This is a genomic window from Streptomyces chiangmaiensis (genome assembly GCF_036281785.1).
Lineage (GTDB): Bacteria > Actinomycetota > Actinomycetes > Streptomycetales > Streptomycetaceae > Streptomyces > Streptomyces chiangmaiensis.
In genome coordinates this window covers 1-44,524 of record NZ_JAYWVC010000049.1, presented here as the reverse complement: position 1 = coordinate 44,524, position 44,524 = coordinate 1, and the positions used below count along the sequence as shown (strand labels likewise).

The 44,524-nt window shown below is 70.9% G+C and carries 38 protein-coding genes and 6 pseudogenes; 24 read left to right on the top strand and 20 right to left on the bottom strand.

Annotation, left to right across the window (positions count from 1 at the left end; translation table 11 throughout):
* On the bottom strand, nucleotides 1-738 hold a 738-nt coding region (locus VXC91_RS17150; protein WP_329508127.1), incomplete at its 3' end, for an SDR family oxidoreductase.
* A gap of 230 nt (nucleotides 739-968) precedes the next feature.
* On the opposite strand from VXC91_RS17150, the pseudogene VXC91_RS47445 reads away from it, so the two are divergent.
* A pseudogene (locus VXC91_RS47445) lies at nucleotides 969-1,241 on the top strand (hypothetical protein); the annotation flags it as partial.
* Nucleotides 1,242-1,248: 7 nt separating this feature from the next.
* Here the strand turns inward: VXC91_RS47445 and VXC91_RS17140 are convergent.
* Nucleotides 1,249-2,610, bottom strand: a complete 1,362-nt coding sequence (locus VXC91_RS17140; RefSeq protein WP_329508126.1) for a glutamine synthetase family protein — start codon at nucleotides 2,608-2,610, stop codon at nucleotides 1,249-1,251.
* Between the two features lie 328 nt (nucleotides 2,611-2,938).
* On the opposite strand from VXC91_RS17140, the gene VXC91_RS17135 reads away from it, so the two are divergent.
* Nucleotides 2,939-4,129, top strand: coding sequence for a globin domain-containing protein (locus tag VXC91_RS17135; protein WP_329508125.1), 1,191 nt, complete (start codon nucleotides 2,939-2,941; stop codon nucleotides 4,127-4,129).
* Nucleotides 4,130-4,220: 91 nt separating this feature from the next.
* Here the strand turns inward: VXC91_RS17135 and VXC91_RS17130 are convergent, their stop codons facing one another.
* Nucleotides 4,221-4,664 carry an Rrf2 family transcriptional regulator gene (locus tag VXC91_RS17130; protein ID WP_329508124.1) on the bottom strand — a complete coding sequence of 148 codons (444 nt, stop codon included), beginning with the start codon at nucleotides 4,662-4,664 and terminating at the stop codon, nucleotides 4,221-4,223.
* Between the two features lie 148 nt (nucleotides 4,665-4,812).
* Between VXC91_RS17130 and VXC91_RS17125 the strand changes: the two genes are divergently transcribed.
* From VXC91_RS17125 to VXC91_RS17105, 4 genes are all read left to right on the top strand, one after another.
* Nucleotides 4,813-5,481: a DUF3105 domain-containing protein gene (locus VXC91_RS17125; protein ID WP_329508123.1), complete on the top strand. Its 669-nt coding sequence runs from the start codon at nucleotides 4,813-4,815 to the stop codon at nucleotides 5,479-5,481.
* Nucleotides 5,478-6,101, top strand: coding sequence for a DUF305 domain-containing protein (locus tag VXC91_RS17120; RefSeq protein ID WP_329508122.1), 624 nt, complete (start codon nucleotides 5,478-5,480; stop codon nucleotides 6,099-6,101). Before VXC91_RS17125 ends, VXC91_RS17120 begins: the two co-directional genes overlap by 4 nt.
* 293 nt (nucleotides 6,102-6,394) lie before the next feature.
* Entirely contained in the window at nucleotides 6,395-8,335 is a 1,941-nt protein-coding gene (locus VXC91_RS17115; RefSeq protein WP_329508121.1) for a S53 family peptidase, read from the top strand.
* A 302-nt stretch (nucleotides 8,336-8,637) separates the two neighbouring features.
* A complete protein-coding gene (locus tag VXC91_RS17105) occupies nucleotides 8,638-10,392 on the top strand; it encodes an NAD+ synthase (RefSeq protein WP_329508120.1) in 1,755 nt (584 codons plus the stop codon).
* A 154-nt stretch (nucleotides 10,393-10,546) separates the two neighbouring features.
* Here the strand turns inward: VXC91_RS17105 and VXC91_RS17100 are convergent.
* The 4 genes and pseudogenes from VXC91_RS17100 to VXC91_RS17085 form a co-directional block, all read right to left on the bottom strand.
* Nucleotides 10,547-11,766, bottom strand: a pseudogene (locus VXC91_RS17100) (MFS transporter).
* An 84-nt stretch (nucleotides 11,767-11,850) separates the two neighbouring features.
* A pseudogene (locus VXC91_RS17095) lies at nucleotides 11,851-12,808 on the bottom strand (endonuclease/exonuclease/phosphatase family protein); the annotation flags it as partial.
* 256 nt (nucleotides 12,809-13,064) lie between these two features.
* A complete protein-coding gene (locus VXC91_RS17090) occupies nucleotides 13,065-13,685 on the bottom strand; it encodes a TetR/AcrR family transcriptional regulator (protein WP_329508118.1) in 621 nt (206 codons plus the stop codon).
* A 93-nt stretch (nucleotides 13,686-13,778) separates the two neighbouring features.
* Nucleotides 13,779-15,371, bottom strand: coding sequence for an MFS transporter (locus tag VXC91_RS17085; protein ID WP_329508117.1), 1,593 nt, complete (start codon nucleotides 15,369-15,371; stop codon nucleotides 13,779-13,781).
* 304 nt (nucleotides 15,372-15,675) lie between these two features.
* Between VXC91_RS17085 and panB the strand changes: the two genes are divergently transcribed.
* The 3 genes from panB to VXC91_RS17070 all read left to right on the top strand — a co-directional run bounded on the left by panB (nucleotide 15,676) and on the right by VXC91_RS17070 (nucleotide 18,652).
* On the top strand, nucleotides 15,676-16,563 hold the full coding sequence (gene panB / locus VXC91_RS17080; RefSeq protein WP_329508116.1) for a 3-methyl-2-oxobutanoate hydroxymethyltransferase: 888 nt from the start codon (nucleotides 15,676-15,678) through the stop codon (nucleotides 16,561-16,563).
* 197 nt (nucleotides 16,564-16,760) lie between these two features.
* Nucleotides 16,761-17,786: an ATP-binding cassette domain-containing protein gene (locus tag VXC91_RS17075; RefSeq protein WP_329508115.1), complete on the top strand. Its 1,026-nt coding sequence runs from the start codon at nucleotides 16,761-16,763 to the stop codon at nucleotides 17,784-17,786.
* Nucleotides 17,783-18,652 carry an ABC transporter permease gene (locus tag VXC91_RS17070; protein WP_329508114.1) on the top strand — a complete coding sequence of 290 codons (870 nt, stop codon included), beginning with the start codon at nucleotides 17,783-17,785 and terminating at the stop codon, nucleotides 18,650-18,652. Before VXC91_RS17075 ends, VXC91_RS17070 begins: the two co-directional genes overlap by 4 nt.
* A gap of 28 nt (nucleotides 18,653-18,680) precedes the next feature.
* On the opposite strand, the gene VXC91_RS17065 is transcribed toward VXC91_RS17070, so the two are convergent.
* Together VXC91_RS17065 and VXC91_RS17060 are read right to left on the bottom strand one after the other, a co-directional pair.
* Entirely contained in the window at nucleotides 18,681-21,983 is a 3,303-nt protein-coding gene (locus VXC91_RS17065) for a BTAD domain-containing putative transcriptional regulator (protein WP_329508113.1), read from the bottom strand.
* Nucleotides 21,984-22,018: 35 nt separating this feature from the next.
* Entirely contained in the window at nucleotides 22,019-22,183 is a 165-nt protein-coding gene (locus VXC91_RS17060; protein WP_329508112.1) for a hypothetical protein, read from the bottom strand.
* Nucleotides 22,184-22,312: 129 nt separating this feature from the next.
* On the opposite strand from VXC91_RS17060, the gene VXC91_RS17055 reads away from it, so the two are divergent.
* Nucleotides 22,313-23,113, top strand: coding sequence for a site-2 protease family protein (locus tag VXC91_RS17055; protein WP_329508111.1), 801 nt, complete (start codon nucleotides 22,313-22,315; stop codon nucleotides 23,111-23,113).
* Here the strand turns inward: VXC91_RS17055 and VXC91_RS17050 are convergent.
* The 3 genes from VXC91_RS17050 to VXC91_RS17040 all read right to left on the bottom strand — a co-directional run bounded on the left by VXC91_RS17050 (nucleotide 23,103) and on the right by VXC91_RS17040 (nucleotide 25,173).
* On the bottom strand, nucleotides 23,103-23,288 hold the full coding sequence (locus VXC91_RS17050; protein ID WP_329508110.1) for a hypothetical protein: 186 nt from the start codon (nucleotides 23,286-23,288) through the stop codon (nucleotides 23,103-23,105). The two genes, VXC91_RS17055 and VXC91_RS17050, sit on opposite strands and share 11 nt — an antisense overlap.
* Nucleotides 23,289-23,357: 69 nt before the next feature.
* Nucleotides 23,358-24,062, bottom strand: coding sequence for an NADPH-dependent F420 reductase (gene npdG, locus VXC91_RS17045; RefSeq protein WP_329508109.1), 705 nt, complete (start codon nucleotides 24,060-24,062; stop codon nucleotides 23,358-23,360).
* 37 nt (nucleotides 24,063-24,099) lie between these two features.
* Nucleotides 24,100-25,173 carry a sialidase family protein gene (locus VXC91_RS17040; RefSeq protein ID WP_329508108.1) on the bottom strand — a complete coding sequence of 358 codons (1,074 nt, stop codon included), beginning with the start codon at nucleotides 25,171-25,173 and terminating at the stop codon, nucleotides 24,100-24,102.
* Between the two features lie 134 nt (nucleotides 25,174-25,307).
* Here VXC91_RS17040 and VXC91_RS17035 point away from each other — a divergent pair, with 134 nt between their 5' ends.
* Together VXC91_RS17035 and VXC91_RS17030 are read left to right on the top strand one after the other, a co-directional pair.
* The gene (locus VXC91_RS17035) at nucleotides 25,308-25,910 is read left to right on the top strand and encodes a MurR/RpiR family transcriptional regulator (protein WP_329508107.1); all 603 of its coding nucleotides are present in this window, start codon (nucleotides 25,308-25,310) and stop codon (nucleotides 25,908-25,910) included.
* A 53-nt stretch (nucleotides 25,911-25,963) separates the two neighbouring features.
* A complete protein-coding gene (locus VXC91_RS17030; RefSeq protein WP_408057399.1) occupies nucleotides 25,964-27,358 on the top strand; it encodes an MFS transporter in 1,395 nt (464 codons plus the stop codon).
* A gap of 43 nt (nucleotides 27,359-27,401) precedes the next feature.
* Here VXC91_RS17030 and VXC91_RS17025 read toward each other — a convergent pair whose 3' ends face one another.
* Entirely contained in the window at nucleotides 27,402-27,632 is a 231-nt protein-coding gene (locus VXC91_RS17025) for a hypothetical protein (protein WP_329508106.1), read from the bottom strand.
* 60 nt (nucleotides 27,633-27,692) lie between these two features.
* On the opposite strand from VXC91_RS17025, the gene map reads away from it, so the two are divergent.
* The 6 genes from map (at nucleotide 27,693) to VXC91_RS16995 (ending at nucleotide 33,873) form a co-directional block, all read left to right on the top strand.
* Nucleotides 27,693-28,550, top strand: a complete 858-nt coding sequence (map, locus tag VXC91_RS17020) for a type I methionyl aminopeptidase (RefSeq protein WP_329508105.1) — start codon at nucleotides 27,693-27,695, stop codon at nucleotides 28,548-28,550.
* Between the two features lie 122 nt (nucleotides 28,551-28,672).
* Complete coding sequence (locus VXC91_RS17015) at nucleotides 28,673-29,341, top strand: biliverdin-producing heme oxygenase (RefSeq protein ID WP_329508104.1); 669 nt, start codon at nucleotides 28,673-28,675, stop codon at nucleotides 29,339-29,341.
* A gap of 299 nt (nucleotides 29,342-29,640) precedes the next feature.
* Nucleotides 29,641-30,774 (top strand): iron uptake system protein EfeO, encoded by a 1,134-nt coding sequence (gene efeO / locus VXC91_RS17010; RefSeq protein WP_329508103.1) that lies wholly within the window; start codon nucleotides 29,641-29,643, stop codon nucleotides 30,772-30,774.
* An 8-nt stretch (nucleotides 30,775-30,782) separates the two neighbouring features.
* Complete coding sequence (efeB, locus tag VXC91_RS17005) at nucleotides 30,783-32,036, top strand: iron uptake transporter deferrochelatase/peroxidase subunit (protein ID WP_329508102.1); 1,254 nt, start codon at nucleotides 30,783-30,785, stop codon at nucleotides 32,034-32,036.
* 3 nt (nucleotides 32,037-32,039) lie between these two features.
* A complete protein-coding gene (gene efeU / locus VXC91_RS17000) occupies nucleotides 32,040-32,915 on the top strand; it encodes an iron uptake transporter permease EfeU (RefSeq protein ID WP_329508101.1) in 876 nt (291 codons plus the stop codon).
* Nucleotides 32,872-33,873, top strand: coding sequence for a hypothetical protein (locus VXC91_RS16995; RefSeq protein WP_329508100.1), 1,002 nt, complete (start codon nucleotides 32,872-32,874; stop codon nucleotides 33,871-33,873). The genes efeU and VXC91_RS16995 overlap by 44 nt, the downstream gene beginning before the upstream one ends.
* A gap of 25 nt (nucleotides 33,874-33,898) precedes the next feature.
* Here VXC91_RS16995 and VXC91_RS16990 read toward each other — a convergent pair whose 3' ends face one another.
* The 4 genes and pseudogenes from VXC91_RS16990 to VXC91_RS16975 all read right to left on the bottom strand — a co-directional run.
* Nucleotides 33,899-34,630 carry a bifunctional DNA primase/polymerase gene (locus tag VXC91_RS16990; RefSeq protein ID WP_329508099.1) on the bottom strand — a complete coding sequence of 244 codons (732 nt, stop codon included), beginning with the start codon at nucleotides 34,628-34,630 and terminating at the stop codon, nucleotides 33,899-33,901.
* 201 nt (nucleotides 34,631-34,831) lie between these two features.
* Nucleotides 34,832-35,827 carry a small ribosomal subunit Rsm22 family protein gene (locus VXC91_RS16985; protein ID WP_329508098.1) on the bottom strand — a complete coding sequence of 332 codons (996 nt, stop codon included), beginning with the start codon at nucleotides 35,825-35,827 and terminating at the stop codon, nucleotides 34,832-34,834.
* Between the two features lie 12 nt (nucleotides 35,828-35,839).
* Nucleotides 35,840-37,030 carry a serine hydrolase domain-containing protein gene (locus VXC91_RS16980; protein ID WP_329508097.1) on the bottom strand — a complete coding sequence of 397 codons (1,191 nt, stop codon included), beginning with the start codon at nucleotides 37,028-37,030 and terminating at the stop codon, nucleotides 35,840-35,842.
* A pseudogene (locus VXC91_RS16975) lies at nucleotides 36,967-37,197 on the bottom strand (Bcr/CflA family drug resistance efflux transporter); the annotation flags it as partial. The pseudogene VXC91_RS16975 and the gene VXC91_RS16980, both read right to left, overlap by 64 nt.
* Nucleotides 37,198-37,490: 293 nt before the next feature.
* Between VXC91_RS16975 and VXC91_RS16970 the strand changes: the two are divergent.
* Nucleotides 37,491-38,522: a Gfo/Idh/MocA family protein gene (locus tag VXC91_RS16970; RefSeq protein WP_329508096.1), complete on the top strand. Its 1,032-nt coding sequence runs from the start codon at nucleotides 37,491-37,493 to the stop codon at nucleotides 38,520-38,522.
* A gap of 100 nt (nucleotides 38,523-38,622) precedes the next feature.
* Nucleotides 38,623-39,385, top strand: a pseudogene (locus tag VXC91_RS16965) (SDR family oxidoreductase).
* Nucleotides 39,386-39,622: 237 nt separating this feature from the next.
* Here VXC91_RS16965 and VXC91_RS16960 read toward each other — a convergent pair.
* Complete coding sequence (locus tag VXC91_RS16960) at nucleotides 39,623-40,795, bottom strand: D-alanyl-D-alanine carboxypeptidase family protein (protein WP_329508095.1); 1,173 nt, start codon at nucleotides 40,793-40,795, stop codon at nucleotides 39,623-39,625.
* A 100-nt stretch (nucleotides 40,796-40,895) separates the two neighbouring features.
* On the opposite strand from VXC91_RS16960, the pseudogene VXC91_RS46990 reads away from it, so the two are divergent.
* Nucleotides 40,896-41,134: pseudogene (locus tag VXC91_RS46990) on the top strand (ABC transporter ATP-binding protein); the annotation flags it as partial.
* Between the two features lie 157 nt (nucleotides 41,135-41,291).
* Here the strand turns inward: VXC91_RS46990 and VXC91_RS16950 are convergent.
* Both VXC91_RS16950 and VXC91_RS16945 read right to left on the bottom strand, forming a co-directional pair.
* Nucleotides 41,292-42,287: an aldo/keto reductase gene (locus tag VXC91_RS16950; RefSeq protein WP_329508094.1), complete on the bottom strand. Its 996-nt coding sequence runs from the start codon at nucleotides 42,285-42,287 to the stop codon at nucleotides 41,292-41,294.
* Nucleotides 42,288-42,344: 57 nt separating this feature from the next.
* Nucleotides 42,345-42,671: a nuclear transport factor 2-like protein gene (locus tag VXC91_RS16945; RefSeq protein WP_329508093.1), complete on the bottom strand. Its 327-nt coding sequence runs from the start codon at nucleotides 42,669-42,671 to the stop codon at nucleotides 42,345-42,347.
* 173 nt (nucleotides 42,672-42,844) lie between these two features.
* Between VXC91_RS16945 and VXC91_RS16940 the strand changes: the two genes are divergently transcribed.
* The 3 genes from VXC91_RS16940 to VXC91_RS16930 all read left to right on the top strand — a co-directional run.
* The gene (locus VXC91_RS16940) at nucleotides 42,845-43,396 is read left to right on the top strand and encodes a DoxX family protein (protein WP_329508092.1); all 552 of its coding nucleotides are present in this window, start codon (nucleotides 42,845-42,847) and stop codon (nucleotides 43,394-43,396) included.
* A gap of 23 nt (nucleotides 43,397-43,419) precedes the next feature.
* Entirely contained in the window at nucleotides 43,420-43,761 is a 342-nt protein-coding gene (locus tag VXC91_RS16935) for a MazG-like family protein (RefSeq protein WP_329508091.1), read from the top strand.
* Nucleotides 43,762-44,128: 367 nt separating this feature from the next.
* On the top strand, nucleotides 44,129-44,524 hold a 396-nt coding region (locus tag VXC91_RS16930), incomplete at its 3' end, for a mycothiol transferase (protein ID WP_329508090.1).

Here is a 44,524-nt window from a genome sequence, read left to right as displayed (position 1 = left end):
CTGCTGCGCGACCCAGTCGACGAACCGGGTCTCGGCGAGTTGCGCGCCGGAAACCGGCACGAGCGAGGTCTCCTCCAGCTCGGATCCGTAGTACCGGGCGTGCGGGTCCGTGACGACCGTGCGGGGATCGTTCTTGGCGGCGAGCACCTTGCGGATGAGCTCGTCGAACTGGAACACGTCGGGACCGGCGACCTCCACCACGCCGTTGACCGGGGTACCGACCGCGGTACGGCCGACGGCAGCGGCCACGTCGTCGGAGTGCATGGGCTGGAACTTGACGGGAGCGATATGCACCCGGTCGCCCTCGGTGGCCGCGTCCGCGATTGCGGCCACGAACTCGAAGAACTGCGTGGCGTGGACGATGGAGTAGGGGATGCCGGACGCCTTGATCAGCTCTTCCTGGGCCAGCTTGGCGCGGAAGTAGCCGTTGTCCAGGCGGTCGGTACCGACGATAGACAGCGCGACATGGTGGGTCACACCGGCGTCCGCCTCCGCCTGCAGGAGGTTGGTGGTCGAGGTGCGGAAGAAGTTCATCACGGCGTCGTCCTCCCACGAGGGCGCGTTGGACACGTCGACCACGACCTCCGCGCCCTTCAGCACCTCGGCGAGCCCCTCGCCGGTCAGCGTGTTGACGCCTGTGTTGGGCGCGGCCGCGACCGCCTCGTGCCCACGCTCGTTGAGCTTGGCGACCAGCTTGGAGCCGATCAGCCCGGTTCCGCCGATGACTACGACCTTCATGATGGAGTCCTCTCCAAGGTTTTCATGTGCGGCGCGCATCCTGTGGTGAGCTGCTCACCGGCACTGATCAGTAATGCCTGCACTGGATGTGACAGGACGGCGGAACCATTTGTGACAGGCGCCTGCAGGCAGGACCGCGAAAAAAATCTCTCGACGAGGCGGACGCCACCGTGCAACGCGGCTGTTGGGCGGCGGCTGCCTGGGCTGTGATACGGCCAAAAACCAATGTGCACTTCTACGCCTCGGTTCTTCTGGACGCCGGCGAGAACATCAAGGCGTCGAGCCACTACCTCGGACACACCGATCCGGGGTTCACGCTCCGGGTGTACACGCACCTGATCCCGAGCAGCGACGCGCGCGCCCGGAAGGCCCTGGACAGCCTCTACGAGGGCACCGGTCCAGCGTCTGACGGCCCAGAGACGGCGCAGGGGGCGAGACGCGGTGGGGCCGACGGTGCACGACCGTCGGCCCCACCGCCTCGGATGCCGAGAAACCCGCCCTGACCTGCGGCTACAGCACCGGCAGATTCTTCCGCAGCTCGAACGCCGTGACCTCGCTGCGGTACTCGTGCCACTCGGCCTGCTTGTTGCGCAGGAAGAAGTCGAAGACGTGTTCGCCCAGCGTCTCGGCGACCAGGTCGCTGCGCTGCATCAGCGTGAGGGCCTCGCCGAGGTTCTGCGGCAGGGGTTCGATGCCCATCGCGCGGCGCTCGGCGTCCGTCAGGGCCCAGACGTCGTCCTCGGCGCCCGGCGGCAGCTCGTAGCCCTCCTCGATGCCCTTGAGGCCGGCGGCCAGCAGGACCGCGTAGGCGAGGTACGGGTTCGCGCCCGAGTCGAGGGAGCGGACCTCGACGCGTGCCGAGCCGGTCTTGCCCGGCTTGTACATCGGGACGCGGACGAGGGCCGAACGGTTGTTGTGGCCCCAGCAGATGTACGACGGCGCCTCGCCGCCCGCGCCCGCGGTGCGCTCGGAGCCGCCCCAGATGCGCTTGTAGGAGTTCACCCACTGGTTGGAGACCGCCGAGATCTCCGCCGCGTGCCGCAGCAGACCCGCGATGAAGGAGCGGCCGACCTTGGAGAGCTGGTACTCGGCTCCGGACTCGTAGAAAGCGTTGCGGTCACCCTCGAAGAGGGACAGGTGCGTGTGCATGCCGGAGCCCGGGTGCTCCGAGAACGGCTTCGGCATGAACGTCGCCTGCACGCCCTGCTCCAGCGCCACCTGCTTCATGACCAGGCGGAACGTCATGATGTTGTCGGCCGTGGACAGCGCGTCCGCGTAGCGCAGGTCGATCTCCTGCTGGCCCGGCGCGCCCTCGTGGTGGGAGAACTCGACCGAGATGCCCATCGACTCCAGCATCGTGATCGCCTGACGGCGGAAGTCCATGCCGATGTTCTGGGGCGTGTGGTCGAAGTAGCCCGAGTTGTCGGCCGGGGTCGGGCGGGTGCCGTCGAGGGGCCGGTCCTTCAGCAGGAAGAACTCGATCTCCGGGTGGGTGTAGAAGGTGAATCCCAGGTCGGAGGTGCGGGCGAGGGCCCGCTTGAGCACGTACCGCGGATCCGCGAAGGACGGTGAGCCGTCCGGCATGAGGATGTCGCAGAACATACGGGCCGTCCCGGGGGCCTCGGCACGCCAGGGCAGGACCTGGAACGTCGACGGATCCGGCTTGGCGATCATGTCGGACTCGTAGACCCGCGCGAACCCCTCGATCGCGGAGCCGTCGAAGCCGATGCCTTCGTCGAAGGCCTGCTCCAGTTCGGCGGGCGCCACGGCCACGGACTTGAGGAAGCCCAGCACGTCCGTGAACCACAGGCGTACGAAACGGATGTCGCGCTCCTCCAACGTCCGGAGCACGAACTCCTGCTGCTTGTCCATCTTCCGCTTCCCCATCCTTGCTGGTCAGGCCGCCTGCCGGTACCACGCGAGAGGCGGTCGGGCACCGGCACCTGAGCATCACACCACAACACCGTTTCCTCCGCGTTGCGGACCTTGATCGCGGTGCTGCCCATCGGCCCGGACGCCCGGTGTACGAAGGGTGCGCGGGTGTACTGCTCTGCCGCCCATCTTGCCCGCTCGCACCGGCATCCGTAATGGCGGGAGCGCTTCGCACGTGAGCGACGCCACGCCCGTTTAATTTGCATCTCAAATGCAAGTTTGAATACCGTCTCGAAGGGACGAATGATCGATCATCGGAGGAGTCACGATGCTGTCCGAGCAGTCAGCGGCCACCGTCCGCGCCACCCTGCCCGCCGTCGGCGCGGCCATAGGCGACATCGCCGAGCGCTTCTACGACCGGCTCTTCGAAGCCCACCCCGAACTGCTGCGCGACCTCTTCAACCGCGGCAACCAGGCCGACGGAAGCCAGAAGCAGGCCCTCGCCGGCTCCATCGCCGCCTTCGCCTCGCACCTGGTGAACAACCCCGACCAGCGTCCCGACGTGATGCTGCAGCGCATCGCCCACAAGCACGCCTCGCTGGGCATATCGCCGGAGCAGTACCCGATCGTCCACGAGCACCTGTTCGCCGGCATCGCCGAGGTTCTCGGCGATGCGGTCACCCCCGAGGTCGCCGCCGCCTGGACCGAGGTCTACTGGCTGATGGCCAACGCCCTCATGGCCATCGAGAAGCGGCTGTACGAGCAGAGCGAGCAGACCGGCTGGCGCGAGTGGATGGTCGTCGAGCGGACCGAGGAAACCGCCGACGTGGCCAGCTTCAAGCTGCGCCCCGTCGACGACGGCCCGGTGCCCGGCTACCGCGCCGGCCAGTACGTCTCGGTCGGTGTCCGCCTCGCCGACGGCGCCCGGCAGATCCGCCAGTACAGCCTGACCGCGGCCCCCGGCTCCCCGGAGCGGCAGTTCGCCGTCAAGCGGGTGAGCGGCGACGCCACGACCCCCGACGGCGAGGTCTCGAACCACCTGCACGCGCACGTACATGCGGGCGACGTCGTCCAGCTGTCCGCCCCGTACGGTGACCTGGTCCTGGAGGACACCGACGCGCCGCTGCTGCTCGCCTCCGCCGGCATCGGCGTCACCCCGATGGTCGCCATGCTGGAGCAGCTCGCGCTCACCGGCCACCGAGCCCCGGTGACCGTGGTGCACGCCGACCGCTCCCCCGCCCACCACGCGCTGCGCTCCGACCACGAGGCGTACGCGGCCAAGCTGCCGGAGGGCTGGTCCGTCTTCTTCTACGAGCAGGACCATGAGGACGCCGGGCGGCCCGGCCGGGTCGACCTCTCCGATGTCGCCGTCCCGAGCGGCACACACGCGTACCTGTGCGGTCCGCTGCCGTTCATGCGGGCAGTGCGCGAGCAGCTCATCGCCAAGGGGGTGGCCCCGGCCGACGTCCACTACGAGGTCTTCGGTTCGGACATGTGGCTGGCCCAGGCCGCGGCCTGACCCGTCCGGCACCCTGCCGACCCACCCTGCCCGGCCGGCCGGAGGCGGATTCCCCACCGCCTCCGGCCGGCCTTTCGTGTCCGGACAGGACCTATGACGCCTGTCGCGCGGTCGGCAGCCCCAGCAGCAGCGCTCCCGTCGGCGCCGCCACCACGTCCTCGACCGTCAGCGGGTCCAGGGAGGCGAAGAACGCCTCCTGGGCCCGCCGTAGCGCACCCCGCAGCCGGCACCCGGTGTGGAGCGGACAGGGCGTGGCGCCCTCGCAGTCGACGACGTCTCCGTCGCCCTCGAAGGCGCGGACGATCGCACCCACCGATGCGGTACGACCGGCCTCGGTCAGCGCGAGCCCGCCACCCCGGCCGCGCCGGGCTTCGAGCAGCCCCATGTGCTGCAGCTCGGCGACGACCTTCGCGGCGTGCGTGTACGGCACGTCCATGACCGCCGCGACCTCGCGGGTCGTGGGGTTGGACCCGCCGGCGACGGCGAGCCGCATCAGGAGGCGCAGTGCCAGATCGGTGGAGCGCAACAGCCGCATGCCGCCAGCTTAAATAATGCGCATCCCCGGTTCAAATTATCGGCAGAAAAGCCCCCTGGGGGGCCATTCCCGCGCCCGCCCTGCGTACGGGCGCTTCCGTCCCACTACGATCAGCCGTCCCGAACGTCCCTCCCTCAAAGGACTCGACATGGGCTCCGCGAACAAGACCGGCTCCGCCGAGCGCAGGGCGCGCATAGAAGAGATGCGCCGTGCCGAGCGCGCACGCGAGCGCCGCAACCGGATCGTCACCCTCGCCGCGAGCGTGGTCGTCGTCGCCGGTCTTGTCGTCGGCGGTGTCGTCCTGATCCAGTCGCAGTCCGGGGACAAGGCCTCCGCGGCGGCGGGCGACCAGAAGGGCTCGGGCCACTTCGTCACGGGTTCGGACGGCGTGAAGACCTGGAAGGGCACGCTGGGCCGCACGCACACCGCCAAGACCGTGGCCTACCCCATGGAGCCCCCGGTCGGCGGCGACCACAACCCGGTCTGGCAGAACTGCGACGGCGACGTCTACACCAAGCCCGTCGACAACATGAACGCCGTCCACTCGCTGGAGCACGGCGCCGTCTGGGTGACGTACAACAGCAAGGCGTCCAAGGCCGACGTCGACGCGCTCGCCGCCAAGGTCAAGAAGACGCCGTACACACTGATGAGCCCCGTCGACGACCAGAAGGACCCGATCATGCTCTCCGCCTGGGCCCACCAGCGCACGGTGACGAGCGCGAGCGACCCGAAGGTCGACGCGTTCTTCGCCCAGTTCGTCCAGGGCTCCCAGACGCCCGAGCCGGGGGCCGCCTGCACCGGTGGGCTGGGGCAGTGAGGCACATCGGCTGGATCGCCGGGACCGCGGCGGCGGCGCTCGTCGCGGCCGGGGCGATCACCTATGCGGTCGCCGAGGACACCGGGTCCACGGCGAAGGTGCCCACCGCCGACTCGGCGGACGCGGGCTTCGCCCGGGACATGGCGGTCCACCACCAGCAGGCCGTCGAGATGTCGTACATCGTGCGCGACCGCACGAAGAACGAGGAAGTGCGACGTCTCGCCTACGACATCGCGCAGACGCAGGCCAACCAGCGCGGCATGCTGCTGGGTTGGCTCGACCTGTGGGGAGCGCCGAAGGTGTCCGCCGATCCGCCGATGACGTGGATGAGCATGGAGGACATGCCCTCGGGCGAGGACGGCGCGCTGATGCCGGGCATGGCGACCGACAGCGAGCTGAAGAAGCTCGACACGCTCGAGGGCGAGCAGGCCGACATCCTCTACCTCCAACTGATGACCGACCACCACAGGGGCGGCATCCACATGGCCGGGGGCTGTGTCGCCAAGTGCACGGTGGGCGTGGAGAAGAGGCTCGCACAAGGCATGGTCGACGCGCAGCAGTCGGAGATCGAGCTGATGACGACGATGCTCGAGGAGCGCGGCGCGAAGCCACGCGACTAGTGCGGCGACCAGATCCCCGGAAGAGCTCGCCGCGCTCCCCGGTGCCGGGGGAAGCCCGGCCCGCCCGGACCGTCGCCATCGGGCCGCAACACGGGGCGGTTCACCGAAAATGCCTCACATGCCCACAATTCACGGTCACTTGAGGTCTTCTTGGCCTTTTCATTCCCCTTGCATGAACTGTTCATCGAAAGAGTGGCCTTCATCGTGTGATCCATTCAACGCGCGTTCCAGGCGCGGGGTTCTCCGTGGATCACCGACCACTACATGCGACGAACCGCATCGCAGGGGGTTTTATGAGATCCAACCGCGCCAAGGCGCGCGCCGGCGTGAGCCTGGCAGCGACACTGCCGCTGCTCACCGGCGCACTGGCGCTCGGCATACCCGCAGCGCACGCCGCGGACAACCCCGGCCGGGACGCGCTCGCGGGCACCAAGCCCGTATGGGCGACGGCCAAGGCGGACAAGGGCGCGACCTCCAACAGCGCCCAGGTCTCCGCCCGCGTGTACCTCGCAGGTCGCGACGCCAAGGGCCTTGCCGCGTACGCGCAGACCGTCTCGAACCCGGCATCGCCGTTGTACGGCAGGTACCTGAGCGCCAAGCAGACGCAGCAGCGCTTCGGCGCGACCAAGGCCCAGGTGGCCGCTGTGAAGTCGTGGCTGAAGGCGGCCGGCCTCCAGATCACCGCCGTCACGCAGCACTATGTCGCCGTCACCGGTGACGTTTCCGCCGCCGAGAAGGCGTTCGGCACCCAACTGCACAACTACGCCAAGGGCTCGAAGACCTACCGGGCGCCGTCGCAGACGGCCACCGTGCCGGAGGGCCTGAAGGGTGCCGTCCTGACCGTCACCGGCCTGGACAACGCGCCCCACAAGGCGAGCCACAAGGACCAGCTGCCGCCGCCGGACGCCGTGTTCAAGAACGCCGGGCCGTTCTCCTCGTACTACGGCTCGAACACCGCGACGACGCTGCCGGACGCGTACGGCACCAAGATCCCGTACGCCGTCCAGGGCTACACCGGCAAGCAGCTGCGGGCCGCGTACGGCGCCGGGTCCTACACCGGCAAGGGCGTGCGGGTGGCCATCACCGACGCGTACGCCTCGCCGACCATCGCCTTCGACGCCGGCACCTACGCGAAGAAGCACGGCGACGCCGCCTACGCCAGTGGCCAGCTGCGCCAGGTCCTGCCGGGCAAGTACACCAAGACCAAGGAGTGCGGAGCCGCGGGCTGGTACGGCGAGGAGACCCTCGACGTCGAGGCCGTGCACGCGGTCGCCCCCGCCGCGAGCATCACCTACGTGGGCGCCGCCTCCTGCTACGACGACGACCTGCTCGACTCGCTCGGCAAGATCGTCGACGGGCATCTGGCCGACATCGTCTCCAACTCGTGGGGCGACATCGAGGCGAACGAGACGCCGGACGTCGCGGCCGCCTACGACCAGGTCTTCCAGTTCGGCGCGGTCGAGGGCATCGGCTTCTACTTCTCCTCCGGCGACAACGGCGACGAGATCGCCCACACCGGTACGAAGCAGGTCGACACCCCGGCCAACTCGGCATGGGTGACCGCGGTCGGCGGTACCTCGCTGGCCGTCGGCAAGGGCGACAAGTACCAGTGGGAGACCGGCTGGGGCACGGAGAAGGCCAACCTCTCGGCCGACGGCAAGAGCTGGACGGGCTTCCCCGGCGCGTTCACCTCGGGCGCGGGCGGCGGCACCAGCAAGACCGTTGCGGAGCCCAACTACCAGAAGGGCGTCGTACCGAACACGCTGGCCACGGCGAACAACGCCACCGGTAACCGCGTCGTCCCGGACATCGCGGCGATCGCCGATCCCAACACCGGCTTCAAGGTCGGCCAGACGCAGACCTTCCCGGACGGGTCGCAGCAGTACAGCGAGTACCGGATCGGCGGCACCTCGCTCGCTGCGCCCGTGATCGCGGCCGTCCAGGCCCTGTCCCAGGAGGCCCGCGGCGGCAAGGCGATCGGCTTCGCCAACCCGGCGATCTACGCCAAGTACGGGTCCAGGGTGTACCACGACGTCACGGACACCCCGACGGGCTCCGGACTCGCCGTGGCGCGTGTCGACTTCGTGAACGGCTTCGACGCCGCTGACGGGCTCGCCACCTCGGTCCGCAGCCTCGGCAAGGACAGCTCGCTGAGTGCCGTGAAGGGCTACGACGACGTGACCGGCGTGGGCTCGCCCGCTCCGGGCTACGTCACCTCGTGGAGCCGCCACTGACCGGCGACCGGCTTCGCGTTCCCACGTCGCGCCCGTCCTCCCTCACCGGAGGGCGGGCGCGTACGTGTCCGAAGAGCCGGGCGAACGCCTCGGCATGGAAGCCGGCCGGCGAGTGCCCGACCACGGTCGCGGGCCCGTCGAGTCCGAGGGCGTCCACGGCCTCCCCGATCCGCTTCCGGATGGCCGACGCGTACGGCCCGCGCAGCTGACGAGAGCGTACGTGGCCGGGCGCGCCTGCCACGTGCGATGCCCCACACCCCCATTGTGTCGCTCTGACGATTACTGGCGTCTAGACTGGGCGCGTGCCTCAACTACGCCTCGCCCTGAATCAGATCGACTCGACCGTCGGTGATCTTGCCGGAAACGCCGAGGCGATCGCCCGTTGGACCCGGCACTCCGCCGAGCAGGGAGCGCATCTGGTGGCGTTCCCGGAGATGGCGCTGACCGGCTATCCCGTCGAGGACCTCGCCCTGCGGTCCTCCTTCGTCGAGGCCTCGCGCGCTGCCCTGAGGGATCTCGCCGCGCGCCTCGCCGCCGAGGGCCTCGGGGAGCTGCCGGTGCTCGTCGGCTACCTCGACCGCTCCGAGACCGCCCAGCCGAAGTACGGACAGCCGGCCGGGGCCCCACAGAACGCCGCGGCGGTGCTGCACCGGGGCGAGGTGGCGCTCACCTTCGCCAAGCACCACCTGCCCAACTACGGCGTCTTCGACGAGTTCCGCTACTTCGTGCCGGGCGACACGATGCCGGTCGTGCGGCTGCACGGCGTCGACATCGCGCTCGCCATCTGCGAGGACCTGTGGCAGGACGGCGGCCGCGTGCCGGCCGCGCGGACCGCGAGGGCGGGCCTGCTGCTCTCGATCAACGCCTCGCCGTACGAGCGCGACAAGGACGACACCCGCCTGGAACTGGTGCGCAAGCGCGCGCAGGAGGCCGGCTGCACCACCGCCTACCTGGCCATGATGGGCGGGCAGGACGAGCTGGTCTTCGACGGGGACTCGATCGTCGTCGCCGCCGACGGCGAGGTGCTCGCGCGGGCGCCGCAGTTCGGCGAGGGGTGCGTGGTCATGGACCTCGACCTGCCGCGGGCGGAGCCGGACGCGCCGACCGGCGTGGTGGACGACGCTCTGCGCATCGACCGTCTGGTGCTGTCCGAGGAGCCGCTGCCGGCATACGAGCCCGAGCTGACCGGCGGATACGCGCAGCGCCTCGACGACGCGGAGGAGGTCTACTCGGCGCTGGTCGTGGGTCTGCGGGCGTACGTGACGAAGAACGGCTTCCGGTCGGTCCTCATCGGTCTGTCCGGCGGTATCGACTCGGCGCTGGTCGCGGCGATCGCATGTGACGCGATCGGCGCGGAGAACGTGTACGGGGTGTCGATGCCGTCGAAGTACTCCTCCGAGCACTCGAAGGGCGACGCGGCGGAGCTGGCGCGGCGGACGGGCCTGCACTTCCGTACCGTCGCCATCGAGCCCATGTTCTCCGCATACATGGACGCGCTGGGCCTCACCGGGCTCGCGGAGGAGAACCTGCAGTCCCGGCTGCGTGGGACGCTGCTGATGGCGATCTCCAACCAGGAGGGGCACATCGTGCTGGCACCCGGCAACAAGTCGGAGCTGGCGGTGGGCTACTCGACGCTGTACGGCGACTCGGTGGGCGCGTACGGACCGATCAAGGACGTGTACAAGACATCGGTCTTCCAGCTGGCGCGGTGGCGGAACCGTGCGGCGCTGGAGCGGGGCCAGACGCCGCCCATCCCGGAGAACTCGATCACGAAGCCGCCGAGCGCGGAACTGCGCCCGGGCCAGGTCGACACCGACTCGCTGCCCGACTACCCGGTGCTGGATGCGATCCTCGACCTCTATGTGGACCGGGACAAGGGCGCCGACGCGATCGTGGCGGCGGGCTTCGAGCGCGAGTTGGTGGTGAAGACCCTGCGCATGGTCGATACCGCGGAGTACAAGCGCCGCCAGTACCCGCCGGGCACGAAGATCTCGGCGAAGGGCTTCGGCAAGGACCGCCGCCTGCCGATCACGAACAGGTGGCGCGAACACGCATGACGCTCGCCGAGGGGCGCCGCCGCACCGGCGGCGCCCCCGTCGAACGGGCGGACCGCGGCGATGAGTTCGGCCGGCAGGCAAAGTCCGCACATGAGGGGGGAGCATATTCTGGTCGAGCGGGCGGAGGCGTGGGAGGCGTGGACGGCCTGCCGCGTCAGCCGTGCACCGTCTCCACCTGCTCCGGAACATGCGTCGCGATCACACGTTCCCGGCCGGTCTGCGGAGCGCCCGGTCGCCGGTCCACCGCGTACGCGACCCCCGCCACCGCAAGACCCAGCACCGCCAGGGCCGCGCCCGCGAGCGCCGGGGACGTGACGCCGGGGCCCGCCGCCAGGGCGAGGCCGCCGATCCAGGCGCCGCCGGCGTTCGCCAGGTTGAAGGCCGCCTGGTTCGCCGAGGATGCGAGGGAGGGGGCGCCGGACGCCTTCTCCATCACCATCAGCTGAAGCGGGGAGCCCGTGATGAAGGCCGAGGTGCCCAGCAGTGTCACCGCCAGGGCGGCGCTCCACTCGGCGCCCATGAGCAGCGGGAACAGCGACAGGACCACGACCATCGAGGTCAGGCCGCCGAACAGGGTGCCCCGCAGCGAGTGGTCAGCGAGCCGGCCGCCCACCAGATTGCCGATGGTCGCGCCCACGCCGAACAGGGCCAGCAGCAGCGTCACGCTCGCGTCCGCGTACCCCGCGGCGTCCGTCAGCATCGGCGTCACATAGCTGTACGCCGAGAACAGCGCGCCGAAGCCCGCCACCGTCGTGCCCAGCGCCAGCCAGACCGGCAGGGAGCGCAGGGCCACCAGTTCTCCCCTCAGGCCGCCGCCTGGGGCATGGGTATGGTCCCGGGGGATCAGCGGGAACAGCGACGCGATCGCCGCCGCGCCGATCACGCTCACCCCCAGGAACGTCGCCCGCCACCCAAGGTCCTGGCCCATCAGCGTGGCCACCGGCACGCCCGCGATGTTGGCGACCGTCAGCCCCAGGAACATCAGCGAGACCGAGCGTGCCTTGCGCTCGGGCGCCGCCAGATGCGTGGCGACCACCGCGCCGACGCCGAAGAAGGCCCGTGCGGCAGACCGCTCAGGAAGCGGGCGGCCAGCAGCCAGTGGTGGCCGGGGGCGAGTGCGGACAGCGCATTGCCCAGCACGAATAGCACCATCAGGCCGATGAGGACGGTGCGGCGGGACATACGGGCCGTGACCGCGGCGAGCAGCGGTGCGCCGATCACCACGCCCAGCGCGTACGCCGAGACCAGGTGCCCGGCGGCGGGGACGGATATGTGGAGGTCGTCCGCGACGTCGGGCAGCAGGCCCATCATCACGAACTCGGTCGTACCGATGCCGAAGGCGCCCACGGCGAGGGCGAGCAGGGCCAGGGGCATGAAGGGCCTTTGCCTTTCAGGAGTTCCGTCACCTTATATGTTCACGTACGGAACAAAGCCTGCCAGGCCCAGTATTCCGGCAGGTTACGACGTGGTGACCTTCACCCGCGCCGCAATGGGCAGATGGTCGCTGCCCGTCCGCGGCAGGGTCCACGAGCTCATCGGCTCCACACCCTTGACCATGATCTGGTCGATCCGCGCCATCGGGAACGACGCCGGCCAGCTGAAGCCGAAGCCGCTGCCCGCCGCGCCCTGCGTGGAACGCATCTGTGAGGTGACGGCCTTGAGCGACCGGTCGTTCATGGTGCCGTTGAGGTCGCCCAGCAGGATCACCCTGTCCAGCTTCTCGTCGGCGATGGCCTCACCGAGCGCGTCCGCGCTGGTGTCCCGCTCCCGCGCGGTGAACCCGGCCGCCAGCTTCACCCGCACCGAAGGCATGTGGGCGACATAGACGGCGACCGGCCCCTGCGGCGTGGCCACCGTCGCCCGCATCGCCCGTGTCCAGCCGAGCTTGATGTCCACGGCCGCGATCCGGCTCAGCGGGTACTTGCTCCACAGGCCGACCGTGCCCTGCACCGAGTGGTACTTGTACGTCGACGCCAGCGCCCGCTCGTACACCGGGACCGCGGACGCGTTCAGCTCCTCCAGGGCCAGCACGTCCGCGCCGGAGGCCGCCACGTCACGGGCGGTGCCGGAGGGGTCGGGGTTGTCCGCGTTGACGTTGTGCGTGGCGACCGCCAGATCGCCGCCGCTGCCGGTCTTGTCACCGAGCAGCCCGCCGAAGAGGTTCAGCCACGCGACGACGGGCAGCACCAGGGCGACCAGCGCGGTCGCCGACCTCCGCACCAGTGCGAGCACCAGCAGCAGCGGGATGAGGACGCCCAGCCAGGGCAGGAACGTCTCGGTGAGACTGCCGAGGTTGCCTATGGTGTTGGGGATCCGCGCGTGCAGCACCAGCACGAGCGCGAGGACGACCGCAACAGCCGCCAGCACCATCCCGCGGCGCCAGATGCCGCGGCCGTCGCGCAGGGCGTCGGACACGTGCCGGAGCCGGGACCCTCTGCGGCCCGGCCCCGTGCCGCCGGTACCCGCCTCCGTCATGTACGCCCGCGCCATACGTCGCCTCACACCTTGCCGTGCACACCGTCGTCCCATGCGGTACCGACCCTAGGGGATGATCGGCTCCGTTCCTGCCGCACCCTGGCGGCCGTTCGCGGACGAAGACGACGAACGCGGCGCGAGGGGTTCCGGATGACGGCACGGGCTGTGCCTTCTGTGACGAGACCCGGACACTGCGGTCAGGAACTGACGGGGCGTAGTCCCTCCATGACCGTGTCGACGATCTTCTCGGCGAGGCCCTCCTCCAGCTTGGCGTCCGGGCGCAGCACGGAACGCACGAGCATGGGGCCGACCAGGATGTCGTTCATCAGCTCGACGTCGACGTCCTCGCGCACTTCGCCGTTCAGCTGTCCGCGGCGCAGGACTTCGAGCCCGAGCCGACGCCGGGGGGCGATGACGGTCGCGTGGTAGGCGGCCCAGATCTTGGGGCTGCTCTTCATCTGCGCGTACACGTTGTGCAGGATCGCCGAGGAGCGGCTGGCCAGCCCGCGCCGGCGCAGCGACTCCAGCAGCACCACGAGGTCCTCACGCATCGAGGTGCCGGGCAGCTCGGGGTCCGGCGGCTCGGTGGCCCGCATCACGTCGACGAAGAGGTCCTCCTTGTTGTTCCACCGACGGTAGATGGTGGCCTTGCCGACGCCGGCGGTACGGGCGATGCGCTCTATGGACAGGTCCGCGAGGGGCACGCCGTCCTCGATGAGCTTCATCACCCCTTCGACGATGGCCCGTTCGACGGCCTCGCTACGGGGGCGCCCCCGCACGGGGCAATCCTGCTGGGTTCGGCTCTCCGCGAGGCTCACATTCGGCTCCGTCCTTGCTGTGCTGGGATGATTCTCCCCGGTGTAGGCATGACCGGACACCCGGCACTCCGCGTGCCCGGCCATGACGTGCCGTCAGTGCTCGGCCGCCACCAACTCCGGCTCCTCCCTGCCGCCCCGCGGCGCGGGCGCCTTGCCGGGCAGGAACAGCGCCACGACGACCACGCCGAGCACCGCCACGCCCGCGCCGCACAGCGCCGTGACATGCATGGCGTGCAGGAAGGCGTCGTCGGCCGGGGACACGAGGGCCCTGCCGTTCGGGCCGAGCTTCGCGGCCACGCCGAGCGTCGCCTCGATCGACTCGCCCGCGGTGTGCCGGACGCCCGACGGGAGGAGGGAGAGCTTGTCCTGGATGCCGTCGCGGTACGTCGCCGACAGGACCGAGCCGAGGACCGCGATGCCGAGCGCACCGCCGACCTGCCGAAAGGTGTTGCTGAGCGCGGACGCGGAGCCCGCCTTCTCGCGGGGCAGCGCCTGCATGATGACGACGCTGGTCGGGGTCATGATGTGCGCCATGCCGGTGCCCATCAGGAAGAAGATGACCTCGAGGATCCAGATCGGGGTGTCCGCCTGCAGGGTGGCGAACGCGGCGAGCATCGCGGCGATGATCACCATGCCGCCGGTGGTCGTGGCCCTGTTGCCGAACCGGTCGACCAGCAGCCGGGCACGCGGCGCGAAGATCATCTGCGCGGCGGCCAGCGGCAGCATGAGCAGACCCGTCTGCAGTGGCGAGTAGCCCCGCACGCTCTGGGTGTAGAAGACGGAGAAGAACGTCACGCCCATCAGCGCGAAAAAGACCAGCGCGATCGCGCCGATGGCGGCGGAGAAGACCTTGTTCTTGAAGTACGTGACGTCTATGGACGGGTGGTCGCTGCGCTTCTCGAACACCACGAAGAGCGCGAGAACGGCGAGACCCGCGGCTATGGTCGCGAGCACCGTGGCGTCGGTGAAGTCGGCGAGCTGGCCGCCCTTGATGATGCCGTAGACGAGCAGGACCAGGCCGACGACGGACAGGACGACGCCGACGGGGTCGACACGGCCGGGGTTGGGGTCGCGGGAGTCGGGGACCAGCCAGACCATCAGGCCCAGGGCGATGATCACGATCGGCACGTTGACGAGGAAGACGGAACCCCACCAGAAGTGGTCGAGGAGCAGACCACCGGTGATCGGTCCTATCGCGATGGCGAGACCGACGCCGCCCGCCCAGATGCCGATGGCCTTGGGCTGCTCGTCGCGCTCGAAGACGTTCATGAGAACGGCGAGCGTGGCGGGCATGACGAAGGCCGCGCCGAGGCCCATGAGCGCGCGGAACACGATGAGCTGAGCGGGCGAACCGGACTCCGCGGCGAGCGCCGACCCCGCACCGAACACGAAGAGACCGGCCAGCAGCGTCTTCTTGCGCCCCACGCGGTCACCCAACAGACCCGCGGTGAACAGCAGCCCGGCGAAGACCAGGGTGTAGGCGTTGATGGCCCACTCCAGCTCGCTCTGGGTGGCACCCAGGCCGGTCGGCGCCGGAGTGGAGATCGTCTTGATGGCGACGTTCAGGATGGAGTTGTCGAGCACCACGATGAGCAGGCTGAGCATCAGCACGCCGAGGATGGCCCATCGACGCCGGTGTACCGCCTCGGGCACGCGCCGTTCTGCAAGGGCAGCTGGGGTAGTCATGGCAGCGAGCGTAGGGGAATTCCGATACGGAACGGTCTCGTATCGAAATACTTTACGGAGACCTTACAGAGAGACCTAGGTCCCAGGTCGGAGCACCCCTCGCGCGGCGCCGCACATCCTGTTTCCCGGGCCCGATCGGGGCGCTCCGGGAGGCTGCCGCCTCCGGCCGGAGGCCTGGCCCGTACCGCGCGGAGGTGAGCCACCTCGCGTCCCCCGCACTAGCCGGGCGTGGCACGAGGTGCCACCATGGGGGTGGTCCGGGGACGCCGTCAGGGCGCCTCGAGATGACAGAAGGAGCGTTGTGATGACGCAGCTTCCGGCTGCCCAGGGGCAGCCCTCTCAGGGTGCGCTCAAGCCCTCCGACAGCAGCAAGGCGCTGTACGGAGGAAAGAGCAACCGCCGCATCACCGTCCGCGACATCACCGCCGCCAAGGAACGCGGCGAGAAGTGGCCCATGCTCACCGCCTACGACGCGATGACCGCGTCCGTCTTCGACGAGGCCGGCATCCCGGTGATGCTCGTCGGCGACTCCGCGGGCAACTGCCACCTCGGGTACGAGACGACGGTACCCGTCACCCTCGACGAGATGACCATGCTGTCGGCGGCGGTCGTACGGGGCACCAAGCGTGCTCTGATCGTCGGCGACCTGCCCTTCGGCTCGTATCAGGAGGGCCCGGTGCAGGCGCTGCGCTCGGCCACCCGCCTGGTGAAGGAGGCCGGCGTCGGCGCGGTGAAGCTGGAGGGCGGCGAGCGCTCGCACGACCAGATCGAGCTGCTGGTGCAGTCCGGCATCCCGGTCATGGCACACATCGGGCTGACCCCGCAGTCGGTCAACGCGATGGGTTACCGCGTGCAGGGCCGTGGCGAGGAGGCCGCCGCGCAGCTGATGCGGGACGCCAAGGCGGTGCAGGACGCGGGCGCGTTCGCGGTCGTGCTCGAGCTGGTCCCGGCGGAGCTGGCCGCGGAGGTCACCCGCACGCTGCACATCCCGACGGTCGGCATCGGCGCGGGCCCCGACACCGACGCACAGGTCCTGGTGTGGACCGACATGCTGGGGCTGACCGGCGGGCGGGTGCCGAAGTTCGTGAAGCAGTACGCGGACCTGCGCCGGGTGATGGGTGACGCGGCGAAGGCGTTCGCGGAGGACGTGACGGGCGGGACGTTCCCGCTGGAGGAGCACTCGGTGCACTGAGACACCGCCGGTGCGATGATCGACCTGCTGCGGACCGTTTTCAGGCCGGTCACGCAGTTCCCGCGCCCCCGCCCGGGGCGCTCGACAGCCCGCCGATCTTCCCCCGTCGGCGGGCTGTCGGCGTCCTGTAGGGGGCGCGGCGCGGCTGTCGGCGGCCTGTAGGCGGTTTGTCGGTGCCGACTGGCACCGTGGTCGGCATGACGCGAATCGACAACAAGCCCAGCGACGCCGCACCGGACGCGGCCGTCACCGTACGGGGGCTGGTCAAGCACTACGGCGAGACCAGGGCACTGGACGGTGTCGATCTCGACGTGCGCGAGGGCACCGTCCTCGGCGTGCTCGGTCCGAACGGCGCGGGCAAGACCACCCTGGTCCGCTGCCTGTCCACCCTCATCACCCCGGACGCCGGCCATGCGACGGTCGCCGGCTACGACGTCGTCCGGCAGCCGCGGCAGACGCGGCGCGTGATCGGCCTCACCGGCCAGTACGCCTCGGTCGACGAGAAGCTCTCCGGGTTCGAGAACCTGTACATGATCGGCCGGCTCCTCGACCTGCCCCGCAAGGAGGCCCGGGCCCGGGCCGACGGTCTCCTGGAGCGGTTCTCGCTCACGGAGGCGGCCAAGCGCCCGGCCTCCACGTACTCCGGCGGTATGCGGCGCCGCCTGGACCTCGCCGCCTCCATGATCGGCCACCCGGCCGTCCTCTATCTCGACGAGCCGACCACCGGCCTCGACCCGCGCACCCGCAACGAGGTGTGGACCGAGGTCAAGCGGATGGTCGCCGAGGGCGCCACCGTGCTGCTCACCACCCAGTACATGGAGGAGGCCGAGCAGCTGGCCTCCGAGCTGACCGTCATCGACCGCGGCAAGGTCATCGCGGGCGGCCGTATCGACGAGCTGAAGGCGCGGGTCGGCGGCCGTACGCTGCGCATCCGCCCGGCCGACCCCCGCGAGCTGCACCCGACCGCCGCGGCACTCGACGAGTTCGGCCTGACCGGCCCCGGCAGCGCGACCGTGGACAGCGAGACCGGCACCGTCCTCGTGCCCGTCCTCAGCGACGAACAGCTGACCGCGGTCGTCGGCGCGGTCACCGCCCGCGGCATCACGCTCGCCGGCATCGCCACCGAACTGCCCAGCCTGGACGAGGTGTTCCTGTCGCTCACCGGCCGCAGGGCCGGTGCCCCGCAGGATTCTTCCACCGCCCGTGAAGAGGTCGCCGTATGAGCTCCCGCCCGTCGCCCACCGCCACCCTGGACGAGGCGCTCCGCGCCGCCCCCTCGAGCACGACCGGTTCTCCCCTGGTTCCCGTCGAGGGCCGCATCGGACTGCGCGCCAATCTGCGCCACATCGGCGCCCTGGTCCGCCGCAACCTGCTGTGGATCCGGCAGGACCCGGAGTCGATGTTCGACGCGATCCTCATGCCGATCGTCTTCACCCTGCTGTTCGTGTTCGTCTTCGGCGGCGCGATCGCGGGCACCCACAACCGGGATGCCTACGTCAACTACGTGGTCCCCGGCCTGATGGCGATGATGGGCATGAACATCGCCATGGGTGTCGGGACCGGCTTCAACCAGGACTTCCAGACGGGCGTCATGGACCGCTTCCGGTCCTTGCCGATCGCCCGCTTCTCCGTCCTGATCGCCAAGATCACGGTGGAGATCGGCCGCATGCTGGTCGCCACCGCGGTGCTCCTCACGGTCGGTTTCGCCCTCGGCCTGTCCGTGGCGAACGTGCCGGGGCTGTTCGCCGCCATCGGCCTGTCGATGGTGTTCGGCTTCGGCATCATGTGGATCTTCCTGACCATGGGCGTCGTGATGAAGAACGCCCAGGCCATCCAAGCGATGGGGTTCCTCGTGCTGATGCCTCTGCAGTTCGGCTCGTCCATCTTCGCGCCCACGAACACCATGCCCGGCTGGCTCCAGGCCTTCACCGACTACAACCCACTGTCGTCGCTGGCGGACGCCGCCCGCGGCCTGATGAACGGCGGACAGCCCATCGGCCACGACGTGCTGGTGACGGTGCTCTGGTCGGTCGTCCTGACCGCGGTCATGGCCCCGGTCGCCATCCGCAAGTTCACCACCAAGGCCTGACTTCCGCGGCACGGGAATCAGGACCGCGTCACACGAGGGTGACGGCCTCCTCGAGGGAGAGGCCGTCACCCTCCGCGTACCCGGCCTCGTACGCCGCGTCGCCCAGCAGGGCCCGGACGCGCGCCTCCGCCTCGGCGCGGATCTCCTGCTCCGACGGGGCCCGGAAGTGACCGGGGGGCAGCAGCCGGTCGGCGGCACCCAGGCACCGGGCCGCGTCCCGGGCGCGTCGCCCGCCGTCGAGGCCGGCGAGCACGACCGCCCCGATGCACAGGTGCACGGACGGAAGGTGCGGCGCCACCACCCGGGTCATCCGGTCCGAGGCCCGCACGAGGGCGGTGCGCACCTTCGCCGCGGCCTCGTCGTACCGCTCCTCGATCGTGTCCAGCCAGGCCTCCAGGCCGAGCACGATGCCGTCGAAGACCACGAAGCCCACGGCCCCGAAGTCACGGCGCAACAGCTCCAGTTGCTCACGGGCCTCGGCGACCCGCTCGGTGCGCCCGAGCCACATCGTCAGGAAGAGCCGGGCGGCGGGCATGGCATCGCTGGACGAGCCGTGGCTGTCCTCGACGACCCGGCGCAGCAGCCGCTCGCCCCGCTCGGTCTCCCCCGCGTCCAGCAGCACGCTGCCGAGCCGGGCGTCGAGGACGGCCATCTGGGTGCGGGCTCCGAGCCGTTCGGCGTACGCACGGGCCGCCTCGAAGTCGGCGGCGGCGAGGAGGAGGTCGCCGCGGCGTTCATGGGCCTCACCGCGGGCGGACAGGGCCTCGGCCGCACCCCAGGCGTCGTCGATCCGACGGAAGATCTCCAGTGCCTCCTCGGCGTCCCGGGTCGCGTCTCCCGCCCAGGTGCTGCGGTTGGCGAGGATGTTGGCCCGCATCTGGAGGGTCTGGCCCAGCTCCCAGGTGTAGCCGAGCTCGCGGCAGGTGCGCACGGACTCGTCGATGACCGCTCGCATGCGGTCGAGGTCGGCGGTGAACAGAACGGCGAAGAACCAGAGGAATCCGGGCATCCGGCAGGTCTGCGGCTGGCCCGGCCGGTAGGTCTCGCTAATGACCCTCAGCTTCTCCTTGGCCTGCGGCGTCTCCCACGCCTTGTGATCCATGTCCATGCAGGCGAGGTGGACGAGATGAGCACCGCGCCGGGCCTCCTCGAGGATCTCCGGGCGCATCGGCGGCGGGCTGTCGGTGCATGTCTCGGCAATGTCCGGCACCGGCCGGGCAGGGGCCGTGAAGGGATCGGGGCCGAGGGCGATGACCGCGGTGGACCAGGTGCGGGCCTCGGTGCGCTGATCGTGCATCTGCCAGTACCAGGCCAGGGAGAGGAGCAGGCAGAGCGCCTCGTGCTCGTCGCGGGTCGCTACGGCGCGGCGCAGGGCGGTGCGCAGGTTCTCGTACTCCAGCTCCAGCCGGTCGATCGCGGCGCCCTGACCCGATGCGCGCAGCAACGGGTCGGTGGTGCGGACCAGTTCGCGGTAGTACGTGAGGTGGGCGCGCTCGGCGTCGGCCCGCTCGCCGGACTCCTCGAGCCGCTCGCCCGCGTACTCGGCGACGGTCTCCAGGAGCCGGTAACGCATCTCCCCGTCGCCCGAGGGCGCGGCCACCACCAGGGACTTGTCGACGAGGGAGCCGAGCGCCTCCAGCGCGATGGGCCCGCACACGGCCTCGGCCGCGGTGAGGTCGCAGCCACCGGAGAAGACGGACAGCCGGCGCAGCACCGTGCGCTCGTCCGTGTCGAGGAGGTCCCAGGACCAGTCGACGACGGCCCGCAGGGTCTGCTGCCGTGGCAGCACGGTGCGACTGCCGGAGGTGAGCAGCCGGAAGCGGTCGTCGAGCCGGTCGGCGATCTGGCGCGGCGACAGCATCCGCAGCCGGGCGGCCGCCAGTTCGATGGCGAGCGGCAGTCCGTCCAGGCGGCGGCAGATCTCTGCCGCGGCCTCGGGGTCGTCCTCGATGCGGAAGCCGGGCCGGGCGGCGGCGCCGCGGTCGGCGAGCAGCTTCAGCGCGTACGGCTGCGGCAGCGGTTCCACCGGCCGCAGCGACTCCCCCGGTACGCCGAGGGGCTCCCGGCTGGTGGCGAGGACCGTAAGACCGGGGCTGTGCTGGAGGAGGTGTTCGACCAGCCGGGCGGCGGCGTCCACGACGTGCTCGCAGTTGTCGAGGATGAGCAGCATGCGGCGCCGCGCGCAGTGCTCGGCGAGCCGGACGAGGGGGTCGTCGTGCCGTTCGGCGGCGGCGCGCATCTCCTCGGCACCGGCACCGCGCAGCACGGTCTCGCGTGCCCCGACGGCGGTGAGCACTGCCTCGGGAACGGCCTGAGGGTCGTCCACCGGCGCCAGCTCGGCCAGCCACACCCCGTCCGGCACCAGGTGCGCCACGGCCTCGGCGGCCTCCTGCGACAGCCGGGTCTTCCCGGCTCCGCCGGGCCCGAGCAGGGTGACGAGCCGGGCGCCGGCGAGGTCGTCCCGCAGGGTGTCGATGTCGGCGTCCCGCCCGACGAAGGAGGTGAGGCGGGCGCGGAGGTTGCCGGGGTGCGCGGGTGCGGGAAGGGCGCCCTCCGGTTCGGCGGTGCGGGCGTGCGGCAGGGCACGGGACGGCACCGCCTCCTGGCTCCGCAGCAACTCTCCGTGGAGGGACCGCAGTTCCGGTCCCGGGTCGGAGCCCAGGCGGTCCGCGAGCAGGCGCCGTACGTCCTCGTACGCGGCCAGTGCCTCCGCCGTGCGGCCCGCGTCGCGCAGTGCGCGCAGGCGCAGCGCCTGGAGGGGCTCGTCCAGCGGATGGAGGTCGCACAGGGCGGTCAGCTCGGGCAGGTGCTGCTCGCCGTGCCCGAGGGCGAGGGCCGCGGCCAGGCGGGCGCGGCGCACGTCGAGGCGGCGGGTCTCCCAGCGGGCCGCCTCGGCCGTGCGGTCCGGGAGGTCGGCGAGGGCGGGTCCGTGCCACAGGGCGAGGGCGTCGTCGAGGACGACCGCCGCCTTCGCCGGGTCGCCATCGGCCAGAGCGGCCAGGCCCTCCGCGGCGAGCCGCTCGAAATGGTGGAGGTCGACGTCGTCCGGCGCCGCGGCCAGCCGGTAGCCGCCGTCCACGGACTCGACCGTGTCCGCCCCGAGTGTCCGGCGCAGTCGCCCCACCAGCGCCTGCAGGGCGCCGGTGGCGTCGGCGGGCAGGTCGTCGTCCCACACCTCGTCGACGAGGAGGACGGCGGGGACGGCCCGGCCGGGCCGCAGGGCGAGCACGGTGAGCAGGGCACGCAGCCGTGCCCCGCCGACCGGGACGGGGCTGCCGTCGGTGCGAAGTGCCTGGGTGGTGCCGAGAATGCGATAGCGCACGGGGTCCATTGTCTCCGGGGCCGCCGGGGGGCCGCCTCCGGGTTTCAGACCCGTATGAAGCGCAAGGAGTCGAGGAGCAGGGTCCGGTCGGCGACGGGGATCTCGATCTGGTCGCCGGACGCACCGGACCCTTCGTGCGGGCACTCGCCGTCCACAGGACGGGTCAGCAGGGTCCGGCTGGACTCGACCCGGTCGCCGGCGATCGTCATGGCCACCTCCTCGGTCGACTCGATGACAGCCTGCCGAGCAGGAACCCGGGGTCGTCCGCAGGACGTTCTTCCCCCGTCACCGGTACGGTCGACCCGCCACTGCTGCCACCCGATGCTCTCAGGAGTCCCATGACCACCGCCGCCACCCGCCACAGCGACCGGAGGGTCAGCCCCGTCTTCGTCGGGATCCTGGCCGTGACGGCGGTCACCGGATGGGCCACCTGGAGCGGTTTCGCCGCGCAGCCCGGGGTGGCCGTGTTCCTGTTCGTGACGGCCGCCTGGATCGTGTCGTTGTGTCTGCACGAGTACGCGCACGCGCGCACCGCCCTGCACAGCGGCGACATCTCGGTCGGAGCGAAGGGCTATCTCACCCTCAATCCGCTGAAGTACACACACGCGCTGCTGAGCATCGTGCTGCCGGTGATCTTCGTGATCATGGGCGGGATCGGCCTGCCGGGCGGTGCGGTGTTCATCGAGCGGGGCCGCATCCGGGGGCGCTGGCGGCACAGCCTGATCTCCGCGGCGGGCCCGCTGACGAACGTCCTGTTCGCGCTCGTGTGCACGGCCCCGTTCTGGCTGCATGCGCTGGACGGCGTGCCGCAGGACTTCCGGTTCGCCCTGGCCTTCCTGGCACTGCTGCAGGTGACGGCAGCGATCCTGAACTTCCTGCCGGTGCCGGGCCTGGACGGCTACGGAGTCATCGAGCCCTGGCTGTCGTACAACGTCAAGCGGCAGGTGGAGCCCTTCGCGCCGTTCGGCCTGCTGTTCGTGTTCGCGCTGCTGTGGGTCCCGTCGGTCAACAACGTCTTCTTCGACGCGATCGACTCGATCCTGCGCGGCATGGGCATCGAGGACTTCGACCGCTACTGCGGCCAGGAGCTCTACCGCTTCTGGCAGGGCACCAACGAGTTCTGCCAGGTCAGTCGCTGACCGAGCGGCTCCGGGCGGCCTTGCCGCGCCGCAGGTAGTACCAGGCCATGTTGGACGAAAGACCCGCGAGCAGCACCCAGACGATCCCCAGCCAGCTGCCCTCGGCGAAGGAGACGACGGCCGCCGCGACGGAGAGGATGCACACGGCGAGGGTGTAGAGGGCGAGGCGGGGCATGGGGTCGGCTCCTGACGGACGGACGGCGTGGTCGTACGGCGTCCAGTCTCCCCCATGCCCGTGCGCCCACTACACGTCGGTCACTCTCAGGCCGGCGTGTGCCTTGTACCGCCGGTTGACGGAGATCAGGTTCGCCACGAGGGACTCGACCTGATGGGCGTTGCGCAGCCGGCCCGCGAAGATCCCGCGCATGCCGGGGATGCGTCCGGCGAGGGCCTGGACGATCTCCACGTCGGCGCGCTCTTCGCCGAGGACCATGACGTCGGTGTCGATCTGCTCGACCTCGGGGTCCTGCAGGAGCACGGCGGACAGATGGTGGAAGGCGGCGGTGACCCGCGAGTCCGGCAGCAGCGCGGCGGCCTGCTCGGCGGCGCTGCCCTCCTCCGGCTTGAGCGCGTACGCGCCCTTCTTGTCGAAGCCGAGCGGATTGACGCAGTCGACGACGAGCTTGCCGGCCAGCACCTCGCGCAGGAACTCGAGCGTCTTCCCGTGGCCCTCCCACGGCACGGCGACGATCACGACGTCGCTGCGCCGGGAGGCCTCGGCGTTGTCGGCGCCCTCGACGCCGTGGCCGATCTCCTCGGCGGCGGCCTGGGCGCGCTCCGCGGCGCGCGAGCCGATGATCACCTTCTGGCCGGCCCGGGCGAGCCGGTAGGCCAGGCCCTTGCCCTGCGGCCCGGTACCGCCGAGCACGCCGACGACGAGCCCGGAGACGTCGGGAAGGTCCCAGGGGTCCTTGGCGGCGGCGTTGGGTGCACTGTCGGTAGAGGTCATGAGCCGACTCTACGTGCGCAGCCGCCCCGCCCGCCGCTCAGGTGAGAGCCGTTACAGGGACACGGCGGAAGGTGATCGTCTCGTACGCGCCGAAGTCGCCCGTCTCGTAGAGCAGGCCGACGGTCTCGGCGTCGACGCGTACGAGGTCGGAGTAGGCAGCGGGCAGCCCGTCGACGGTGTATGCGGACCGCCAGGTGACACCGGCGTCGGTGGAGACGCGCACGGTCATCAGGGCCCGGGAGGCGGGGTCCGCGGGTCCGGAGAAGAGCAGCAGGTCGGGCGCGCGGAGCTGGAGGACGCTGCCTTGGCAGACGGGTGCGACGAGCCCGGCCTGCGGGCGGAAGGGCCTGACCAGGGTCCGGCCGCCGTCCTCCGAGTGGGCGTCGGCACGGCGGCCCGGTGACCGGGAGTCGGTGCGGGTGTTGAAGTAGACGCGCCCGTCGGGGAGTTCGGCGGCGGAGGTCTCGTTGACGTTGATGTAGCCGTCCGTGCTCTCGTCGAGGTAGCCGAGGTACCAGTTCTCGCCGCGGTCGTCGCTGAGCAGGCAGTGGCCGGTGTAGTGCTTCGGCTCGGCGCCGGTGTCGGTGCCCGCGGGCGGGAGGCTGTGGTTGCCGGGCACGACGACCCGGCCGGTGCTCAGCTGGAGGCCGTGACCGGGGGTGGTGGCGTACCACCGCCAGTCCTCCTTCTTCACCTGCGCGGTGATCTCGCGCGGCGCGGACCAGGTGAGCCCGTCGTCGTCGCTGTGCTGCACCCAGACGCGGCGCCCGTCGGCTGTGTCGACCTCGCCGCGCAGGACGGCGCCCTCGGTGGCGCCGCCCGCCGCCCGGACGTGAACGAGCAGGACGCGACCGGTGTCCAGGACGACCGGGGCGGGGTTGCCGGCGAGGTCGGAGCCGTTGCGGGCGACGGTCAGCTGCGGGCCCCAGCTGCGGCCGCCGTCCGTGGACCGCCGCAGCACGATGTCGATGTGCCCGTGGTCGGCGGCCGAGGTCACTCGTCCCTCGCAGAACGCGAGGAGGGTACCGGTGCCGGTGGTGACGACGGCTGGGATCCGGTAACTGGCGTAGCCTTCGCGGCCTGCGCGGAAGGGGACGGAGGCTTCGGTCATGGGGGCTCCTCGGCCGGTCTTTCGTGGTTCGTCCATCAGGTCCTGTGCCCGATGGCGGGGCTCCCTGCCCGCGTCGGGCGAATTCAGGGTGAACTCGGGGTCACGAGTGGCCGGTTGCGGCAGGATGTTTCCGTATGGATGCCGTACGGGTCGCCTTGCTGCGGGAAGTGCTCGCCGGGACCGAGTGGCTGGGCGCCACGCGGCAGTTCGCGGGGACCCTGCGAGGATCCGTGGTGTCGTACGGGGGCGGGCTGCTGCTCGTGGGCACCGAGGAGTACGAGCCCTGGCATCTGGCGGCCCATCTGGTCGACGAGGCGGCCTGGTCGGGGACGCCGGAGCTGTCCCCGACGCTGGTGCGACACGCGGCGCGGGCCACGGATCCGGCACATCTGGCCGTGGGGCTAGGACGGCTGTCGGCGGCACGGCGCGGTGAGACGCTGCTGGTGGTGTCGCCCGCCGGTCCAGGGTCCGGGCTCCTGGAGCGGGTCCACGACGCGCGCCGGGCCGGGGCGACGGTCCTGGCGCTGGACACCGGGGACCGCGATCTCGCGGCCATGGCCCACGAGTCACTGGCGGTGCCGCAGGACACGGACCTCGACCTGGACACGGTGCAGCACCTGGTGAGCGCCGCGGCCGGGGAGAACTCGCTGCCGGCCCCCCGCGGACGCCGGCGCCTGCGGGACCGCCTGTCCCGCCTGGCCGATCAGCTGACGTCGCCACCGCCGCCGCGGTGGTGAGCGCCGGGAAAAGCGGTTGCCCCGGGCGCCGGGTCCGCTGAGCATGGCCCGTCGTGACCGACGACGCCCCCGCTCCGCCCGTGTCAGCACCGCCGCCGTCCGCGGCCTCCGCGGGCGAGGCCGCCGGCCCCGCCGGCCTCTCGAGGCCGCGCGCCCTGCTCCCCGATCTCGCGCCCTGGCACGCGTCGGCGGACTTCCGCAGGCTGTGGCTGGCCGGGCTGATCAGCAACTTCGGCACCTTCCTCACCTTCGTCGCGGTGCCGGTGCAGGTGAAGGACCTCACCGGCTCGGCGGCGGCCGTGGGCGCGATCGGTGCCGTCGAGCTCGTACCGCTGATCGTCTTCGGTCTCTACGGCGGCGCGCTCGCGGACGCTCATGACAAGCGGAAGCTGATCCTCTCCACCGAGGCTGGGCAGGGGCTGCTGTCCGCGGTGCTGCTGCTGAACGCGCTGCTGCCGGAGCCCGCCGTCTGGCCCCTGTACCTCGTCGCGGCCCTCGCCTCCGCCCTCGGCGCCCTCCAGCGCCCCGCGCTCGACTCCCTCATCCCGCGGATCGTCGCGCACGAGCACCTCCCGGCCGCCGCCTTGCTCAATTCGCTGCGCTGGACCGTCGGCGGGGTCGCGGGCCCGGCGCTGGCGGGCGTGGTCGTCGCCTACGCCGGGCTCGGCGCGGCCTACGGGGCCGACGTCCTGACCTTCGTGGTGTCGGTCGTTCTGTGCCTGCGGCTGGCCGCGTCACCCGCCGCCCTCCCCCACTCTCGACTTCGCTCGAGCGGGGAGACCCCCATGGCGGCCAAGCCGTCGCTGCGGTCGATCGCGCAGGGCGCGCGCTATGCGTGGAGCCGCAAGGAGCTCCTGGGGACGTATGTCGTCGACCTCGCCGCGATGTTCTTCGCGATGCCGCTGGCGGTGCTGCCCTTCCTCGCGGACGAACTGCACGCCGAGTGGTCGCTGGGACTGCTGTACGCGGCCGTGCCGGCCGGATCGCTGCTGGTGTCGCTGACCGGCGGCTGGACGTCACGGATCCACCGGCACGGCCGGGCGGTGGTCCTCGCGGCGGCCGGATGGGGGCTCGCGATCGCGGCGGCGGGCATCGCGCGGAACGTCTGGCTGGTGCTGTTCTTCCTGGCCCTGGCGGGCGGTTTCGACATGGTCAGCGGAATCTTCCGGGGAGCGATGTGGAACCAGACGATCCCCGACGAGCTGCGTGGTCGCCTGGCCGGCATCGAGCTGCTGTCGTACTCGGTGGGTCCGCAGCTGGGCCAGGTGCGCTCGGGTGGCATGGCGGCGTGGCGAGGCGTGCGTACGTCGGTCTGGTCGGGCGGCCTGCTGTGTACGGCCGCGGTGGCCCTGCTGGCCCTGCGTCTCCCGGGCCTGATGCGCTACGACGTCCGCACGAACGAGCACGCGGTGCGGCTGAGGGCCGGGCGGACGGGAACGGCGGGCTGAGGGCCTCCCCGCCCGCGCCGTCCGCCCGGACCGCTCGGTCGTCTCAGTCGTCCTCCCGCTCCCCCGCGGGCGCGTCGTGCCACCGGGGATCCGTCTCCCACTCCTCGTTCCGCTCGCGCGCGATCTCCATCGCGTGCTGCGCCTCCTCACGGGACGCGTACGGCCCGAAGCGGTCCTTCGCGGGGCACTCCGGTCCCTCCTCGACCTTGCGGTGGACCAGGCAGTAGTACCACTCGCCCGGCTTCCCGGCCGTCCGCTTCTTGAACAGCGCCATCGCAGGAGCTCCTTTCACCAGGGCCATGTTCCCGCACAGCCGGTGGTTAGACTCGCTGGCATGTCTGGCCAGTCGCTGCTCGTACCAGGAGAGCTGTCTCCCACCCGTTCGGTCCCCGGAAACATCCGTCGCCCGGAGTATGTCGGCAAGCCCGCGCCGACCCCCTACAACGGTCCCGAGGTGCAGACGCCCGAGACCGTCGAGGCGATGCGCGTCGCCGGACGGATCGCGGCGCAGGCGATGGCCGAGGCCGCGCAGCTCATCGCACCGGGCGTCACCACGGACGAGCTGGACCGGGTCGCGCACGCGTACATGTGCGACCACGGCGCCTACCCGTCGACGCTGGGCTATCGCGGCTACCCCAAGTCGCTGTGCACTTCGATCAACGAGGTCATCTGCCACGGCATCCCGGACTCCACGGTCCTGCGCGACGGCGACATCATCAACCTCGACGTGACGGCCTACATCGGGGGCGTGCACGGCGACAACAACGCCACCTACCTCGTCGGGGACGTGGACGACGAGTCCCGGTTGCTGGTCGAGCGGACCCGCGAGGCCCTCAACCGAGCGATCAAGGCCGTCAGGCCCGGTCGCCAGATCAACGTCATCGGGCGGGTGATCGAGTCGTACGCCAAGCGGTTCGGATACGGCGTCGTGCGGGACTTCACCGGACACGGGATCAACTCGTCGTTCCACTCCGGGCTGATCATCCCGCACTACGACAGCCCGCACGCCACCACCGTGATGCAGCCCGGAATGACCTTCACCATCGAGCCCATGCTCACACTCGGCACATACGAGTACGACATGTGGGACGACGGCTGGACCGTGGTGACGAAGGACCGCAGACGCACCGCCCAGTTCGAGCACACGCTGGTCGTCACGGACACCGGAGCGGAGATCCTGACCCTGCCCTGACGGCTCCCGCACGTACCTCTGTCAGCCCGCTCCGTCCACGGAGCGGGCTCTTTCGCGTGGCCTCGCCCGCGGCAGTGGGTACTGTTTTCCCGACAGACTGTCGGGAAAATGCTGGAGGCCTCATGACCCCGCCGGACACCTCCCCCACGGCGTTCTCCTCGCTCCTTCGCACCGCGTCGCTCGAGCAGCACCGGGAGGCGAACACCTCGACGTTCATCACCGACCTGCTCGACGGCAGGCTCGGGGTCGAGGCGTACACGCGGTACACCGAGCAGCTGTGGTTCGTGTACGGGGCGCTGGAGGCCGGGGCCCGACGGCTGGCGGGCGACCCGGTGGCGGGCCCCTTCGTACAGCCGGAGCTGTTCCGGCGGACCGAGCTGGAACGCGATCTCGCCCATCTGCGCGGACCCGATTGGCGGACGAGCCTCACCGCGCTGCCTGTGACCCGGGCCTATGCGGCGCGCGTACAGGAGTGCGCCGAGCGGTGGCCCGGCGGGTACGTCGCCCACCACTACACCCGCTACCTCGGCGACCTCGCCGGCGGCCAGATCATCCGCGTCACGGCGGAGAGGACATGGGGCTTCACCCGAAAGGGCGATGGGGTCCGGTTCTATGTCTTCGAGGGAATCCCCGATGCGGCGGCGTTCAGGAAGGGGTACCGGACGCTCCTGGACGAGATCCCGGCGGACGAACTGGAGAAGCAGCGGATCATCGCCGAGTGCAAGCGGGCGTACACCCTCAACACCGCGGTCTTTCGGGCCCTGAGCGAGGAGATCCCGCTGAGCGCCTAGTGCGGCGACCGGTCAGTGGTGGCGTGCCTCGTGCCGCTCCGGAGCTGGGCTCGGGGGCGTCGCGCCGGTGGTGAGGTGCGCGACGAGAGCGGCCAGGGACCGGCCGCAGGCGACCGGTCCGGGTCACACCCGGTTGAGTCCCCCTTGACCAAGTCTTGGTGTCCGCTTTGAGTCGGCGTGACCAAGCCGTTTCTGTGATCTTTTCGTGAGAGTCGAATTGCCACCCGGGTGGGTGCGAGTGAGGTAAGGCTCAGGTAACTTAGGTCAGCCTCACCACACCGCTTCCGCTTGGAGCCCGTATGCGAGCCGTCCGACTCACCGTCACCGCCGCCGCCACAGTGGCCGCTCTGACCGCCATCACGGCCTGCACGGCGAAAAGCGAGGCCAAGGACGGCGACGCAATCCAGGTGACCGCAGCCGACTCCCAGTGCGACACGTCCGCCAAGTCGGTTCCGGCCGGCCAAGTCACACTGCAGATCGAGAACAAGGGCTCCAAGGCCACCGAGGTGGAGATCCTCTTCCCGGACGACCGGATCGTCTCGGAGAAGGAGAACATCGGCCCGGGTACCAAGTACACGCTGACGGCCGAGGTGAAGGCCGGTTCGTACGAGATCGCCTGCCGCCCGGGCATGAAGGGCCACGGCGTGCGGCAGCAGCTCACGGTCACCGGCGGCTCGGCCGCCAAGCGGGACCCGAAGCTGGACACGGCGGTCGCCGACTACCGCCGGTACGCGCAGGACCAGGCCGACGAGACGGTGCCGCGGGTCGAGGCCTTCGCCAAGGCCATCAAGGACGGCGACCTCGAGGCCGCCAAGAAGGCCTATGCCACCTCCCGCATCGGGTGGGAGCGCACCGAGCCGGTCGCCGAGTCCTTCGGTGACATCGACCCAAAGGTCGATGTCCGCGCCGACGGCCTGGAACAGGGCCAGAAGTGGACCGGCTGGCACCGCCTGGAGAAGGCCCTCTGGGAGGACAAGAAGATCGGCGACGAGGAGAAGACACTCGCCGACCAGCTGGTGACCGACCTGAAGGACTGGCAGGAGCGGGTCGGCAAGGCCGAGATCACCCCGACCTCCATGGCCAACGGCGCCAAGGAACTGCTCGACGAGGTCGCCACCGGCAAGGTCACCGGCGAGGAGGACCGCTACTCGCACACCGACCTGGTCGACTTCAAGGGCAATGTCGAGGGCGCGCAGAAGGCGTACGAGCTGCTGAAGCCGGTCGCGACGAAGAACGACGCGGCGCTGACGACCGAGCTCGACCAGCAGTTCTCCGCCCTGAACACGCTGCTCGACAAGTACCGGACGGACCCGTCGCAGTACGACTTCGTCTCATATGACAAGGTCACCGAGGATCAGCGCAAGGAGCTGTCGGACAAGGTGAACGCGCTCGCCGAACCGCTGTCCAAGCTCGCCGCCACCGTTGTGAAGTAAGGACGAGCATGACCGAGACCCAAGGCACCGCGAGTCCTTCGCGGCGTGCGCTGATCGGCTGGGGCGGCGCGGGCCTCGCGCTCGGCGCCGCCGCGGCCGGCAGTGCGGTGGCGATGACGCGTACGGGCAACGACGTGGACCCCGCCGGAACCGCGACGGGCGTCGCGGTCGACTTCCACGGCGCACACCAGGCGGGCATCGCCACGCCGGTGCAGGACCGGCTGCACTTCGCCGCGTTCGACGTGCAGACCGACGACCGCGCCGAGTTCGTCCAGATGCTCAAGGACTGGACCGCGGCCGCCCGGCGCATGACCGCGGGCCGGACGGTCGGCGACGGCGCGTACGGGGGGCTCCCCGAGGCGCCGCCGGACGACACCGGCGAGTCTCTCGGCCTCAAGCCGTCGCGGCTGACGCTGACGATCGGGTTCGGGCCGTCGTTCTTCGAGAAGTTCGGGCTGGCGGACAAGCGACCGGAAGCACTGGTCGACCTGCCCCAGTTCCCCGGCGACAACCTGGACAAGTCCCGCACCGGCGGCGACCTCTGCATCCAGGCCTGCGCGGACGACCCGCAGGTGGCCGTGCACGCGATCCGCAACCTGGCCCGCATCGGCTTCGGCAAGGTCGCCGTCCGCTGGTCCCAGCTCGGCTTCGGCAAGACCTCCTCGACGACCCCGGACGCTCAGACCCCGCGCAATCTCATGGGGTTCAAGGACGGTACGCGCAACATCGCGGGCACCGAGACGGACCGGCTGAAGAAGTTCGTGTGGGCCGGCGAAGGCGACGGCCCCGACTGGATGACCGGAGGCTCGTACCTCGTCGCCCGGCGCATCCGCATGAACATCGAGACCTGGGACCGTACCTCCCTGCAGGAGCAGGAGGACGTCTTCGGCCGCGACAAGGGCGAGGGCGCCCCAGTCGGCAAGGCGAAGGAGCACGACGAGCCGTTCCTGAAGGCGATGAAGCCCGACGCGCACGTGCGGCTCGCGCACCCGGACTCCAACGGCGGGGTCACGATTCTGCGCCGGGGCTACTCCTTCACCGACGGCACGGACGGACTCGGACGCCTGGACGCGGGCCTGTTCTTCCTCGCCTACCAGCGCGACATACGCAGGGGATTCATCCCGCTCCAGCGCAAGCTGTCGGCGACCGACGCGCTCAACGAGTACATCCAGCACGTGGGTTCGGCGGTCTTCGCGATCCCGCCAGGCGTCCGGGACAAGGACGACTGGTGGGGCCGGTCACTGCTCACCGAGGAGGCGTAGCCAGTGTTCTCCAACTACCTGATCGGCCTGCGCGAAGGGCTGGAAGCCAGTCTCGTCGTCTGCATTCTGATCGCCTATCTGGTCAAGACGGGCCGCCGGGACGCCCTCAAGCCGATCTGGATCGGCATCGCCGTCGCGGTCGCCCTCGCCATGGGCTTCGGCTGCGCACTCGAATTCGGCTCCCAGGAGCTGACGTTCCAGGCGCAGGAGGCGCTCGGCGGCTCGCTGTCGATCGTCGCGGTCGGCCTCGTGACCTGGATGGTCTTCTGGATGCGGCGCACAGCCCGGCATCTGAAGAGCGAACTGCACAACAGGCTGGACGCGGCCCTGGCGATGGGCACGGGCGCGCTGGTCGCCACCGCGTTCCTGGCCGTGGGCCGCGAGGGTCTGGAGACCGCGCTGTTCGTGTGGGCGTCGGTGCACGCGGCGAGCGACGGCACTCCGCGCCCGCTGATCGGTGTGGCCCTGGGTCTGGCCTCCGCGGTACTCCTCGGCTGGCTGTTCTACCGCGGCGCCCTGAGGATCAACCTCGCCAAGTTCTTCACGTGGACGGGCGGCATGCTGGTCGTCGTCGCGGCGGGCGTGCTCGCCTACGGCTTCCACGACCTGCAGGAGGCCGACTGGCTCCCCGGCCTGACGAACCTGGCCTTCGACATCAGCGGCACCATCCCGCCGGACAGCTGGTACGGCACCCTCCTCAAGGGAGTGTTCAACTTCCAGCCCGACCCGACGGTTCTTCAGATCACGGTGTGGGCTCTGTATTTGGTCCTCACACTCGCCGTCTTCCTCGCCCCGGTAGGGTTCGCCTCCGGGAAGGGGAAGGTGAAGGTCACTGATGAGCAGGGATCGCGGGGATCGCAGCCCTCGAACGCTTCGTAGTCTCAACCGGTTCGCCCTGGCCACCGCGACGGCCGCCACCGTCGCCGTGACGGCGAGCGGCTGCGTCGTGGTCCACGGCGAGCGGGAGGTCGTGCCGACGGCCACACGTGCCGAAGCGGCCCGCGCGCTCCAGGACTTCGTCACCGCGTACAACAAGGCGGACAAGGCGTACGACCGCTCCCAGGACGCGGACCGGGTCACCGGCGCGCTCGCCGCCATCGACGGCGGCAAGCTGGACGCGGGCCACAAGAACAACCCCGCCGGCAACCCGAGCCACGTCCCGCTGAAGCTGACCGACCCGAAGTTCACCATTCCCGCGAAGGCGGGCTGGCCACGCTGGTTCGTCGCCGACACCCATGCCAACAAGGGCAGCGCCGAAGCCCATTGGCTGCTCGTCTTCACCCGCTCCGACGCGAACAAGGTGTGGGAGGTGTCGTATCTGACGATCCTCGCGGCCGGTGACGTACCGGCGTTCAAGAAGGACGAGGACGGCTGGGCCGAACCCGTCTCCGCCGACGACGCGGCGCTCGCGGTGCAGCCCCGCACGCTCGGCTCGGCCTACACGGCCTACCTCAAGTCCGGCGGGGACACGTTCGCACCCGGCACGCACACCTCGAAATGGCGCGCCACGCGGCTGAAGAACGCCAGCAAGCCGGGGCTCGCCCGGCAGTATCTCGACGAACCGCTGACGCACGGCGACTACGCCCCGGTGGGGCTGCGCACCACGGACGGCGGCGCACTCGTCTTCTTCGCGACCCGCCACTTCGAGAAGCAGACGGCCGCGCCGGGCGTGAACATCACCGTCACCGACCGGAACATCAATGCGCTGCTGACGGGTGAGGTCAAGCAGTCCCTGACCCTGGAGTTCGTCTCCAACCAGGCGGTGCTGGACCCCACGCGGGGCCAGGTGAAGTTCCTGAGCCGGGTGGAGGGGCTGACGGGGGCGAAGGGGGAGTAGGGAAGCAAGGGCGCGGTGCCGGGGCTCAGCCCCGGTGCGGCCAGCCGGCCAGCTCGGCCTCGTTCCCGGCATACCGCGCACACGCGTCGGTCAGCACCTCGAGCAGGCTCAGCGGATCCGGCAGCGGGTGCTCCGGCCCCCGTACCCACTCCACCGCCAGGTCACCCGGCAGCTGCGCGGGCGGCAGAAGCACGTACGAGCCCCGGCAGTGCCAGCGCAGCCCCGGGTGCTCGTCCATCGTCTCCGGGTGGCAGTCCAGTTCGCAGGGCCACCACTCGTCCTCGTCCTCGGGCGTACCGCGCGTCAGCGTGAAGAACAGCGTCCGCCCGTCACCGGTCGCGGCGACCGGACCCACCTCGACGCCGGATCCGAGCAGCCGTTCCAGGGCCTCCTCGCCGGCCTCGCGCGGGACGTCCAGCACGTCGTGGACCATCCCGGTGGCGGTGATGAAGTTCGCCTGCGGCAGGTGCCGGACCCAGCGCTCCACCTGCGCCGGATCGGTGGTGGACTGCGTCTGCCAGGCGAAGGAGACCGGGTGGCGGGCGGGCGTCGGGCAGCCGACGCGGTCGCAGGAGCACCGGTAGCCGACCGGGTGAGCGGCGGGCGCGAGCGGCAGCCCCGCGGCGGCGGCAGCCAGCAGCATCGCCTCACGGCCGCCGTCCCCGGCGTCCTCCTTGAGACGGGCGGGACGCCGTCCGCGCAGCCACTGGGAGATCCTGCCCTGCCCGCCCCTGCGGCGGCCGAACTCTGCGCTCATCTATCCCCTCGCCTCGCTGCTGTGGTGCGGACTGCATGCCTTATGGTCCCACCATCCTGCGCCTCGGGTGACCGGAGCCCACATCCGGGGTGGGGCGATGCAGGCCGGGGACCTCCAATAGGGGTGATGTCAGAATTTCACAGGACATATCCGAACGAAAACCCGGTCAGTAGGAGCCGGGGGCCGTGCCCGGGAGCCGTGTCAGCCCTCCTCGGTCAGTGGCGGCCAGGCGTCTCCCCAGTCCGTGTCGCGAGCCGCCCGGTAGAGCGGACCGTGCCGCTTGGTCACCGTCTCGCGGTGCAGGGACTCGTCCGGGCCGCACAGCTCCAGGAGCACCTGGCCCTTGCGGATCTGCGGTCTGCGGACGACCCGGGAGGCGGCCGGCGCCACCGGGAAGCGTGCCGCGGCGACGTAGCTGAACTTCTCGTCCTCGTAAGCCAGCGAGCCGCCCTTGACCTGCCGGTGCAGCGACGAACGGCTGACCCGGGCCGAGAAGTGGCACCAGTCCTCGCCGGGGACGATGGGGCAGGCGGCGCTGTGCGGGCAGGGCGCCGCCACCTGGAAACCGGCCTCGATCAGGCGGTCGCGTGCCTCGATGACGCGGGCGTAGCCGTCCGGGGTGCCGGGCTCCACGATCACGACGGCCTGTGCGGCGGCGGCCGCGGCGCCGACGACATGGGCGCGGTCGTCCTCGGTCAGCTCACCGAGGACGTACGAGACCGTGACGAGATCGGTGGTCTCGATACTCAGCGCCGATCCGATACGGGCGCGGTGCCACTCTGCGGCCTTCAGCGCGGGGTTCGCCGCGGCGATCTCCCGACCCAGCGCGAGCGCCGGCTCGGCCCAGTCGAGCACGGTGACCGGCCGCTCCCCGTCCCAGGTCGCGCTCACGGCCCAGGTCGCGGCGCCGGTCCCGCCGCCGACGTCCACATGGCCCGTCGGCACCCATCCCGGCACGGCGTCCGCGAAGGCCTCCAGTGCCGCGCACACCGCCTCGAATGTCGCGGGCATCCGGTACGCGGCATACGCGACCACGTCCGCACGGTCCCGCAGCACCGGTGCGTCGGTCGGGGTCCGTCCCCGGTAGTTGGCGATCAGCCGGTCCACGGCCTGTGCGGCCTGCCGGGGCGGCAGCCCGTCCAGCAGCCCGGCGAGGGCGGCGCGGAGGGTGTCGGCTGGGGAGACGGGGGCGTTCACCCGCCGATTCTCTCAGGTGCCCCGGACGGCCCGCGCCAGCCGATCCGCCGCCGCGACCCGCACCCGGTTGTCCGGGTCCCTGCGGCGAGGGTGGACCGTGTTCGCCAGGAGGACGAGGAACGTGTCCGTCGCCGGGTCCAGGACCAGTGACGTGCCCGTGAAACCGGTGTGTCCCGCCGCGCCCCCGCCCGCCAGCTCCCCCATGAACCACGGCTGGTCGACCTCGAACCCGAGCCCGGGCGGGGCCAGCATCAGGTCGACGAAGTCGGGGCCCAGGATGCGCGCGGGCCCGTACGAACCGCCCGCGAGCAGCGTGCGGCAGAAGACGGCCAGGTCGCGCGCCGTGGAGAACAGGCCTGCATGGCCGGCCACCCCACCGAGCGCCCAGGCGTTCTCGTCGTGGACCGCACCGCGCAGCATCCCCCGGTCCGCCTTGGCCCACGGCCGCCGCTGGTCCTCGGTCGCCGCCGCCTCCGGGCTCGGTCCGAACCCCGTCGCCGTCATCCCGAGCGGCCGGGTGATGCAGTCCCCCACGAGCACATCGAGCGTGCGCCCGGTGACACGTTCCAGGACGAACTGCAGGAGCAGCATGTTCAGGTCCGAGTAGCAGTAGGTACCGGGCATGCCCACCGGTGCCTCCGCCCGCAGCAGCGCGAGTCGCGCCGCGTACGAGGCGCAGTCGTACAGCGGGAGTTCCGGCCGCAGCCCGGAGGTGTGCGTCAGCACCTGGCGCACGGTGATGCCGTGCTCCGCCGCCGCCTGGAAGTCCGGCAGGTAGGCCGCGACCCGCGCGTCGATGTCCAGGGTGCCGCGCTCCAGTTGCTGGACCGCGATGACCGCCGTGAACAGCTTGGTGAGCGAGGCCACGTCGAAGGGCGTGCCCACGGTCACCGGCACGCGCGCCTCCGGCGGAAGTTCCACTCCCCGGTCCGTCTCCGCGTCATAGGCGGTGTACCGGACCGCCCAGCCCATCGCCGCCTCGACGGCGATCACCGGGCCCCGCCCCGCGACCACCACGGCGCCGGCGGCCCAGGGGCGCTCCCCGCCGAGGGCGTCGCGGATCTCGCGCACCAGGAGACGCAGTTCCTCCGGATCCAGCCCGGCCTTCGCCGGGGTGTCGATGCGCAGTCTCGGCGCGCTCAGCTGTCCTCCCCCGGACTCTCGGCCTCTCGCCCACCCGCCAGGGTCGCGCCTTCGTTCCACGGACGGCACAGTCCCACGAAGCAGGCGACGGCCACCAGTGCCGCCGCCGCTTGGACGACAGCCGTCGGGACGGCGGTGTGCGCACCGGCGATCCCGACGAGCGGCGAGGCCACGGCACCGATGAGGAAGGGGAATGCGCCGAGGAGCGCGGACGCGGAACCGGCGTGCTGCCACATGTCCCTGGCCGGCGGTGGCGTTGCGGTGAAGCCGCCGAGGACGAGAGTGACGAGGAGACCGGTACGGCGCGGAGCGGCGCCCGGTGCGAGGGATCCGCCGGACTCCGATGCGGAGCCCGTCGTCACGGGTGCCACCGTCCCCGCCCCGGTTGTGCGGCCTTCGGACTCGTCGCGGTCGTGCCTGGTGCGCCCGCACTCGGGCATGTGCCCCTCCCTCCTCGTTCGGTCCGCCACATATGCTCTCAGCTCGTACGGATGGCCGGGCGGTGTACCGAGGGGCGGGCATGGTGGGGACGGCGGACGGACGGGTGCGGTGGGGGATCCTGGCGACCGGGGGGATCGCCTCGGCGTTCGCGGCCGATCTGGTCGACCTGCCGGACGCGGAGATCGTGGCGGTGGCCTCGCGGAGCGAGGAGTCGGCGAAGGCGTTCGCGGAACGGTTCGGGATTCCCCGGGCCTACGGGCGGTGGGGCGCGCTTGCCGAGGACGCGGACGTCGACGTGGTGTACGTCGCCACCCCGCACTCGGCGCACCGGGCCGCGGCCGGGATGTGCCTGGAGGCCGGGCGGAACGTGCTGTGCGAGAAGGCGTTCACGCTGAACGCGCGCGAGGCCGGGGAACTGGTCGCGCTGGCGAAGGAGCGTGGCACCTTCCTGATGGAGGCCATGTGGATGTACTGCCATCCGCTGGTGCGGCGGTTGAAGGCGCTCGTCGACGACGGAGCGATCGGCGAGGTGCGCAGCGTCCAGGCCGACTTCGGGCTCGCCGGCCCCTTTCCTCCCTCGCACCGGTTGCGGGACCTCGCACTGGGCGGCGGGGCGCTGCTCGACCTGGGTGTGTATCCGGTGTCGTTCGCGCAGTTGTTGCTCGGGGAGCCCTCGGACGTCGTCGCGAGAGCGGTGCTCTCTGATGAGGGCGTCGATCTGCAGACCGGAGCGCTGCTCTCCTGGGAGAGCGGTGCCCTCGCCTCGGTGCACTGTTCCATCCACGGCGGCACCCCCGTCACCGCGGCGGTCACCGGCTCCCGGGGCCGCATCGACGTTCCACATGGCTTCTTCTACCCGGACCGCTTTGTGTTGCAGCGCGACGGACACGACCCCGAGGAGTTCCGCGCCGACCCCTCCGACGGCCCGCGCAACAGCCTCAAGCACGAGGCGACCGAGGTCATGCGAGCGCTGCGGGCCGGCGAAACCGAGTCCCCGCTCGTGCCGCTGGAGGGGACCCTCGCCGTGATGCGCACACTCGACGCCATACGGGACCGGATCGGCGTCCGTTACCCCGGCGAGGAGCCCGCTCCGCAGCTCGCCTCGGCGTGAGCCACGGTCCGCGGCCTCGGGGCCGCGGATGACAACCGGATGGCGGATGGCGGATTCCGCATGACGGATTCTCCTCGTACGCTGCGGGTCCATGAATGCCATGGAATCTGCCCAGCAGTCGAGGATCGCGGTGGTGACCGGGGCCGGCTCGGGGATCGGCCGCGCGGTCGCGGTGGAGTTGCTGCGCGCGGGCTGGTCGGTGACGCTCGCGGGGCGGCGCACCGGGACACTGGAGGAGACGGCCGCGCTCGTGCCCGAGGGGTCCTGCCTGGCCGTCCGCGCCGACGTCTCGGAACCCGGCGATGCGACGGCCCTGTTCGCGGCCGTGCGCGACCGGTTCGGCCGGCTCGACCTGCTCTTCAACAACGCGGGCACGTTCGGCCCGGGCGGGGTGCCGGTCGAGAACCTGTCGTACGAGGCGTGGCGGCACGTGGTGGACACCAACCTCAACGGCGCGTTCCTGTGCGCGCAGGAGGCGTACCGGCAGATGAAGGAGCAGGAGCCGCAGGGCGGCCGGATCATCAACAACGGCTCGATCTCGGCGCACACGCCCCGCCCGCGCTCGGTGGCGTACACGGCCACCAAGCACGCGGTGACCGGTCTGACCAAGTCGCTGTCCCTGGACGGGCGTCCGTACCGCATCGCGGTCGGCCAGATCGACATCGGCAACGCGGCGACCGACATGACCGCGCGCATACCGAGCGGAGTCCCGCAGGCGAACGGGGAACTCGCGGTCGAGCCCGTGATGGACGTCTCCGATGTGGCGCGCACCGTGCGGCACATGGCCGAGCTGCCGCTGGAGGCGAACGTGCAGTTCGCGACGGTGCTGGCGACGACGATTGCCGTACGTGGGCCGCGGCTGACGCGACCCACCTGGTCACCCATTCAACCTGCACAAACGGAATGTGACCCTCAGTGCCGTTTTGCACGTGGCGGGCTTATGCTCGATTCTCCTCCACCAGAGCTTCACACTTGGAGCACTGGGGCTCCGCAGGCCACACCAAGGGGGAGACGGCAGCCGTTCCGTGGTTCGGACGGGGGTGGACCTCGCGTGGGAGACCGCGGGGTACGCGCCGGATCACGGAGCGGCTGCCCGTAGATCAGCGGTGCCTGCCCTGGTCGGTCGACTCCCGCCGCCGGCGCCCGCGCAGCGCGTAGGCCCCACCTGCCAGCAGCGCCATCACTCCCCCGGCCCCGCCGACCGTCCCCCACGACGAGCGGCCCCGCGCGCCGGCGGCCTGCGCGCCGGACGGCGCCTCCGGAGCCGCCGGCGAGGGCGTCACCTTCGCCCCGCCCGCGCTGAGCGGAGTGACCAGCGCGCCCACCGCCCGGGCGGTACCGGCGGAGGCGAAGCCCCAGTCGAGCAGGGCGGCAGTCTCCTGGTAGACGCCGTTGCCGCCGGGCTCCGGGTGCATGACGGTCGCGAGGAGGGTACGGCCGCCACGGGTGGCGGCGCCGGTGAAGGTGTTGCCCGCATTGCTGGTGTAACCGTTCTTGACCCCGATGAGCCCCTTGTAGGTGCCGAGCCCCCAGGCGCCGGTCAGCAGCCGGTCGGTGTTCTGGATCTGGAAGGTCTTCCTGCCGCCCGTCGGGAAGTCGGATGTCCTCGTCGCGCAGTAGCCGCGGAAGTCGGCGTTCTTCAGGCCGTGGCGGGCGAACAGCGTGAGGTCGTAGGCGGAGGAGAGCTGACCCTTGTGGTCGAAGCCGTCGGGGCTGACCACATGGGTGTCGAGGGCCTGGAGATCCTCGGCCCTGGCCTGCATCTCCGCGACGGTCTTCGCGATCCCGCCGTTCATGTGGCTGAGGACATGGACCGCGTCGTTGCCGGAGCGGAGGAAGACGCCGAGCCACAACTGCTCGACGGTGTACGTGATCCCCGGCTTGATGCCGACCAGGCTGGAGCCCGCCGGGATGTCCGCGAGATCGGCCTCGGTCACCTTGTACTTCTGCGTCGGCGCGAACTTCGTCAGCATGGTGTCCGCGAAGAGCATCTTCAGCGTGGAGGCGGGCGCGAGCGGACGGTGCGCGTTGTACGCGGCGAGCACCTCACCGCTGTGGTGGTCGGCGACGATCCAGGAGCGTGCGGTGAGCCTCTTCGGCAGGTCGGCGGCCCCCTGAACCTGAACGCCGGAACGGCCGAGCCGCTCACCGCCGACCGTGGTGAGGGCGGACGCGGGCGCGGCCAGGGCCAGCGGCACCGTGGCGGACAGCCCGAGCACGGCGCGACGGGACATGCGCGCGGCACGCGGCGAAGGCGGAGAGGAATCACGCATTCCGGGACCGTACAAAGGGAGCCCTTGCCAACAGGCAGCGGGGTCACAAAAGTGCGGCAAAGGCCAGGTCATGACCGGGTAACCGCCGTGGCGAAAAGGGGGCGAAGGGGGCGCGCACAGGCCGGCACCCTTCACCGGCAGGCCACTGGTCACCCGGCCGAAGGTGCTGCTCGCCGACGAGCCGACGGGCAACGTCGACGAGGGCACCCGCGACGACATCAGGCCCTGCTCGAGGGGATGTGGCACCAGTACGGGCTGACCTTCGTCATGGTCACCCACGACTCGGCGATCGCCCGCCGTGCCCCGCGACTCGCGACCATCGAGGCGGGTCGGCTGACCCGCTCACCGAACGGCGGGGCACACCCTGCCCCGCAGTACGCGCAGCAGGGCGCCCAGCCGTACGGACAGCCGAATGCGGCGCCGTACGGACAGCACTACGGCGGTCAGGGATACGGCCTGCGCTCCTGATCCGCGCCCGCGGCCTCCCAGGGGCCGCTCACCGCCCGAGTATCCGGTCGGCCTCGGCCAGTTGCCGGGGGGTGAGCGGCCCCTTCGCGATCGCGCCCGCGTTCTCCTCCGCCTGGGCGACCGACCGGAAGCCCGGGATCGGGACGGTGCGCGGACTGCGAGCCCAGATCCAGGCGAGGGCGCCCTGGGCGGGCGTACGGCCGTCGCTGGTGAGGACGTCCCTGAGGGCCTCGACCCGCCCCAGCCACTCGTCGTCGGCGCCCCCGCCCTGGGAGAAGCCCGGCAGCCACGCGGGCGGGGAGTTGCGGATGTCACCGGATCCGAGCGCCTGTCCGGAGGTGTGCCGGCCCGTCAGCAACCCCATGGCGAGCGGGCTGCGGTTGATGCTCGCGAGGTCCGACTCCTCGCACAGGGCCAGGAGTTCGGGTGCGTCCTGCAGGACGTTGAGACGGTGCTGGACGGCAGCGCAGTGGGGGCCCTCGGCGAAGACGGCGGCCCGCGCGGGGTCGTCGGTGCTCCAGGCGTACGCGCGGATGAGCCCCTCGCGCACGAACTCCTCGCAGACGCCACGGAGTTCGGCGGCCCGCTCGGGGTCGGCGTCGGACAGGTGCAGTTGGTAGAGGTCGATGTGGTCGGTGTCGAGCCGGCGCAGGGAGGCGGTCAGCGCGCGCCGGGCGTAGGCCGGGGAGTCGTCGCTGCCGACGAGCAGCCTGCGCTCCTCGTCGATGACGTTGCCCCACTTGGTGGCGAGCACCACGTCGGCCCGCCGCTTGCCCAGGGCGCGCGCCAGCACGCGCTCGCTGTGCCCGGTCCCGTAGGCGTCGGCGGTGTCGAAGAAGGTGACGCCCAGATCGAGGGCCCGGCGGATCGCCCGTACGGACTCCTCGTCGTCGACCTTCCCCCAGCCGAGGGGCTGTCCGTCCGAGGTGCTCCACTCGCCGCCGATGGCCCAGCAGCCGAAGCCGAGGGGGCTGACCTCGATCGCGCTGCGTCCCAGTGTCCTCGTGTGCTCGATGGTCTCCATGCCCGAAGACGCTAGGAGTTGGAGCGCACTTCAAGGCAAGAGCCCTACCGCGGTGGTTCAGGCCTGCCCGGTCTCGAATCGGGAGATCCTGCCGTCGTCGTCCACGGAGAAGGTCCACCGGGTGCGCATCTCGCCCCAGGTGTCGTTGCAGTACCGGGCGATGAGGGAGCGGCCGCCGTTGGACTCGTTGTCGACGTCCATGTGCCCATGGGTGAAGAAGATCTCCTGGTCGATCCAGTCGGCGAGGTCGCGGTCGGAACCGTCGTCGGACATGGTGGCGTCCGGCGCGAGGAGCGCCAAGAAGGCCTCGCGGTCATGGGAGTTGAGAGCTGTCACGAAGGCCCGGACGGCCGGGTCGCTGAGTTTGGCTGTCTGAATCGTCATGGCTGCCAGAGTCACACCGGTCCCGGCCGGCCGCCACCCGAGTCCCGGACCCCGCCTTCGGTGCCCGGAGCACGCCACCCGAACGGCGCTGTGGACAGGCCGGGCGGGTGTGGGGGGTGGGACGGTGGGAACGCGGAGGAGACCCGTTCCTGCCTGCTGCCCCGGGAGTGATCGTGACCTGTATCGACCGACGTGACGTGGGACTCCTGTTGCTCCGGCTGGGTACCGGCGGTGTGCTGGCGGCGCACGGCACCCAGAAGCTGTTCGGCTGGTTCGGCGGACCCGGGCTGGAAGGGACCGGACAGTTCATGGAGTCCGTCGGCTACCGTCCGGGGAAGGCGAGCGCGGTTGCCTCCGGGCTCGCGGAGGCGGGCGGCGGCACGCTGCTGGCGCTGGGCCTCGCCACACCGGCGGCGGGCGCCGCGGCGGCCGCCGGCATGGCGGGGGCGATGGCCGTGCACGTGCCGAACGGGTTCTTCGCAGAGAACGGCGGCTACGAACATCCGCTGTCCCTCGGCCTCACGGCGACCGGCGTGGCGATCTCCGGCCCCGGCCGGCTCTCCCTGGACGCGCTGTCGGGCAATGCCCTGAACCGCGACTGGATGGTCCCGGCGGCGCTCGCGGTGGCGGCGGCGGCCGCCGCGGCGGTGATCGGGGCACGGAGCAGACGACTGCGGCAGAGGTCGGACGGGGAGGGCGAGCAGGAGGCATTGTTCGAGGATTGACGGCCGCATGGCAGGCTGCGGACATGAGTGAGCACGACACCCCGGCGGATCTCTGGGAGCCGATCGACCGGCTGCACGCATGGCTGGACGCGAACCGGACGCACGACGGAACGGAAGGTCTGCTGCTGCGTGTGCTGAAACTGTCGGAGGAGGTCGGCGAGGTCGCCCAGGCGGTGATCGGCGCGACGGGCCAGAACCCGCGCAAGGGCACGACTCACAGCTGGGACGACGTCCAGGCGGAGCTGTGCGATGTGGTGATCACGGCCCTGGTGGCCCTGCGCACCCTGACCCCGGACGCGCGCCAGGTGTTCGCGGCCCATCTGGACCGCGTCGCACGGCGCTCACTCGGCACCGGGACGTCCTGAGCCGGGGTCGGCACCACGTCGCCGGACTCCCGGAGCAGCGGCGGCACTTGGCCGCCGGACGGCATGATCTGCCGGTGACGGTGGATCTCGGGCACGGTCCGGACGGGGGGGCCATGGCCGACAGCACGTCCCGGATCGCCTCGCAGACCGCGGGCGCGGCCGACGTGGCGAGCTGGGAACGGGGTCGTCGTGCCGGCTCAGACGCATAAGCGGCAGACGAGTCGGGCTGTACGCAGGGGCGCCTGGCGCTTGGATCTCACCCTTTACACCGGATTCGTTCATACTCATGCGCCATGACCAGCACAGAAGGCGTCACGGCGTGGCCTGAAGATGTGCCCCCTACGACCCTTGTCCGGGAGATCCCGAAATGACGGTGGCAGTGGACGCCGAGATCACCGCGTTGATGCGCTCCCTGCGGGTGCAGCGAGGCCACGTGTTGGGGACCGTGGAAGGGCTCAGCGAGGAGGCGTTGCGGCGACCGGTACTGCCCTCTGGGTGGAGTTGCCTGGGGATGGTGCAGCACCTCACGCTGTCGGTGGAGCGAATGTGGTTCCGTGCCGTTGTGGCCGGGGACCCGGAGGTCATCGACCTGGTCGGCAGCCAAGACAGCCCATGGCAGGTGGCTTTGGGGGTGCCGGCCGCCGATGTCCTTGACCGCTATCGCAATGAGGCGTCCCTGGCGGATGCCGTCATCGCCGCCTCATCTGCAGATGCCGACTTGCTCTGGTGGCCTTCCCGGAGGGCGAGTGGCGCCTGCACAGTG

Bases quoted from the DNA above. Each gene is read 5' to 3' on its own strand.
- VXC91_RS17140 (WP_329508126.1), bottom strand. From the start codon at position 2,610: ATGGACAAGCAGCAGGAGTTCGTGCTCCGGACGTTGGAGGAGCGCGAC.
- VXC91_RS17135 (WP_329508125.1), top strand. From the start codon at position 2,939: ATGCTGTCCGAGCAGTCAGCGGCCACCGTCCGCGCCACCCTGCCCGCC.
- VXC91_RS17130 (WP_329508124.1), bottom strand. From the start codon at position 4,664: ATGCGGCTGTTGCGCTCCACCGATCTGGCACTGCGCCTCCTGATGCGG.
- VXC91_RS17125 (WP_329508123.1), top strand. From the start codon at position 4,813: ATGGGCTCCGCGAACAAGACCGGCTCCGCCGAGCGCAGGGCGCGCATA.
- VXC91_RS17115 (WP_329508121.1), top strand. From the start codon at position 6,395: ATGAGATCCAACCGCGCCAAGGCGCGCGCCGGCGTGAGCCTGGCAGCG.
- VXC91_RS17085 (WP_329508117.1), bottom strand. From the start codon at position 15,371: ATGACTACCCCAGCTGCCCTTGCAGAACGGCGCGTGCCCGAGGCGGTA.
- panB (WP_329508116.1), top strand. From the start codon at position 15,676: ATGACGCAGCTTCCGGCTGCCCAGGGGCAGCCCTCTCAGGGTGCGCTC.
- VXC91_RS17075 (WP_329508115.1), top strand. From the start codon at position 16,761: ATGACGCGAATCGACAACAAGCCCAGCGACGCCGCACCGGACGCGGCC.
- VXC91_RS17070 (WP_329508114.1), top strand. From the start codon at position 17,783: ATGAGCTCCCGCCCGTCGCCCACCGCCACCCTGGACGAGGCGCTCCGC.
- VXC91_RS17065 (WP_329508113.1), bottom strand. From the start codon at position 21,983: ATGGACCCCGTGCGCTATCGCATTCTCGGCACCACCCAGGCACTTCGC.
- VXC91_RS17060 (WP_329508112.1), bottom strand. From the start codon at position 22,183: ATGACGATCGCCGGCGACCGGGTCGAGTCCAGCCGGACCCTGCTGACC.
- VXC91_RS17055 (WP_329508111.1), top strand. From the start codon at position 22,313: ATGACCACCGCCGCCACCCGCCACAGCGACCGGAGGGTCAGCCCCGTC.
- VXC91_RS17050 (WP_329508110.1), bottom strand. From the start codon at position 23,288: ATGCCCCGCCTCGCCCTCTACACCCTCGCCGTGTGCATCCTCTCCGTC.
- npdG (WP_329508109.1), bottom strand. From the start codon at position 24,062: ATGACCTCTACCGACAGTGCACCCAACGCCGCCGCCAAGGACCCCTGG.
- VXC91_RS17040 (WP_329508108.1), bottom strand. From the start codon at position 25,173: ATGACCGAAGCCTCCGTCCCCTTCCGCGCAGGCCGCGAAGGCTACGCC.
- VXC91_RS17035 (WP_329508107.1), top strand. From the start codon at position 25,308: ATGGATGCCGTACGGGTCGCCTTGCTGCGGGAAGTGCTCGCCGGGACC.
- VXC91_RS17025 (WP_329508106.1), bottom strand. From the start codon at position 27,632: ATGGCGCTGTTCAAGAAGCGGACGGCCGGGAAGCCGGGCGAGTGGTAC.
- map (WP_329508105.1), top strand. From the start codon at position 27,693: ATGTCTGGCCAGTCGCTGCTCGTACCAGGAGAGCTGTCTCCCACCCGT.
- VXC91_RS17015 (WP_329508104.1), top strand. From the start codon at position 28,673: ATGACCCCGCCGGACACCTCCCCCACGGCGTTCTCCTCGCTCCTTCGC.
- efeO (WP_329508103.1), top strand. From the start codon at position 29,641: ATGCGAGCCGTCCGACTCACCGTCACCGCCGCCGCCACAGTGGCCGCT.
- efeB (WP_329508102.1), top strand. From the start codon at position 30,783: ATGACCGAGACCCAAGGCACCGCGAGTCCTTCGCGGCGTGCGCTGATC.
- VXC91_RS16995 (WP_329508100.1), top strand. From the start codon at position 32,872: ATGAGCAGGGATCGCGGGGATCGCAGCCCTCGAACGCTTCGTAGTCTC.
- VXC91_RS16990 (WP_329508099.1), bottom strand. From the start codon at position 34,630: ATGAGCGCAGAGTTCGGCCGCCGCAGGGGCGGGCAGGGCAGGATCTCC.
- VXC91_RS16970 (WP_329508096.1), top strand. From the start codon at position 37,491: ATGGTGGGGACGGCGGACGGACGGGTGCGGTGGGGGATCCTGGCGACC.
- VXC91_RS16960 (WP_329508095.1), bottom strand. From the start codon at position 40,795: ATGCGTGATTCCTCTCCGCCTTCGCCGCGTGCCGCGCGCATGTCCCGT.
- VXC91_RS16950 (WP_329508094.1), bottom strand. From the start codon at position 42,287: ATGGAGACCATCGAGCACACGAGGACACTGGGACGCAGCGCGATCGAG.
- VXC91_RS16945 (WP_329508093.1), bottom strand. From the start codon at position 42,671: ATGACGATTCAGACAGCCAAACTCAGCGACCCGGCCGTCCGGGCCTTC.
- VXC91_RS16935 (WP_329508091.1), top strand. From the start codon at position 43,420: ATGAGTGAGCACGACACCCCGGCGGATCTCTGGGAGCCGATCGACCGG.